The organism is Methylocaldum sp. 14B (assembly GCF_002005105.1).
Lineage (GTDB): Bacteria > Pseudomonadota > Gammaproteobacteria > Methylococcales > Methylococcaceae > Methylocaldum.
Map to the genome: position 1 here is coordinate 1 of NZ_MSCV01000034.1, position 57,671 is coordinate 57,671.

General features: G+C 57.9%; 51 protein-coding genes (1 of these 51 running past the window's edge). 15 read left to right on the forward strand and 36 right to left on the reverse strand.

Annotated elements, in window-relative coordinates; translation table 11 throughout:
* Window positions 1–28: 28 nt before the first annotated feature.
* The 7 genes from B2A78_RS25825 to B2A78_RS20430 form a co-directional block, all read right to left on the reverse strand.
* Entirely contained in the window at window positions 29–232 is a 204-nt protein-coding gene (locus B2A78_RS25825; RefSeq protein WP_143735250.1) for a hypothetical protein, read from the reverse strand.
* A 170-nt stretch (window positions 233–402) separates the two neighbouring features.
* Entirely contained in the window at window positions 403–1,962 is a 1,560-nt protein-coding gene (locus B2A78_RS20400) for a YfjI family protein (protein WP_077731896.1), read from the reverse strand.
* The gene (locus B2A78_RS20405; RefSeq protein ID WP_077731897.1) at window positions 1,955–2,884 is read right to left on the reverse strand and encodes a toprim domain-containing protein; all 930 of its coding nucleotides are present in this window, start codon (window positions 2,882–2,884) and stop codon (window positions 1,955–1,957) included. Before B2A78_RS20405 ends, B2A78_RS20400 begins: the two co-directional genes overlap by 8 nt.
* 534 nt (window positions 2,885–3,418) lie before the next feature.
* A complete protein-coding gene (locus tag B2A78_RS20415) occupies window positions 3,419–4,078 on the reverse strand; it encodes a hypothetical protein (RefSeq protein WP_077731899.1) in 660 nt (219 codons plus the stop codon).
* Between the two features lie 360 nt (window positions 4,079–4,438).
* Window positions 4,439–4,729: a hypothetical protein gene (locus B2A78_RS20420; RefSeq protein ID WP_077731900.1), complete on the reverse strand. Its 291-nt coding sequence runs from the start codon at window positions 4,727–4,729 to the stop codon at window positions 4,439–4,441.
* 557 nt (window positions 4,730–5,286) lie between these two features.
* Window positions 5,287–6,546 (reverse strand): site-specific integrase, encoded by a 1,260-nt coding sequence (locus tag B2A78_RS20425; RefSeq protein ID WP_077731901.1) that lies wholly within the window; start codon window positions 6,544–6,546, stop codon window positions 5,287–5,289.
* Between the two features lie 174 nt (window positions 6,547–6,720).
* The gene (locus B2A78_RS20430) at window positions 6,721–7,590 is read right to left on the reverse strand and encodes a YicC/YloC family endoribonuclease (protein WP_077731902.1); all 870 of its coding nucleotides are present in this window, start codon (window positions 7,588–7,590) and stop codon (window positions 6,721–6,723) included.
* 217 nt (window positions 7,591–7,807) lie between these two features.
* Here B2A78_RS20430 and B2A78_RS20435 point away from each other — a divergent pair, with 217 nt between their 5' ends.
* The 3 genes from B2A78_RS20435 to B2A78_RS20445 all read left to right on the forward strand — a co-directional run bounded on the left by B2A78_RS20435 (window position 7,808) and on the right by B2A78_RS20445 (window position 9,917).
* Window positions 7,808–8,680: a serine/threonine-protein kinase gene (locus B2A78_RS20435; protein WP_346425853.1), complete on the forward strand. Its 873-nt coding sequence runs from the start codon at window positions 7,808–7,810 to the stop codon at window positions 8,678–8,680.
* A gap of 163 nt (window positions 8,681–8,843) precedes the next feature.
* Window positions 8,844–9,284 carry a sigma D regulator gene (locus tag B2A78_RS20440; RefSeq protein WP_077731904.1) on the forward strand — a complete coding sequence of 147 codons (441 nt, stop codon included), beginning with the start codon at window positions 8,844–8,846 and terminating at the stop codon, window positions 9,282–9,284.
* 78 nt (window positions 9,285–9,362) lie between these two features.
* Window positions 9,363–9,917 carry an NUDIX hydrolase gene (locus B2A78_RS20445; RefSeq protein WP_077731905.1) on the forward strand — a complete coding sequence of 185 codons (555 nt, stop codon included), beginning with the start codon at window positions 9,363–9,365 and terminating at the stop codon, window positions 9,915–9,917.
* Window positions 9,918–10,291: 374 nt separating this feature from the next.
* Here the strand turns inward: B2A78_RS20445 and sucD are convergent, their stop codons facing one another.
* A complete protein-coding gene (sucD, locus tag B2A78_RS20450) occupies window positions 10,292–11,167 on the reverse strand; it encodes a succinate--CoA ligase subunit alpha (protein WP_077731906.1) in 876 nt (291 codons plus the stop codon).
* The gene (gene sucC, locus B2A78_RS20455) at window positions 11,164–12,324 is read right to left on the reverse strand and encodes an ADP-forming succinate--CoA ligase subunit beta (protein WP_077731907.1); all 1,161 of its coding nucleotides are present in this window, start codon (window positions 12,322–12,324) and stop codon (window positions 11,164–11,166) included. Before sucC ends, sucD begins: the two co-directional genes overlap by 4 nt.
* A 248-nt stretch (window positions 12,325–12,572) precedes the next feature.
* Here sucC and B2A78_RS20460 point away from each other — a divergent pair, with 248 nt between their 5' ends.
* Together B2A78_RS20460 and B2A78_RS20465 are read left to right on the forward strand one after the other, a co-directional pair.
* Window positions 12,573–14,192 (forward strand): ATP-binding protein, encoded by a 1,620-nt coding sequence (locus tag B2A78_RS20460; RefSeq protein WP_077731908.1) that lies wholly within the window; start codon window positions 12,573–12,575, stop codon window positions 14,190–14,192.
* On the forward strand, window positions 14,189–15,619 hold the full coding sequence (locus B2A78_RS20465; protein WP_077731909.1) for a sigma-54 dependent transcriptional regulator: 1,431 nt from the start codon (window positions 14,189–14,191) through the stop codon (window positions 15,617–15,619). The genes B2A78_RS20460 and B2A78_RS20465 overlap by 4 nt, the downstream gene beginning before the upstream one ends.
* Before the next feature lie 111 nt (window positions 15,620–15,730).
* On the opposite strand, the gene B2A78_RS20470 is transcribed toward B2A78_RS20465, so the two are convergent.
* The gene (locus B2A78_RS20470; RefSeq protein ID WP_077731910.1) at window positions 15,731–16,135 is read right to left on the reverse strand and encodes a hypothetical protein; all 405 of its coding nucleotides are present in this window, start codon (window positions 16,133–16,135) and stop codon (window positions 15,731–15,733) included.
* Window positions 16,136–16,390: 255 nt separating this feature from the next.
* Window positions 16,391–18,193 carry a lipid A export permease/ATP-binding protein MsbA gene (msbA, locus tag B2A78_RS20475; protein WP_077731952.1) on the reverse strand — a complete coding sequence of 601 codons (1,803 nt, stop codon included), beginning with the start codon at window positions 18,191–18,193 and terminating at the stop codon, window positions 16,391–16,393.
* 99 nt (window positions 18,194–18,292) lie between these two features.
* Here msbA and B2A78_RS20480 point away from each other — a divergent pair, with 99 nt between their 5' ends.
* Window positions 18,293–19,609: an O-antigen ligase family protein gene (locus B2A78_RS20480; protein WP_077731911.1), complete on the forward strand. Its 1,317-nt coding sequence runs from the start codon at window positions 18,293–18,295 to the stop codon at window positions 19,607–19,609.
* On the forward strand, window positions 19,602–20,681 hold the full coding sequence (locus B2A78_RS20485; RefSeq protein WP_077731953.1) for a glycosyltransferase family 4 protein: 1,080 nt from the start codon (window positions 19,602–19,604) through the stop codon (window positions 20,679–20,681). Before B2A78_RS20480 ends, B2A78_RS20485 begins: the two co-directional genes overlap by 8 nt.
* Before the next feature lie 78 nt (window positions 20,682–20,759).
* Here B2A78_RS20485 and B2A78_RS20490 read toward each other — a convergent pair whose 3' ends face one another.
* The 8 genes from B2A78_RS20490 to B2A78_RS20525 form a co-directional block, all read right to left on the reverse strand.
* A complete protein-coding gene (locus tag B2A78_RS20490) occupies window positions 20,760–21,857 on the reverse strand; it encodes a glycosyltransferase (protein WP_077731912.1) in 1,098 nt (365 codons plus the stop codon).
* Entirely contained in the window at window positions 21,854–22,912 is a 1,059-nt protein-coding gene (locus B2A78_RS20495; RefSeq protein WP_077731913.1) for a glycosyltransferase family 9 protein, read from the reverse strand. The genes B2A78_RS20490 and B2A78_RS20495 overlap by 4 nt, the downstream gene beginning before the upstream one ends.
* Before the next feature lie 5 nt (window positions 22,913–22,917).
* Window positions 22,918–24,000: a glycosyltransferase gene (locus B2A78_RS20500; protein WP_077731914.1), complete on the reverse strand. Its 1,083-nt coding sequence runs from the start codon at window positions 23,998–24,000 to the stop codon at window positions 22,918–22,920.
* A 1-nt stretch (window position 24,001) separates the two neighbouring features.
* A complete protein-coding gene (locus tag B2A78_RS20505) occupies window positions 24,002–24,685 on the reverse strand; it encodes a sulfotransferase family 2 domain-containing protein (protein WP_077731915.1) in 684 nt (227 codons plus the stop codon).
* 18 nt (window positions 24,686–24,703) lie between these two features.
* Entirely contained in the window at window positions 24,704–25,849 is a 1,146-nt protein-coding gene (locus tag B2A78_RS20510; RefSeq protein WP_077731916.1) for a glycosyltransferase, read from the reverse strand.
* On the reverse strand, window positions 25,849–26,970 hold the full coding sequence (locus B2A78_RS20515; RefSeq protein ID WP_077731917.1) for a glycosyltransferase: 1,122 nt from the start codon (window positions 26,968–26,970) through the stop codon (window positions 25,849–25,851). Before B2A78_RS20515 ends, B2A78_RS20510 begins: the two co-directional genes overlap by 1 nt.
* A complete protein-coding gene (locus B2A78_RS20520) occupies window positions 26,967–28,085 on the reverse strand; it encodes a glycosyltransferase (protein ID WP_205780851.1) in 1,119 nt (372 codons plus the stop codon). Before B2A78_RS20520 ends, B2A78_RS20515 begins: the two co-directional genes overlap by 4 nt.
* 106 nt (window positions 28,086–28,191) lie before the next feature.
* Window positions 28,192–28,908 (reverse strand): VTT domain-containing protein, encoded by a 717-nt coding sequence (locus B2A78_RS20525; RefSeq protein WP_166642674.1) that lies wholly within the window; start codon window positions 28,906–28,908, stop codon window positions 28,192–28,194.
* Window positions 28,909–29,016: 108 nt separating this feature from the next.
* Between B2A78_RS20525 and corA the strand changes: the two genes are divergently transcribed.
* Complete coding sequence (gene corA, locus B2A78_RS20530; RefSeq protein WP_077731920.1) at window positions 29,017–29,982, forward strand: magnesium/cobalt transporter CorA; 966 nt, start codon at window positions 29,017–29,019, stop codon at window positions 29,980–29,982.
* Between the two features lie 140 nt (window positions 29,983–30,122).
* On the opposite strand, the gene B2A78_RS20535 is transcribed toward corA, so the two are convergent.
* Genes B2A78_RS20535 through B2A78_RS20545 form a run of 3 tightly spaced genes read right to left on the reverse strand, consistent with a single transcriptional unit; the run spans window position 30,123 to window position 33,237 of the window.
* The gene (locus tag B2A78_RS20535) at window positions 30,123–31,061 is read right to left on the reverse strand and encodes a glycosyltransferase family A protein (RefSeq protein ID WP_168175491.1); all 939 of its coding nucleotides are present in this window, start codon (window positions 31,059–31,061) and stop codon (window positions 30,123–30,125) included.
* Window positions 31,062–31,112: 51 nt separating this feature from the next.
* Window positions 31,113–32,084 carry a glycosyltransferase family 2 protein gene (locus B2A78_RS20540; protein ID WP_077731922.1) on the reverse strand — a complete coding sequence of 324 codons (972 nt, stop codon included), beginning with the start codon at window positions 32,082–32,084 and terminating at the stop codon, window positions 31,113–31,115.
* Window positions 32,071–33,237 carry an O-antigen ligase family protein gene (locus tag B2A78_RS20545; protein WP_168175492.1) on the reverse strand — a complete coding sequence of 389 codons (1,167 nt, stop codon included), beginning with the start codon at window positions 33,235–33,237 and terminating at the stop codon, window positions 32,071–32,073. The genes B2A78_RS20540 and B2A78_RS20545 overlap by 14 nt, the downstream gene beginning before the upstream one ends.
* Window positions 33,238–33,619: 382 nt before the next feature.
* On the opposite strand from B2A78_RS20545, the gene clpB reads away from it, so the two are divergent.
* Together clpB and B2A78_RS20555 are read left to right on the forward strand one after the other, a co-directional pair.
* Window positions 33,620–36,199: an ATP-dependent chaperone ClpB gene (gene clpB, locus B2A78_RS20550; RefSeq protein ID WP_077731924.1), complete on the forward strand. Its 2,580-nt coding sequence runs from the start codon at window positions 33,620–33,622 to the stop codon at window positions 36,197–36,199.
* A gap of 284 nt (window positions 36,200–36,483) precedes the next feature.
* Entirely contained in the window at window positions 36,484–37,872 is a 1,389-nt protein-coding gene (locus B2A78_RS20555; RefSeq protein ID WP_168175493.1) for a sigma-54 dependent transcriptional regulator, read from the forward strand.
* 263 nt (window positions 37,873–38,135) lie between these two features.
* Here B2A78_RS20555 and B2A78_RS20565 read toward each other — a convergent pair whose 3' ends face one another.
* On the reverse strand, window positions 38,136–38,828 hold the full coding sequence (locus tag B2A78_RS20565) for an MgtC/SapB family protein (RefSeq protein WP_077731927.1): 693 nt from the start codon (window positions 38,826–38,828) through the stop codon (window positions 38,136–38,138).
* A 161-nt stretch (window positions 38,829–38,989) separates the two neighbouring features.
* Window positions 38,990–41,356 carry a penicillin acylase family protein gene (locus B2A78_RS20570; RefSeq protein WP_077731928.1) on the reverse strand — a complete coding sequence of 789 codons (2,367 nt, stop codon included), beginning with the start codon at window positions 41,354–41,356 and terminating at the stop codon, window positions 38,990–38,992.
* Between the two features lie 97 nt (window positions 41,357–41,453).
* On the opposite strand from B2A78_RS20570, the gene rph reads away from it, so the two are divergent.
* On the forward strand, window positions 41,454–42,182 hold the full coding sequence (gene rph / locus B2A78_RS20575) for a ribonuclease PH (RefSeq protein ID WP_077731929.1): 729 nt from the start codon (window positions 41,454–41,456) through the stop codon (window positions 42,180–42,182).
* A gap of 33 nt (window positions 42,183–42,215) precedes the next feature.
* Here the strand turns inward: rph and B2A78_RS20580 are convergent, their stop codons facing one another.
* Window positions 42,216–42,794, reverse strand: coding sequence for a carbonic anhydrase (locus B2A78_RS20580; RefSeq protein ID WP_077731930.1), 579 nt, complete (start codon window positions 42,792–42,794; stop codon window positions 42,216–42,218).
* 125 nt (window positions 42,795–42,919) lie between these two features.
* On the opposite strand from B2A78_RS20580, the gene B2A78_RS20585 reads away from it, so the two are divergent.
* Entirely contained in the window at window positions 42,920–43,519 is a 600-nt protein-coding gene (locus B2A78_RS20585) for an XTP/dITP diphosphatase (protein ID WP_077731931.1), read from the forward strand.
* A 17-nt stretch (window positions 43,520–43,536) separates the two neighbouring features.
* On the opposite strand, the gene B2A78_RS20590 is transcribed toward B2A78_RS20585, so the two are convergent.
* From B2A78_RS20590 to rluD, 3 genes are all read right to left on the reverse strand, one after another.
* Window positions 43,537–44,370, reverse strand: coding sequence for a ZIP family metal transporter (locus B2A78_RS20590; RefSeq protein ID WP_077731932.1), 834 nt, complete (start codon window positions 44,368–44,370; stop codon window positions 43,537–43,539).
* Between the two features lie 251 nt (window positions 44,371–44,621).
* The gene (gene pgeF / locus B2A78_RS20595; RefSeq protein ID WP_077731933.1) at window positions 44,622–45,347 is read right to left on the reverse strand and encodes a peptidoglycan editing factor PgeF; all 726 of its coding nucleotides are present in this window, start codon (window positions 45,345–45,347) and stop codon (window positions 44,622–44,624) included.
* Window positions 45,344–46,291 carry a 23S rRNA pseudouridine(1911/1915/1917) synthase RluD gene (rluD, locus tag B2A78_RS20600; protein WP_205780852.1) on the reverse strand — a complete coding sequence of 316 codons (948 nt, stop codon included), beginning with the start codon at window positions 46,289–46,291 and terminating at the stop codon, window positions 45,344–45,346. Before rluD ends, pgeF begins: the two co-directional genes overlap by 4 nt.
* A 57-nt stretch (window positions 46,292–46,348) precedes the next feature.
* Between rluD and B2A78_RS20605 the strand changes: the two genes are divergently transcribed.
* The 3 genes from B2A78_RS20605 to B2A78_RS20615 all read left to right on the forward strand — a co-directional run bounded on the left by B2A78_RS20605 (window position 46,349) and on the right by B2A78_RS20615 (window position 48,660).
* A complete protein-coding gene (locus tag B2A78_RS20605) occupies window positions 46,349–47,194 on the forward strand; it encodes an outer membrane protein assembly factor BamD (protein WP_077731955.1) in 846 nt (281 codons plus the stop codon).
* A 40-nt stretch (window positions 47,195–47,234) separates the two neighbouring features.
* On the forward strand, window positions 47,235–48,170 hold the full coding sequence (locus tag B2A78_RS20610; RefSeq protein ID WP_143735252.1) for a PfkB family carbohydrate kinase: 936 nt from the start codon (window positions 47,235–47,237) through the stop codon (window positions 48,168–48,170).
* Between the two features lie 202 nt (window positions 48,171–48,372).
* Window positions 48,373–48,660 (forward strand): RNA-binding protein, encoded by a 288-nt coding sequence (locus tag B2A78_RS20615; RefSeq protein ID WP_077731935.1) that lies wholly within the window; start codon window positions 48,373–48,375, stop codon window positions 48,658–48,660.
* Between the two features lie 151 nt (window positions 48,661–48,811).
* Here the strand turns inward: B2A78_RS20615 and B2A78_RS20620 are convergent, their stop codons facing one another.
* The 8 genes from B2A78_RS20620 to B2A78_RS20655 all read right to left on the reverse strand — a co-directional run.
* Window positions 48,812–50,659 (reverse strand): hypothetical protein, encoded by a 1,848-nt coding sequence (locus tag B2A78_RS20620; RefSeq protein ID WP_240502615.1) that lies wholly within the window; start codon window positions 50,657–50,659, stop codon window positions 48,812–48,814.
* A gap of 198 nt (window positions 50,660–50,857) precedes the next feature.
* Window positions 50,858–51,550 carry a phosphate signaling complex protein PhoU gene (gene phoU / locus B2A78_RS20625; RefSeq protein WP_166642721.1) on the reverse strand — a complete coding sequence of 231 codons (693 nt, stop codon included), beginning with the start codon at window positions 51,548–51,550 and terminating at the stop codon, window positions 50,858–50,860.
* 39 nt (window positions 51,551–51,589) lie between these two features.
* Window positions 51,590–52,423: a phosphate ABC transporter ATP-binding protein PstB gene (pstB, locus tag B2A78_RS20630; RefSeq protein ID WP_077731937.1), complete on the reverse strand. Its 834-nt coding sequence runs from the start codon at window positions 52,421–52,423 to the stop codon at window positions 51,590–51,592.
* Window positions 52,424–52,528: 105 nt separating this feature from the next.
* Window positions 52,529–53,842, reverse strand: coding sequence for a phosphate ABC transporter permease PstA (gene pstA / locus B2A78_RS20635; protein WP_077731938.1), 1,314 nt, complete (start codon window positions 53,840–53,842; stop codon window positions 52,529–52,531).
* Window positions 53,835–55,214 carry a phosphate ABC transporter permease subunit PstC gene (gene pstC / locus B2A78_RS20640; protein ID WP_077731939.1) on the reverse strand — a complete coding sequence of 460 codons (1,380 nt, stop codon included), beginning with the start codon at window positions 55,212–55,214 and terminating at the stop codon, window positions 53,835–53,837. The genes pstA and pstC overlap by 8 nt, the downstream gene beginning before the upstream one ends.
* A 78-nt stretch (window positions 55,215–55,292) precedes the next feature.
* Window positions 55,293–56,381 carry a PstS family phosphate ABC transporter substrate-binding protein gene (locus tag B2A78_RS20645; protein ID WP_240502616.1) on the reverse strand — a complete coding sequence of 363 codons (1,089 nt, stop codon included), beginning with the start codon at window positions 56,379–56,381 and terminating at the stop codon, window positions 55,293–55,295.
* A gap of 146 nt (window positions 56,382–56,527) precedes the next feature.
* Entirely contained in the window at window positions 56,528–57,490 is a 963-nt protein-coding gene (locus tag B2A78_RS20650; RefSeq protein WP_077731941.1) for an alpha-L-glutamate ligase-like protein, read from the reverse strand.
* A gap of 4 nt (window positions 57,491–57,494) precedes the next feature.
* Window positions 57,495–57,671 carry the end of an inactive transglutaminase family protein gene (locus tag B2A78_RS20655; protein ID WP_077731942.1) on the reverse strand. 1,353 nt of this gene lie beyond the right edge of the window, so 177 of the gene's 1,530 nt are visible here — the last part of the coding sequence; its start codon lies beyond the right edge, outside the window; the stop codon is at window positions 57,495–57,497.

The following is a 57,671-nucleotide window of genomic DNA, read 5'->3' on the forward strand; positions in this document are numbered from 1 at the left end:
AAGTAAGAACACTTTTATCCAACCCCATTCAGAAGGGAAGATCCACTTCGACCAGCACTAAACTCCGAGGGTAGGTCGTCGATTTTCGTGAATTCGCGCGTCGAGGGGTGAATACCCCCTTGATCAGGGCAATGCGGCGGTTCGCGCGAATCCCGCTGTCGTTTTCAACCCCTACCCCCTCGACAAAAAGGCAAAAAGACAAAAATGCCCGTCGAGTATTTTTGAATTTCATCTTTTTTGTCTTTTTGTCGGGACTATACCCGAAGCACCCCCGTTTGCAGCCTAAATATCGAATATATAAAGGAAAAAAGAGTTAAATTCGCTTAAAACGACGATCAGGGCAAATCGGCGAAAATCCCCTTCTCAGATACCTTTTGGAGATTTTTGTCCAAAATTGTCCGATTAATGTCGATCCAAGCCCGTCGACAAAATTCGCGGATTGACCACGCAGCAAGGCGAAGGCCGTCCGCGCGTTTCGGTCCGCCGCTCGACCTGGCGGAGCACGTGCCAGTCCTGTAGCTGGCGCAGCGCGATCTTCAGCCTGTCCACAGACTTAAAACGACTTTCCATTGCCTTCTGCGCCTCACGGCGCGTAAATTCGGAAAGCCCACGGGCTTGAATCCAGCGCAGCACGCAGGCGGCGTCTTCCTCTGCCTGCACTGCCCCCATGAGGGCAAACGCCGCCAAGGCGTGTTCGATGAGTGCTTCACCCAGCAGCACGGCACGCGCCACGGCATCGGTGCCCACGGCATCGGCAGTAAGACCGTTCAAGGCGATCTCCAAAAGCCCTGCAATCCGCGCCACCGCGCCCGGCAATTTGGAGGACCAATCCGCGATATGCTCCAGCCGCCCGCCGGGCCTTTGCTCCGGCTCAACCTGTTCGGCAAATTCGAGCCAAATCTCGCGCGCATCCTCAGTAAAGGGAATTACCCGCGGCACGCCGGCCGGCCGCTCCTGGCTGTTCAAGAAGTCGAGCAGATTCGCCTCCCATGCCGTTTTGACCGAGTCCGGCACCGGGCGCCGCTCGCGCACATCCCGCGTGCCGACATTGCTTTCCGGGAGGGCATAAAGGAACCGCGCCAAGAGTCCGGAATCCCGGAAACGCTTCTGATTACCCGAGTCGGCCAGAATCCCCGGCTGGATCATCAAGCCGAAGCTTAAGGCCGGGCGATCAAGATGTGCCACGCGTCCTGCGCGATCGACCCTGATAGGGCTTCCTGCATGCCCCTGGAGAAACACATCGAGATTCGCGATGCCGCCGGAGTAGGTGCCGGACATCACCTGAAAGATGCCGGCTTCGTCGGATAAGACCGACATGCGCTCGCTCTGTTCTACCAGGAGCGCTTGCAGGCGCTCCGGTGTGACGTCCCCCGAGAAGATCCGGGGCGCGATCAGCTCCGCGGGTATGGCCTCACGCTCCTGCTGGATCTCGATCTCAAGCCGTTCACGATCCTCGGCGGTTTTCGCCTTGCCCGCATCGGCCTTCAGCTTCTCAACGCGTTTTGCCGCTACTTCGCGTTGCGCGAAGTTCCGCGCGATCTCGGCGCGCAATCGATCCCGCTCGCGCCTTTCCCAGCGCACCATTGGCTCGGTCAAGGCCGTCAAAATAGCGCTTTTACGGGAACCAGAAGGCAGCGCAATCAAGCTCCAGAGAGAGAGTGGTTCGCGATAATCGTCATTCCACGGGGCCACTTCGAATTGACGCTGTAATACCGTTGCCAACGCCGATAGGCACAGCATCACCGAGGCAGCCTCGGGGGTTTGCGTCGAGGCGGCCACCGCGCCGGCCATGGCTCCCACCCAGCCCGGCAGCAGAGACGCCGGAATGTCGGGAGTCTTGGCGGTGCCCGGGAGGATCGGTTCTGGCCACGCATCGGCCGCCGCTGGGTTCGAAGGGGCCGAGTGCGGGGGAACAACCGGCTTGGCGTTATCAACAGCCAATTTGATGCGCGGCTCATCCATGGCGGGCCTCCATTAGCCAGTCGTTCCAATCGGTGCCCTTCGCACCTTCGGGGAACTGTGGGCAGGCCACGCAGCCGCCGATTGCCAGCGCCGCTTCGCGCGCCTTGGTCAGTCCAGGGTTCCTGATGGGCTTGTCCGTGAACCGGTCGTTATCCGCGCACAACACGATCCTGGCGCATGGATGGACCTTTCGCACCGTCACCGCCACGGTTTTGAGATTGCCGGCATCAAATGCGATAAACGTTCGATAGCCGGTGGTTTCGTGAACGGTCGCCCCGGTCGCGTAGCCTTCAGCAATCAGTAAGGTGTCGGTCGGTTTGCCGACGATGTGAAACAGGCCCCCTTTCCGGCCGCCGAGAAAGTCTTTGTCACGGCCCAAGTCCGCGTGAACCGAGGGAAAGATGGCTTGCAGGTTCCACAACTCGCCGTGCTCGTCTCGCATCGGGACCAGCAGCGCCCCGGAGACAAGAATCCGCCGCCAGCTGTCTGGCCCTTCGATCCACTTCGGCCAGTTGCCGGCACGTACGCCATGGGCTTGAACGCCTTTGCGATTCAGGTAAGGGTGATCCATGCAAGGTGAAGCCTTACCCCATAAGACGCGGGCTTCCGCCGCCTTCTTTCGGTGCCGGGTCTCGATCTCGGCTTGCCGCCTCCGGCGTTCTTCTTCAATGTGCTTCCGGGTGGCCTCATCCATCCGCCACGTCCCGCCGCCGGCTTTCCAGGTGCCGGATACTCCCGTCTTGAAATCCTGGAACCAGCCGGCCGGATGCCTATCCAGATGCAGCACGTACGCGCCGTTGAGCGTCCCGTGCCGCTGCCCTTCGATATGGAAGCGATGCAAGCGCCCATCGCCGATGATTTCGGTCGGCGGGACAATGCCCGCGGCTTGCATGGCCGATTTGAAATTGGAAATCACATCCATTGCTACGCTCCTTCTAGGCCCAGCGCCTGAATCAAGCGCTCAGCGGTTTGGTGCGTGATTTCGCCGTGCGTAGCTGCGGATACAACGCAGCGCTTTAGCGCTTCTGCTAGCGGTACGTGCCCAAGGCGACTAAAATGGACACGTGAAGTATTTCCTAAGCCCGGTTTGCGCTGTTGGAGCAACGCACCGGGTTTTTTGTTGTCGAGCATGGCCCCTCCCTATGCCGCTTTATTGCGGTTGAGGGATTGCCGGAGCAATCCGACATTCCAGGCGGTGGACCTCGGCCCTAGCTTTTCTGGTTTGGGTATTGAGCCGTCCCTTACGCGCCGCCAAACGGTGGATGGCGAGCAGGCATATAGCGCCTCGACGATCGGCTGCCGTACATAAGCCGAGTCGGGTAAGCGGTCGAAATTTTCGAGGATATTTAGAGCGTTGCTACTGAATGACATGGCGTGACCCGTTTTAAAAATTACGGGCACGATAATCGCGCAGCTCAAACTTGTGTGATTCAAGAATCCACGCCCGGAGCGGGTTTCAATTTTTGTGTAAGCGTTGAATGAGGCGGGCGATATCGATGGAATCGTTGAGACCAGCCATCTTCAAAATGTCGCTGACGAAAGCAGCCGCGTCGCTTGCGCGTTCATTAGCCGAGTCTTCATAGCCGTCTTCGGTTCCGGCGTGAAAAATGTCCAGCAATTCAAGAACCAGTGCATCACGTTCCGGCTTGCCAGGATTAGTACGCGCCAGTTCTTCCAGGTCAAAGGTATTCAGGAATTCATCTAGGAAGCCTGCAAGATGGGCCAAGTGCGCACGAGTTTCGATGATTTCTTCCTCCAATTTCGGTCGCCCAAGGCGGTGACGCTGGCCGAACGGAACAAATTTCTGTTGTGCAAAGCGAATGGCAAAGAGAGGAATATTAGCAAGCCGTTTCTCGCTTTCTCGGAGAGATTCAATCAGTAACCGAAGGTCTTCCGATTGCTTATTTGGGGGTGGAGGTCTTAACTTCATCACGACGCGGTACCCATTCACCGCATCGGCGATGCGGTTTATCAATCCCTTATGTAGGTCTTCCTCAAAATATTTGTCTACTATTTCGGCAAATCCGCGCCGCTCGTCACCTTCATCACCTTCGGAAAGGACAATCAATCGTCGAGTGTGAATATCCACCTTGCGCGGCTTTTTCGGAGTCGTCATACCACCCCCTTCGAGCGTTACCCTTCAAAGGAAGCCGCGCTACACAGGTGAAGGGTATCCCGTGGTTCGCCCGGCCAAGGCTAGGCGCGGCCATTCGGTAATGTGGTTTTAATCGACCGACTTAACCTGCCGATAAAGCTCTTGCTGCAACACAAAGACCGGCCCCAATGTGATACCGGATCGATGTTAGCCACGCCCGTTATGCCGAGACTGATTTTTCGGTCCCGCTCAAAGACTACAATGGTCAGCCCAAGAACCTTGCCACTCCTAGCCTCTTCCAAAAGAGTTTCGAGCATACTGATGGTTTCCTGGCAAACGCCGGGCGTGACAGAGCGCGAAGGGATAACCGCGGAACGGTGATTATCCATCGTGCACCTCGTTCGCGACTCCCGCCGCTTTGTTCCAACTGGCCCCATAGGGACCAAGCATCTTCAGTGCCCGCTTGATCTCGCCGTGGGCGCACAGCAAGGCGTTAGGGATGGTGATATCGTCGAGATCGTAGTTCGCTGCCACCTTGACTACGGAATAATTGGACAGAATGCGGCACGTCTCGACAACGGCCAGCGCATTGCACAGCGCCAGGCCTAGTTCCTCGAAATCGAGTGCTTCATGATCGAGTTCGCTCACTTGGCGCCCATTGTTATTAGCCATAACAGCACCCCCCTTTAGTTTGAAATGCTATCGCTAACGGCTCTTGCCGGCCGTTTAGCCTGGTCAAAACGGCTCGGAGCCCGCTGACGCGCGCTCGTGGAACTCATAGCCGACATTCAATTCGACGACCCGTATTGCCCCCGCGAGATTAGCCATCTCGTTGACTAGCCACGATACATCACGAATGGCGTTCAGGTTCGCCCCGTTTTCGAGTGTGGCGTTCTCATAGATCAGCTTGCCGATGCCCTATATGCCGTTCTCCAAAGTATCCAGGGAGTAGAGGTATGCTGCTTGATTGCCTCCAAGGTCGTATCGTCACACTTCCGGAACACTTCGCCAGTTGCATCGAGTAGGCTAAAGAGTTCTGTAAAAGGGCGATCGGCATTCCGAAAGACCAGTTTCTGAGTCTCAGCAGGTGTAAGATCAACGATAGCCATGATTTCACCTCTTCGTCAGATGGGTTGTGGTTGGGGTCGGTTTGGTGAGGCTGCACCACTCCGACTCGCTTTTAACCCTCCTGGCTTACCGGCGGTCCCCCGCGCCGAATCAGGAGTCGATCACGCCGGCCGACGCAACGGGATCACGTTCCAGTCGCTACCCTTTTCACAGGCATCTAGGAACTTTGCCCATAATTCCAAGGCCCTGCGTCGTTCGTCGAAATAATCGTGTCGGTTGTAAATCCCCTCGATACCCTTGATCTTGTGATTCAGGCAGCGTTCGGCAATGTGGGGATCGATTCCAAGCGCAGCCAAATGCGTGCGCGCCGTTCTTCGAAAATCGTGAATGCAGAATGGCGAAACTCCCGGCATGAGCGGTTTCAGCTTTGCCATGGCGACATTCAACGTGTTTTCGTGAATATGGGGAATCATGCGGTGCTGCGCCTTTCGCGCCGGCAACAGCCATTCCGAGCCACACGCGAGCTGCTGGAGTTCGCGTAAGGCCTCAACAGCAGCAGGCGGCAAGGGGATATCGATAGCCGTCTCTGTCTTGACTCGCTCCGCCGGCAAGTGCCACACAGCGTTATCCAAGTCGAACTCGGTTTGCCGCGCTCCGGTCAGTTCCTGCTTACGCACGGCCAGCAGTAGCAAGAGCTTCACCGTCAGCATGTTTTCGTGGCTAAAGCCCTTGGCGTCTCTCATCGCCTCGAACAGCATGACCAGCTCTTCCCGCGATAACGCCCGGTCCCGTGCTTCCTCTCTCCCGCCCGCGTCGGAAAGGTCGAAAGCGGACGCCGGGTTGTACTGCACCATGTAGCGCTTTACCGCGAAATCGAACATGCGCCGGGTCCAGCGCAAAACGTCGTTGGCGATCGTCGGCGCCCCGCGTTTGACGATCTTCTGTAGCATGGCGTCAATGTGGACAGGCTTCACGTCCTCCACCTTCATCTTCCCGATACTCGGTTTGATGTCCCTCTCGATCCGGCTACGCACGATGTTGGGGTGTTTCCAGCGCCCGAGAATCATTCTCTCGAAATACTCGTCGGCCAGTTTCCCCACGGTCACGGAATTCTTTTCGGCTTCGATCTTGGCCGCAGCTTCCGCTTTGCGCTCCTGTTTCTCGGCTGCCACATCGTGACCCAAGGAGACCTTTGCCCGCAACTCCTTCGCCAGCTTCCGCGCATCTGCTAAGGATAGATCGCTGTAGCTGCCCATGTTCATAACACGCTGCTTCCCCGCAAAGCGATATCGGAACCGCCATACCGGGATCGAATAGTCCTTACGAAAACTCAGATACAGCCCATCGCCATCGCTACGCATATCGAACCGTTCGCCAGCCTTGATCCACTGCTTAATCTGCACGTCTGAAAGCTTGCCCATAGCCCCTCCAGGGTGTGTACCCGTAAACGTGTACCTATTACCGTTATGGGTACACGTCCGGGTACACGGCATTTTCGAAATGTTGTGATACGACGTGAAACAGTATGGCATAAAGAAAGCCGCGTTAATAGCGGCTTCCAGGGATCATGAGATTTCGTGAATTGGCGTGAAACGCTACTCAATATTCTGCGTCTGTTCTCTCATTTGTTCGATCAGCACTTTCATCTCGACCGAGGCCTTGGTCGTTTCAGCATCGGCGGATTTCGAGCCTAGCGTGTTGGCTTCGCGGTTCATTTCCTGAAGCAGGAAATCGAGACGGCGGCCCACCGGCTCTTTCTGGCGCAAGGCCCGCAGCACTTCATCGACATGGGCATCGAGCCTATCCAGTTCCTCGTCGACATCCAATTTCTGTGCGAGGTAGACCATTTCCTGCTCCAGCCGCTCGGAATCCGGATTGGCGCAGACTTCGGCCAGCCGTGCCATGATCTTCTGCCGAATGGATTGGAGTACTTCCGGCATACGCGCCCGCACCGACGATACGTGTTCCCGCAGTTTGACGCAGCGTTCTTTCAACAAAGCCGCCAATTGGCGCCCCTCGTTTTCCCGTACGACTATGGCTTGCTTCAGCACGTCGGTCAAAAGGTCGAGAATTTCGGCGGCAAGTTGCTCTCGGTCGGCCTCGGGCTCGTGCAAGGCGCCCGGCCATTTCAAGACGTCCAGGGCACTGAAGCCGGCCAAGGGCCTATCGCTCAGATCGTCCACCTCCCGGGCGGTCGCCAACAGCTTGGTGACCAACTCACGGTTCATGCGGATGTCGGCGCCGCCTTCGACGCTTTTCTTATAGGACAAAATGCAATCCAAGCGCCCTCGGTTGATGAGCGCACCGACGCGGCTGCGGGCGGCAGGCTCCAAAAAGCGGAATGCATCCGGCAAACGCAGGGAAAGATCGAGGTAGCGGTGATTGACCGAGCGTACCTCCCAGGTGAAAAGCCAGTCCCGAATTTCTCGTTCGCCGCTGGCGAAAGCGGTCATGCTGCGGATCATGGAAAATCTTGCTTTATACTGAGTAAATTGAATCACGCATTTAAGTCTTCTGGCCTGTCCCGAATTTTGTCGGTTCGCCCTTTTTTCCGGAGGGGAGAGAACTGAAGTCGGTCCTGCGTAAAACCCTAATGCGAAAGAACGGAATATTAAGCTGAATCCTCCCATGCGGAAACTCTGGCCAGACTCTTCGGACAAGCCTCCGAAAGAGTTTTACTTTTTGAAGTCCGGAACGATCGTCGATCAATACATGATCGAGCGCCCTTTGGCCGGGGGCGGATTCAGTTCCGTCTACCTGGCGCGCCAGCTGGCCGACCAGCACCAGGTAGCCATCAAAGAGTACCTGCCGCGCCGCCTGGCGCATCGCACGCCGGAAAATCACGTGGTGCCGAACAGCGAAGAAACTCGCTCGATGTTCCTGCGCGGCCGGCGACTGTTTCTTGAAGAAGCCAAAGTTCTCACCAGGTTCAAACATCGCAACATCGTCGAGGTCTTGAACTTCTTTCAGGCCAACTCGACGGTCTACCTGGTAATGACCTTCGAATATGGAAAAATCCTGGGCGATTATCTGCTGAAAGAAAAGAAAAACGGTGTGAGCGATCAGTTCCTGCGCATGGTGTTTCCGGCGCTCCTCGATGGCCTCAGGACGATCCACCAAAACGGGCTGCTGCACCTCGACATCAAACCGCAGAACATTCTGATCCGTTCGGGCGGCGATCCTTTGCTGCTGGACTTCGGAGCCTCGCAGCCTTATCCGTACGAGGAAAACACGCGAATCGGCAAAGTCCTGACCAACGGCTTCTCTCCCATCGAACAATATCAGGACGACGGCGCCTTAGGCCCGTGGAGCGACATCTACGCCATAGGCGCAACCATGCGGATGTGCTTGGACGGCCTCCCGCCTCCCGCGGCTCCGATTCGCGCCGAACGCGATAGCCTCATCCCGGCGGTCAAAGCGTTCAAACGCCGCTATCCGCAAAATCTGCTGCAAGCCATCGATTTGGCCATGATCGTAGATCCCGCGCAACGTCCGCAGTCGATAGAAGAATTCTCGCGGCTCCTCTCCGCGGACAGCCGACCGGCCGAAAGTTGAACGGCCGGAGATCGACTCCGGGTCTCCATCGCTCCACCGTAAGATTCCCCCCCCTTCTTGGCCGCGCCTAAAGGTATTTAACTTTGCGGCAAAGGATTGTTCCTCTGCGGAAGATGGCATAATGTATGCCCGCCTTTCTGGAAAAGAAAAATCAGGAACAGTCATGATGAGTGCGAGCATCAACGAACGCAGGCAAAACACGAATCACATGATCGAGGAGCTTCTGGAGGAGAGGCGGCAAGTTTGGTCGCTGTACTGCACAATTGCGGGAATGAAGCCCTTTACGGTCGAGCAGCCCCTTCGGACGAAAGTCCAGGAGTTCTGCCAATTGCTCATCGATTACATATCGCTGGGGCATTTCGGGATTTACCAACGCATCATCGACGGAACCGAACGAAGGCGGAAAGTACTTGAACTGGCGGAAAACATTTACCCTCGCATCGCCGAAACCACCGATGCGGCGGTGGAGTTCAACGACAAGTACGAAACGCTGATCGGAGACGGGCTCAAAACCCATCTCGAGGATGATTTGTCCAAGCTCGGCGAGGAATTGGCGATGCGCATCGAACTTGAGGATCAACTGATTTCGAGCATGATCGCCTGATCAATGCACCGCAACGGGCGGAAGCACTCGTGAACTGGTCGCGACAGTGCCGCCCAAGCCTGAGGCACCATACGGCCGATGAACTATTGCACACACTGCGGAACATCGCTTCGAACGGGCATTCCCGAAGGCGATGACCGTCCGCGCCACATCTGCGACTCCTGCGGGACCATCCATTATCAGAACCCCAAGCTGATCGCCGGATGCATTCCTGTGTGGCAGGACCGGATACTGCTGTGCAAGCGCGCCATCGAACCGCGTCTCGGCTATTGGACACTGCCCGCGGGCTTCATGGAACTCGGCGAAACCTTGCCGGACGCCGCCCGCCGCGAAGCTCGCGAGGAAGCGAATATCGAGGTGGAGCTCGACTCGGTGTACACCATTTTCAGCCTTCCCCATATTTCGCAGGTGTACGTGTTCTTTCGTGCCCACATGCTGGAAGAACGCTACTCGGCCGGCTCGGAAACCTTGGAAGCGCGCCTGTTCAGGGAGGACGAGATCCCCTGGACCGAAATCTCCTTCGAAACGGTTTATCGCTCGCTGCGTCTATTTTTCGCCGATCGCAAGCAAGGCAGCTATGCATTCAGGCTGGAGACCATCACGCCGGATCAGCGCAGAATGCGGGGAGGTTAGAGCGTTTTCCGGTTTGACGCCGCGCCCCAAGGTACGGTAGGTCGACATTCCTTTCCCAATCGCAAACGGTCGCTTTAGAGCGTTTTTCATGCCGGTGTACGGCTTCGTATCGGGCGGGAAGAACGTAGGTCGGCAATCCTTTGCCGACGAAGTCCTTTGCCGAGCCGATAAGTCGGCGAGGGATTGCCGACCTACGCATTTCCCGATCCTCACCGCTAAACGGCGGAGAAAAACGCTCTAACCTCCCCGTTCGTCAACTCAGCGGCGAACGTAGGCCGGGATGACGAAGGAATCCCGGCAACCCCGCGACAATGCCGGGTTTCGTTCCTCACCCCAGCCTACATGCTGGGCGCCCTGAAACCGGAGAAGCCTTTTCAGGGCTTCCCTAACAGTGCACTCATCCGTTGCCCCATATCCGTAGGCGTATCGACGACGTCCACGCCCGCAGCCCGCAGGGCCGCCACTTTGCTCGTTCCCGTCCCTTTGCCGCCGGTGATGATCGCACCGGCATGACCCATGCGTTTTCCGGGCGGCGCAGTGAGACCGGCGATGTAACCGACTACCGGCTTCGTGACATGCGCCTTGATGTATTCGGCCGCTTCTTCCTCGGCGCTGCCGCCGATTTCGCCGACCAGAATGATGCCCTTGGTCTGATCGTCATTCTGAAACAAAGCCAAAAGATCGATGAAATCCAAGCCCTTGATGGGATCTCCGCCGATCCCGACGCAGGTGCTCTGACCGAGTCCCGCTTTGGTGGTTTGATGCACGGCTTCGTAAGTCAGGGTCCCGGATCGGGACACGATGCCCACCGAACCCTTTCGATGAATGAAACCGGGCATGATGCCGATCTTGCACTCGCCCGGCGTAATCACGCCGGGGCAGTTGGGGCCGATCAATGCGGTGTCGTAATGGGCCAGGGCCGCTTTGACCCGGAGCATGTGCAGCACGGGAATGCCCTCGGTGATGCAGACGATCACTTTTATACCCCCGTCGGCCGCTTCCAGGATGGCATCCGCCGCGAACGGCGGGGGCACGTAAATCATGCTGGCCGTGGCGCCCGTTTCGCGTACCGCCTGCTTGACCGTGTCGAACACCGGCAAATTCAAATGGGTTTGCCCGCCACGCCCCGGCGTCACGCCGCCGACCAGCCGGGTGCCGTATTCCAGACACTGCTGAGAGTGGAAAGTGGCCTGCTTGCCGGTAAATCCCTGGCAAATGACCTTGGTGTTCTTGTCGACGAGTATGCTCATTGCGCAGCCTCCACAGCCTTTTTCGCCGCCTCGTCCAAATCCGACGCGGTTATCAGCGCCAAACCGGACTGCTCGAGCAAGCGCCGGCCCTCCTCGGCATTGGTTCCTTCGAGCCGAATGATCACCGGCACCTGAACGTGCACCTCTTTGACGGCCGAGATAATGCCTTCGGCGATCAGATTGCAGCGTACGATGCCGCCGAAAATATTCACCAAAACAGCTTTCACCTTCGCGTCGGACAAAATCAGTTTAAACGCCTCGGCGACTTTCTCCGCCGTGGTTCCGCCGCCCACATCCAGGAAATTGGCCGGCTCTCCCCCGTAAAGCTTGATGACGTCCAGCGTCGCCATCGCGAGTCCCGCCCCGTTCACCATACAACCGATATTCCCGTCCAACGTGACATAGCTAAGTCCATGCTGGCGGGCCGCAGACTCCTTGGGATCCTCTTGGGCCGGATCGCGGAGCTCAGCCAGATCGGTATGGGCGAACAAGGCGTTGTCGTCGATGTTGATCTTGGCGTCCAGCACCAGTAACGCACCGTCTTCCGTCACCACCAAGGGATTAATCTCGATTTGGCTCAAATCCTTGTCCAAAAACAGCCGATACATTCCGTTCATGATCTTGGTCAACGCGTTGACCTGGTCGCCCCGAAGCCCCAGGGCAAAGCCGATTTCCCGGCACTGGTAGGCCTGAAGTCCGGCGGCAGGATCGACCGTCAGACTCAGAATTTTCTCGGGGTGCTGCGCAGCCACCTCTTCGATATCCATTCCGCCGGCGCTGGACGCCAAAAACAGCACCCTGGCGCTGGATCTGTCCACCACCGCGCTCAGGTAAAGCTCCCGCGCAATCGGGCGGACTTCCTCGACCAGCACGGCATTCACGGGCAACCCGGCGCTGCCCGTCTGAGCGGTAACCAGACGCGACCCCAGCAATTGACCCGCCGAGGCCCCGACCGCATCGACGCTGCCGACCAGCTTGACGCCGCCCGCCTTGCCTCGCCCGCCGGCATGCACCTGGGCCTTCACCACCCACTGCCCGCCGCCCAAGGCGGTCGCAGCTTCGACCGCCTCTCGCTCCGAAAATGCCGGGGTGCCGCGGGGGACCGGCAAGCCGTAGGACGAAAACAAATGCTTCGCCTGATATTCATGTAGGTTCATTGGATACTCCGTTTAGCTCTCGCGCCGGGCATCAATCCTCAAATCGATGCTACTCTTAATGTCTACGGCTATTCTAATAGACCCGCTCCGAAACCGCACCGCAGCCATGTCGCAATGCCACGCACCGACCCCGAACTCGGGCGAGTCTCCGCTCCCCGTGAAACGAGGGAGCGCAAGGTACCTGCAAACGGTTTTGCGGTGAACGACCCGGCACGAGGCTCTACGGCGCTCAACAGCTGCTACGGACAATGGACTTCGACAACAAGCAAATATCGCCCTGTCCGTTCTCCAAACATTACCGCATTCCTGAAAACCAAGCCTGGCAGTCGCTAACGGTTTATCTTCTATACCGTCTGACGCTGGGTAGCGTTTTGGTGTTCCTGTTTTTTTTGGGTGCGCTGCCGTCGTCGCTGGGTAAACACGACCCCGTGCTTTATGCAGCAGCCAGCAGCATCTATCTAGGATCTATTTTTTTCTCGGCTATTCCTCTGCTCCTGCGCCGCCCCGCCTTCCCGCTTCAAGCACAGCTGCACGTGCTCGCCGATCTAGTCTTGATCCCCAGTATCATGCACGCTTCGGGAGGCGTGGAGACCGGCGTCGGCGTATTGCTGGCTTTGTCGGTGGCGGCTGGCGGCATCCTGACCGGCGGTCGCTGCGCTTTGCTGCTGGCGGCGCTGGCCAGCGTGGCAGTCCTGGGAGAAGAAGTTTACGCCGATCTCTCCGGAGCGTTCGAAGCGGCCTACACTTACGCCGGCATGCTCGGGGCCTCGTTCTTCGGCATCGCGATTCTCGCCCTGGTGCTGGCGAGACGCGCGGAGCAGAGCGAAGCGATCGCGGCGCAACGCGGCGTCGACCTGGCCAATCTTCAGCAGCTCAACGAATTCATCATCCGCCACCTGCAGTCGGGTATTCTCGTCATCGATGAGCAGCATCATATTTGGATGATGAACGATTCGGCCGCTCGGCTTCTCGGCATCTCTTCGACCGCCCGGTCCTTGGAAACCGCCTGTCCGGAGTTGGCCGAGCTGTTTTGGGATTGGCTGGACGATCCGATCCCCGGCACGGTGGGTCTCGGTTCTCGGGCAGGACAACCCTTGCAAGTTCGCTTCACCCGCTTAGGGCCTACATGGCCTCCGATTTACATGGCATTCCTGGAAGACAATGCCCTGTACAATCAGCGGGTACAGCAAAGCAAGCTGGCTTCGCTCGGCCGCCTCACCGCCAGCATCGCTCACGAGATTCGCAACCCCTTGACCGCCATCAGCCATGCCGCTCAGCTTCTGGCCGAGTGCTCGTCGCTGCAATCTCAAGACCGGCGCCTGATACAGATCGTTCTCGACCATACCGCACGGGTTAACATCGTCATCGAGAATGTGCTTCAAATCTCGCGACGAGGCCAATCGAAGCGAGAAATACTTCCCTTGGCGTCTAGTTTGAAAAAGTTTCTGCGCGACTACCGAATGGCGCAGGGAATACATGAAAAAGCCTTTCAACTCGATATCAAGATCGGCGATGCGCTGGTCACGGTCGACCCCAGCCATCTCAAACAGATTCTTGAAAATCTTTTTTCGAACGCGCTGAAATACGGCGAGCCGCAACGCGGGGCCATCCGGGTGCGCGTAAGGCGCCAACGGGGCGAACCATGCGTCGAAATCATCGATCATGCAGCGCCCATCGATAGTCAGACCGTTCAGCAAATGTTCGAGCCATTCTTCACCACCTCCGCCAGCGGCACCGGACTCGGGCTTTATATCGCGCGCGAGCTGGCGGAACTCAACCAGGCTAAACTGGAATATGAACCTGTCGCCGGCGGCGGTTGCTTCCGGCTCCGTTTGGCCGACGCAGAAAAAACCACAATCGAATTATGAACAGACCGTCCGCCCTGGTCGTCGATGACGAGCCCGCCATCCGCGAATTGCTGGAGATCACGCTCGAGCGCATGGATATCGACGTGCAATCGGCCGGCGCATTGCGGCAGGCCCGAGAACTCCTGCAGAACCGGCATTTCGATCTTTGCCTGACCGACATGCGTCTGCCCGACGGCGACGGCTTGGACCTGGTGGAATACATCCAGCTCAACCTTCCGGCACTGCCGGTGGCGGTCATCACCGCGCATGGCAATATGGAGTCGGCCATTCGCGCCTTGAAGAACGGCGCCTTCGACTTCGTCTCCAAGCCGCTGGATCTGCACATTCTTAGGAACCTCGTGAACACGGCGCTCAAGCTCGGTCAGCAAGAAGGCAGGGACCGCCGCTCCCGCCATATATTGCTCGGCGATTCGCAAGCGATGCGCGAAATCCGCTCCAAAATCACCAAGCTGGCACGCAATCAGGCGCCTATATTCATCAGCGGCGAATCGGGGACGGGTAAGGAATTGGTTGCGAGACTGATCCATGCCATGAGTCCGCGGTCCGAAAAGCCGTTCGTCGCGGTGAACTGCGGTGCGATACCGCACGACCTGATGGAAAGCGAATTTTTCGGCCACAGAAAAGGCAGCTTTACAGGAGCGGTCGGGGACAAGCAGGGCTTATTTCAAGCGGCTCACGGCGGCACGCTGTTTCTGGACGAAGTCGCCGACCTGCCGCTGTCGTTGCAGGTCAAATTGCTGCGCGCGATTCAGGAAAAATCGATTCGACCGCTGGGCGAACCTCGGGAAATTCCGGTAGACGTACGTATCGTCAGCGCAACTCACAAGAATCTCGCGGAGATGGTCCGAAACGGCGATTTCCGGCAGGATCTTTTTTACCGCATCAACGTGATCGAGATGCATGTTCCGCCCTTGCGCGAGCGCCGCAGCGATATTCCGGCCTTGATCGACCACATACTCGCAAAACTCACCTCCCCCGGAGATACCAAGGCCGAACTGAGCGCCGAAGCCTTGACCGCACTTATGAGCTATCCGTTTCCGGGCAACGTACGGGAGCTCGAAAATATTCTGGAACGGGCCGTCGCACTCTGCGACGGGCATCGCATTCTGGTCGAGGACTTGAACCTTCCGGAAGGGTCATCCGGGCGCTCCCCGGATGATCGTTTGCGATTGGAAGGGTCATCCTGGCGCTCCCTGGATGACCGTTTGCGATTGGAGATGATCGAAACGGCTTTTCCGACTGCGTCGGAGGAGAACCCCGTGAGGGAACACGGTCTGTCGCTGGAAAGCTATATGGACGAGATCGAAAAGCAGGCGATCATCAAGGCTCTCGAAAAAAACCGTTGGAACCGGACCGCGGCGGCGAAGCAGTTGGGCATCACGTTCCGCGCACTGCGCTATAAGTTGAAAAAGCTGGGACTGGACTGAGCAAATGCGGAAAACCGGTGAGGATGGACGGCCGAGATACACAACGGAGGCGAGTCAGCCGTCGCCCTGAACTAAAAAAATCTAAAGGGCTTACTCCATCGCCCAACGCCGTCAAGCCCGATATTTATCCAGAGTCTTGAGCTTATCCAGAGCGTCCTTGATCTTCCCGGCAACCGCGTCGTTCAGCTCCGTAGGCTTATAGACTCGATCCAGCAATCCTTCCGCGACCAGGGCTTCTTTGACCCATTTCTTGGCGAAACGATAATTTGTCGGCACTGGAGAGACTTCGCCCGTAGCCGGATTGCGCAACTGTCCGCCGCGCTCGGTTTGCGCGGCCTCTTCCTCGGCGGGCGCGGCCGTTTCGGCGACAGCAGGCGCGCCGGCGGCTTCCTCGGCTTTCGTTTCGGGCGCCGCTACCGGGGTTGGCGTGCTATCCGCGCGAGACACGGTCTTGAATACCTCGTAGATCACAAATACGACGAAGATCACCGTCAGACCGACCAGCAATTGCATCATGATCTTTCTCCTCCTCTTCTTGTAGTTTCTATCGACTCGCCAGCCGCCGCCTGAAGTTCCGAGCGTCACCGCGGTTGCGTGCGAGCCGACACACCATAGGCCGAAACGAATAAAACCGCAATATCTCTCTTGACTTTAGTCAACAATTTGCGCAAGAAATCCCCGAAACTCGCATTTTTTGTAAACGCCGATTTTGCCGCTAGCCGGTTCGTCCCGAACTTCTCGAAGGGCCTCGAGGGCTTGCCGGGACAGCTTCTAAGGCATCGCGTGAACGTGGGGGACAGGCCTGAGCGCCTTGTGCTCGAACTGCAAGCGATGAAGCTCCGCGTAATAGGATTGTCCGCGCAGCAATTGCTCGTGAGTGCCGCTTTCGATGATACGACCGTCCCGCATGACATAGATCCGGTCCGCATTCTGGATGGTGGACAGACGATGAGCGATGACCAAGGTGGTCCGGCCTTTCATCAATACCTCCAGCGCCTCCTGGACGTGCCGCTCGGACTCCGCATCCAGCGCGGAAGTCGCTTCATCGAGTATCAGGATGGGAGCATTCTTGAGGACGGCGCGCGCGATGGCGATACGCTGCCGTTGTCCGCCCGAGAGCACGATACCTTGCTGGCCGACGACGGTGTCGAAGCCTTGCGGCAGGTTTTCTATGAATTTCAGCGCATGGGCGGTCCTCGCCGCCTGCCGAATCTCCTCGAAACTCACCGACTCCCGGCAACCGTAAGCGATATTGCTGGCAACGCTGTCGTTGAACAAGGTAACTTCCTGCCCCACGTAAGCAATATGCCGGCGCAGACTCTCCAGGGTGAACTCCCGTATGTCCCGCCCGTCGAGGCGGATTTCGCCTTGAGTGGGCTCGTAAAGGCGAGGCAGCAAGCGTATCAGCGAGGTTTTGCCGCTGCCCGACTGTCCGACCAACGCAATGGTTTCGCCCGGCTTTACCGTCAACTCGATATTCTTCAGCGCGTAATCTCCGTCATCGTGATACGCAAGACCGACTTTCCGGAATTCGATATGTCCCTTTACCGCGTCGAGTTCTCGCGTACCGGTATCGTGTTCGCGCTCCTTGTCCAATAGCTCGAAGATGCTGTCCCCGGCGGCGATCCCCTTCTGCATGATGTTGAGGACCTGGGTGGCACGCTTGATCGGGCTCAGCATCATGGCCATCGCCGCAATGAAGGCAATCAGACTGCCGGGCGTGATGGTGTGGCGCACCGAGTCCAGGGAGACCACGTACAAAATCGCCGCGAACCCGCTGACATAGATGAGCTGTATGAGCGAGCCGCTAACCGCGTCGGTGACGATCAGCTTCATTTGCCGCCGCTGGTTGCGTTCGTTTTCCTTGGCGAACTTTTCGGTTTCGTAGCCTTTCCCGTTGAACACCTTGACGATGCGCTGCGCATCGATCACTTCCTGCGCCACGTGGCCGACATTGCCCATGGACTCCTGAATACGCATGCTGATCTTGCGAAAACGCTTGCTGACCAGGCGAATGCTGATGCCGAGCACCGGGCCGACCACCATGAAGACCAGGGACAACAAGGCATTTTCGTAAACCATCAACAAAGTGAGACCGACGATGGTCAATCCGTCCTTGAACACCGCGACCACGCCCTTGGTCAAGGAATTCGCCACCTGCTCGGTGTTGTACAGCAGTTTGGCGAGCAACTGCCCCGACGAGGCGTGATCGTAATAGGCACAGGGAAGATTCAATAGCTGATCGAACAAATCCCGGCGGAGATCGGCGATCACCCGCCGTCCGACCCATCCGGAACAGTAATCCCCGGCGAACCCGGCGATACCACGGGCGATCGACAAACCCAGCAATATGAAAGGCGCTTGACGCAGAATCTCGGGGTCATTCTCGATGAAACTGCCGTCGATGAGCGGCTGAATCAGCTTGGCGAAAGCGGGTCCCAGCGAGGCATAGGCAATCATGGCCACTATTGAAGCCAGGAACATCTTCCAGTAGGGCAAAGCGTATTTGAGCAGCCGCCGATAGATGATCATTCCATCGGTGAGTGGCTTTCGGTCGGAGTGTTTTTCGCTCATGAGGTCGTGCAGGCTTAATAAAAGGCCGTCCTGATTTCTCAAGCGGCCTGTTCGACTTTGCTAAAATCGTGGTTTTTTCACACGGATAGAAATCATCCAATGGTCGCTGGAGTCATCGCTCCCCCGGTCCAGTATGCCAATTATACCGGCGTCACGGCTGCCTTGGCTTTCGCCTTTTTTGCCTGGCTGAGTCCGGCCGGCACCAATATCGCGTTAGCCGCGTTTTCGCTGGCATTTCTGTTGAATCCGTCGGCATGGCCGGTGTTTCGCCGCGATCCGATGTTCGGACTGTTTGCCGCTTTCGCGATTTATGTGGCCATCGGGGCTTATTTCGCGATCGACGAATTTCCCGAAACGCGCAAACTTCAGATCCGAGACGCCTCGAATTGGCTCAAATTGTTCGCCTTTCTGCCGTTTGCCTGGTGGCTGCGCGGCGACCTGCGGCGCATCCACTGGACGCTGATCCTGGCCACCGGGGGGCTCCTGATCGGCATGCTTTGGAAAGCCGATTGGTCGAACTTGTATCACATGACCGTCGCCGAAAGAACCGGATTCAAACTCCGAATCATCTTCAGCGGCCTGGTATCGGCATCGGCAATTCTGGGACTCTTGATCTATACCCCGCGAATCTGGAGCACCCGCACGAGTCCCCTGAATGACCTATTTCGCCTCGCCTGTTGGCTGGCCGCCCTATATCTATCCAGTTTCATGCTGATTTCTTCCAAATCCCGCGGCGCCTGGCTTGCCGCACTCATAGCCGTTCCCAGCGCATTGGGTATCCATTATTTTTGGAAGACAAAAAGAACCGACCTTCAGCTCGGAAAGTCGGTTCCTTTCATGCTCCTCGCGCTGGGCGTGGTTGTGGGTCTGTTTGCCCTGAACCACGGCGAGATCCGGACCCGGATCGATCAGGAAAACGCGGTCGTTTCGTCGATTTTGCAGGGAGAAAACCAGCACTTGCCGCGCACGTCGATCGGCTATCGCCACGATATTCAGAAATTCGGATTGCAAAAATATTTGGAGCGGCCCTGGTTCGGCTGGGGCCCCGGCTCTACCGAGCATCTCGTCGAAATCAGCGGTCAACCCGAGCTGATCCATCCACAGGCGAAAGGAGCGGACTGGATGGACCACTTTCATAACACTTATCTGGAAATCCTGGTCCGCTTCGGCCTTTTGGGCGCACTGGTCTTGGCCGCAACGGTTCTTCTGGTGATGGCCAACGTATGGCGCAGCTATAAGACCGGGATTCTGCCGAAAGACCATTTCGCGTTTCTGGCCGGCTGCTTCATTCTCTTGGCCGTGTGGAGCCTGTTCGACTTCCGCATTCTGCACGGCGACTGCCGGGCCTATTGGATTTTACTGGCCGGGATCGCCTATAGCTTTGCCTGGCATCCCGATGCGGCCCGCCATGACTAGGCTACCCGTCGTTTATCTGGGCCGAAGCCGCCTGCAACGAAATCGCGCCAATCTGATCCAGACCCTGCAGATGATGGAGGCATTCCGCCAAGCGGGCGTCGACGCTACGCTGTATTTGCCGCCGTGGCCGGGTTCGCTGGACCTGGAAAGCCGGCTGCGCGATTTCGGCATCGAATCGTCCTTGGACATCCGTTCCAGCTGGCTGCTGAATCGGCGCTGGAACGCCCGCCCGTTCGTTCGGCTTTATGGCAGGCGACTTCGGAAGGCTCTTGGCGTTTACACCCGCTCCGTGCAAATCAGCGCCACATTGGCCGCTGCCGGAATACCGCATCAACTGGAAATCCACGAGGCGGAGCGCGAACTGATCGGCAAAGGGTATTTGGCCGGCATCGTGAAGCATCATCGGCAGGGACTCATCGGATGGCTCGTCCCCATCAGCCATGCCGCGGCAGACGTATTGATCCGGGCCGGGGCCGTCGCGGAGCGCGTGCTCGTCAGTCCGAGCGGGACCAAACTTTCCGCATTCGACCAGATTCCGGCCTTCGATCCCGACCGTCTCTCCGCCCCTCGCATCGTGTACCTCGGGCGCCTCAGCCGCGACCGAGGCCTCGACGTCTTCCAGGAAATCGCTGCAACGGAAATCGCCGACGTCACCTTGGTGGGCGAACAGGAAGATACGGTCCAAGCCTCGGGCAAGCTGCACGTCGTGCCTTTCGTGCCGCACCGGGACGTGCCGACCTGGTGGGAGCGCTCCGATTTGGTCCTGCTGCCCTACCAGCGAAGCCTTCCCCATGCCGATTCGATCAGCCCCATCAAGCTGTTCGAGGCGATGGCGGCGGGACGTCCGATCATCGTGAGCGATCTGCCCGCGATTCGGGAAATCGTCGATCACGAGAAAACCGCTCTGTTGGTCGAGCCGGCGGACACCGGAGGATGGATCGCGGCGATCAGGCGGCTGCAAAACGATCCGCAACTCGCCTGCCGTCTCGCGCAAGCGGCGAAGCAAAAGGCCCGAGAGTACAGCTGGGAGAAGCGCGCCGAGCGGATTGCCAAAGCGTGTGGCTGGATCTGACGACTTGACTGGCGCGTTTTCACTGCGGACGAAGGCGTCGGCAAAGGATTGCCGACCTACGCCAAATCGGAAAATCCTCTAGCCGCGTTCAGCAACCGTTTCCGTAACCTGCCGGTAAACCCGGTAATTGCCCTCCACCATGGCTTCGACCGAGAACCGTTCGAGAACCAAACGCCGCCCGGCCTGGCCCAGTTCACGGCGCCGCGCCGGATCGTCCAGCAGTTCGACGATAGCGGAAGCCAATGCGGCGCTGTCGCCGGGCTCGATCAGGCGGCCGTTGATGCCGTCCTTCACGATTTCGGGAATGCCGCCAGCCCGTGTTGCCACGATCGGAACCCCAGAGGCCGCAGCCTCCAGCAGCGAGACGCCGAGCCCCTCCATCCAGGCGGGATGGACCACCAGATCGAGACAAGGTATGACCCGCGCCATATCGGTTCGATAGCCGGCGAAAATTACGGTGTCATCGAGTCCGCGGGCACGAGCCGATGTCCGAAGTTCGGCCTCCACGGGGCCCTGCCCGAACAGCAAAACCCGCGTTTGGGGGTGACGAGCCAGGACCACGGGCAAGGCGTCGAATAACACCTCATGCCCCTTGCGGCCGATCAGCTGGGCGATCATGCCGATCGCCGTCTCGCCCTCCGCGAGGCCGAATTCCGAGCGAAACCAAGCCTTATCGCATTCCGGACGGTAGCGCTCGGTGTCGACCGCGCTCGGAACGCAGACCACCCGCTCGGCCGGCACGCCAGCTTCGATGAGCACCTCGCGTATGCCTTCCGATATGGTGACGATGGTCTCGAACAGCGGAAACTTGATGCGGGTGTCGACCCAGCGCGGCGGATTGTCCACTCGCCGGCTATGGATCATCGGAATGTTTTCCAGCCGTCCGGCCAAAGCGGCGAGAAGATCGCCGCGGCGGCTGTGGATGTGCAGCACGTCCGGTTTTTCGTTTCGAATCAGCCGCCGCAGCCGGCCGATAAAGCCGAGATCCGAGTCGCCCCGGAACGGAAGCGGTCGAATCTCGACGGCGGGATTTTGGATAGCCCCGACGATCTCGGCGCCCTCGCTGCATACCAGCACATGCTCTCCTGGAAACCGGCTCAGGCCATTGAGAAGGTAGGCCACCTGCCTGGCGCCGCCGTAAAGGTGACGCCCCATTTCCACGTGCAGCACTTTCATGATCTTTTTTCCAGAAGCTCGATGGCGGCGCCGAACACCTTGTCCACGGTATGGAGACGCATGCAATCGAACGTCCCTCCGCAGGTCGGACGACGGCGGCAGGGCGAACATTCGAGAGGGTCGTAAAGCACTCTCGCCGCGGCACGGCCGGTTTCCAAATAAGGCCGGGTGGAGCCGAAAATCGCCAAGGTCGGAGCGCCCAGAGCGATGCCGAGATGAGTCATTCCGGTATCGACGCCGATCGACAGCCTCGCTTTCTCGATGATCGCCGCGCACTGTCCCAGGCTTGTCCGGCCGGCCAAATTAATGAGGCCCGGCGTCTGCCTGGCGATGATTTCGGCACGCGCCTTGTCTGCCGGACCGCCCAGCATAACGACGGCGAGCCGGCGTTCGCCGGCCAGGCGGACCGACAGCTCCGCCCAGCGTTCGTCGAACCAATGCTTTTGAGGGCGGGTAGTGAACGGGCAGATGACGGCATATGCTCCGGTCACGCCTGCCGATTCCAGCAGTTCTCTTGCCCCTTTTCGATCGTCTTCCGAAACGGCGATATCGAGTTCAAAAGTATCGGTCTGGCCGGTCAAGGTCTCGGCGAGCATCCTGTATTCCTTGCCGATGCGGAGATCATCCACGCGCCGGTCGATAACCTCCGTCATCAGAAACTGGCTGCCCTCGCGCGAACCGAGGCCGATGCGCCGCCGTCCGCCCGAAAGCCAAGCCCAGACGCCGCTCTTGAGCAAACCCTGGAGATCGATCACCCAGTCGAAGCGTTCGACTCGAAGCGATCGGATCAAATCGAAAGCTTCCCTGGCGAACGCACGGTAGCGGCGCTCCCGGCGCAACTGCCGCCAACGGCTCCTCGGCCACAAATAAACCTGGTCCAGATGCGGGTTATGGCGCAGGAGATCGGCGTTGGCGGATTCCGTCAGCCAGGCGATGCGGGCGTTCGGATACGCCTTGCGCAGCGCAGGAATCAGTCCCGAAGCCATGATGACATCGCCGATGGCGCTGAGCCGGATGATCAGGATGCGTTGCGGCGGAGAATCGATTTCCGGCATCAGTGTCAGTCGCCTCTGTCCGCCATGAGTCGCTGATAAAGCTCGAGGTACGCGCCGACCACCGCCTCGCGGCTGTACCGGGTTTGCAGCAACGCATGACCGGCTTCGCCGAGCGCGCTTCTTTCGGTATCGGAAAGCGCGAGCGCCCTCCGGATTTGCGCCGCGAGTCCCGAGGGGTCGCCGCACGGCGCCAGGAGCCCGGTTTCCCCGTCTTCGATCAGCTCCAGAGCGCCGTCGGTCGCCGTGCTGACCACCGGCAGGCGGTAATTCCAGGCTTCCAGGATGACGTTGCCCAAGGGCTCGTGGCGCGAGGGGCAGACGAACAGATCGGCGAAGGCGTAGAACGGGTCGGGTTGTTGCCAGCCCAACCAGCGGACGCGAGGGGTTAATCCGAGGCTATCGCTCAGCGTCTTCAGCCGATCGACCGCGGGGCCGTTGCCGGCAACGAGCAGGATCAGCGGGCGTCCGTTCGATTCGGCCGGAAGTTCGGCAAAGGCATGCAGCAAATCGTCGAAGCCCTTCTTGTCGATCAGGCGCCCCAAGGCGAATAACACGAGCGCGTCGCTTGGGATATTGTGTTTGTCGCGGAGCTCTTCGAGGTGTTGGCTCGAAAAAACGAAGGGCTCCGGTACGAAATTGCCGATGTGGAACACCCGTTCCGCGGGAAGACCGGACTTGACCAAATAGTCGGAGATGCCTCGCGTATTACCCACCCAGGCATGGGCGTGGCGATAATAGCCGTCGATCTTGTAGAAACCGCCCAGGCGGGCGATATGCACGGCCTTCGCCTTGGCAGGCAAACGGGTCAGGCGCGTCGCGCGCCCCATGTAGGTCTGGACGATGCACGGCTGTCGCCAGGCCACCAACTCGCGAATCCGCCAGACCGACCAGAGATCCCATTGATTGGCGAGCGGCAGGTGTACCTGCTCGATGGCGCTAGTCTTCAGGGCTTCTGCCACCGGACTGCCGGACCGGTTGACGGCGATCACCCGCTGCCCGGCTTCGTGCAGCGCGCCCAGCAAGCGCACGTAGAACTGGTCCGCACCGCCGAACTGTCGGCTGCCGAGAATATGCAGCGACGGATACATCTCAGCCGGTCAGATTGGAGGCCAGCGGCTCGTCGAACCGATAGCCGAACCGCTCGATGTCGGGCCGGTAATGATCCGCCACGAGTTGGGCCGTCACGTCGTTATAGTAATCCCGATAGTCCTTCCGGCGGTCGGTCGCCTTGCGGCTGTGGGGCAGTTTCGGGGTCTTGATGCCGATCCGCTTGCAGGCCGTTTCGAAGTCCTCGGCCAGGAATTCGTAGCGTCCGAGAAAATCGACGACGGTGTTGCCGTGCAAATCGATCACATAGTCGCTTTGCAGCTCCGTCGACATGTCGGCGTGATACTGCGGCGGGCGGGCCGGATCGAGCTTCCAGCGGAGAAACGCCTCGAAGCTGTCGATGTGGGTAATCAGCTGCGGCCGCTCGCGGCGGATGTGATGATAGGAACTCACCTGCAAATCCCAAGGGTTACGCACGAAGGCGAACTTGAACAAGCTCTCGAAGACCTCTCGCGGGAGCATTTCCTTGGCGGCGATGATCTTGGCGTGGCGCGGGAACTTGGCTCCGATCTTATGGCCGGTCATCCCGCTCAGCTTGCTGCAGAGAAACTGCGGAATCCGGTACGGATCGGTCCACTTTTGCCGCCAAAGCGAGTCGCGAATGCTGGTGCCGCCGGTTTTGGCGATGTGGACGAACAGGAAGTTGTATTTGAGGGAGAGCAACATGGATTCAAAAGAGTTGTGTCAAACCGGATGCAAAACCTTAGCGGAGCCGGAAGGCGTAAATCCCAGCACCTCCAGATAGCGAGCCGCGCTACGCTCCACCGTATACTCCGACGCTGCCTCGCGAAGCAACCGGTTCTCAAGCGGAAACTGCAAGGTGTTCAACATCGCATCGGCCAAGCGCTCCACGTCGCCTACCGGCACCAGCGGACCATAAAGGCCGTCCCGCAGAATCTCCCGCGGACCGCTGGGGCAGTCGGTGGACACCACCGGCGTTCCCAGGGCCAAGGCCTCGGTCAGCACATTGGGCGAACCTTCCCAGGCGGACGACAGCACGAACAGCGAACTCCGCGCCATGTAGGCATACGGATTCGCGACATGGCCGAGCAGCGCGACGGCATCGGCGATCCCCAGATCGGCAGCCAGCTTTTCCAGACTGGGGCGCAGCCGGCCTTCGCCGAGGATCACCAGCCGCGAATCCATCGCGGCTCTCACGCGGGCAAAAGCGCGGACCAAGGTCGAAAAGTCCTTTTGCCGCGTCAAGCGTCCGGCTCCCAGAATGACGGGAACGTCCGACGACTCGAACCAGGGGTGATCCACCGGCATGCGGCTCTTTTCCATCATCTCCGGGGTAATGACCGGGTTTCTGATCACCACGATCTTTTCCGGCGGCAATTTCGCGATCCGCCGCGTGTCCTCCGCGACGCCTTCGGACACGGCGACAATACGGTCCACCGCCGAGTACATTTCGCGCATCGGCCATTGGCGTGCCCAGCGGATCAGTGCCGGCTTGTTCGCCATGGCGGCCGAAAGATGAGTCCCGAGGCGGCCCACCAGACGGGTATCCGCTCGGCTCACGCGCTTGGCGAGCACCGCGGCGCGAATGGCTCTGTCTTTGGCGGCCAACAGGGCAAACGGCCTTTCGGTCTTGAGATAGCGGACCAGCCCCGGCACCGCCAAGGCGGTGTGTCCAACGCCCAAGTCCAGAACCCGCAACCCCGAACCGTTCAGCCTTATGAGTTCGGGCGCGGGCTTGCGCAAGATGGCCAGGAGATCCACCGCCAACCCCTCCTGCGAGAACGCGGGCAACAGATTCATCACCATGCGCTCCACGCCGCCGGTGCCGGAAAACGAAATCAGTACCGCCAGACGCTGTGCACGACCCATTACCCCTCTCCTCTCAGCAGACCCAGAGCATTCAGATATTGCCGCGCGCTGTTGGTAACGGTGTAGGGCATCGTCGCCTCGTGCAACGCTTCGGGCGAGGTCGGACTATCCAGCATGTCGGCGATTTTCGCCGCGAGGGCCGATGAATCGCCGACCGGAACCAGCGGACCATAACGACCGTCTCCGAGCACTTCTTTGGGACCGCTCGGGCAGTCGGTCGATACCACCGATGTGCCGCAGGCCATGGCTTCGATCAATACGACCGGCATGCCTTCGCAAATCGACGTGAGAGCGAAAACCTTGGCCCGGCGCATGTAGGCATAAGGATTGGCCAGGAATCCCGGCAGGTCGACATCGTCCGACACGCCCAGATGACGGGCGAGTTGCTGGAGCTTGTCGCGCTGCCGCCCCTCGCCGCCGATGATCAGACGGCAAGGACGGTCACGCCGCAGCTCCGCGAAAGCTTTCAGCAGGGTGGCGAAATCCTTGCGCGCGCACAATTCGCCGATGCCGAGTATCACCGGCGGCTCGCCCGGCGCGAACCAGGGATGATCCACCGTCGCTTCGGCCATCGCATCGAAACGGTCCGTGAGCACCGGGCTGGGCACCACGGTCACCGCCTTGAGCGGCAGCCCCGCTATCCTGGCCAGATCTTCCGCCGCGCCTTCGGAAGGCGTCAGGATGCAGTCGGCGTGGCGGTAGAACAGTCGGATCGAAGCCAACTGGCCATTTCGCGCCCACCAGCCGCGGCGCTCGAGATTCTTGGAGACCGTCGTGCCTATCCGCACCGCCACGCGGGTATCGACGCGAGCCAGCGCCCGTGCCGTCAAGGCGGTGCGGTTCACCTTGTCCTTGTCGCTCAATAGCACTTCGGGCCGGCTGCGGCGCAAATAACGGACTAACGCCGACAAAGCGGTGTTGACATGGGAAACGCCCAAGTCGATCGTCCGGACATTGTGCGGCAGATCGTCCCAATGAGGACCATGGCCTTTCACTCTAAGGAGATCGATCCGCAGACCCCATCGGGCAAACTCCGGGACCAGATTGCGCATGATCCGATCGACCCCGCTATGACCGGAAGTCGCCAGAAATAAAGCCAGATCTGTACGGCTCGAACTCATGGGTGGCCCAGCCCGAAAGATTCCAAATAGGCGCGACTGCTGTTTTCCAGAGTGTACGGCCGTACCGCCTCGCGCAAGAGCTCGGAAGGCGGTGGATTTTCCAGGGTCGCGGCCATCGCCTCCGCGAGAGCTTCGGCATCGCCCGGCGCGACGATCCGCCCGTAACGACCTTCAGCCAGAATCTCCCTAGGCCCGCTAGGACAATCCGTGGCCACAGCAGGTGTACCGACCGCCAGAGCCTCGATGAGCACGTTCGGACAACCCTCCCACAGCGACGACAGAACGAACAGCGATGCCCTGGCGAGAAAAGCGTAAGGATTGTCCACGAAGCCCGGCAGGTCGAAATCATCCTGAACGCCGAGCTCGGCCGCCAGGCTTTTCAGCTTTTCCGCTTGCCGGCCCTGCCCCAGGATCATCAAGCGGCAAACCCGATCTCGACGCAGCCGGGCGAACGCCTTCAGCAAGGTCGGGAAATCCTTGGCGCGCCCTAGCCGCCCCGCTCCCATGACGACCGGTGGACTGCCCGGCTTCAGCCAGGGATGATCCACCGGTTTATGGACAAAGTTCAGCAGATCCGGCGCTACAGTGGGATTGGGAAGCACGCTGATGCGTTCGAGCGGAATGTTCAGGAAAGCCGACAAATCGGCCGCCGCGTCGCGGGAATTGGCGATGATGCCGTCGCTTTGCGAGAACAGGCGTTGCTGTCTGCGCCGGAACAGCCACCGCGACCACCAAAACCGATGCTTGAGTTCGGTCCGGGCACCCAGCGAAGTACCGACGCGCAAGAAAAACCGTATGCCGGAATCCCGCAACTTTTTCTTGACCTTCAATGCGATGCGGTCGTCCCGCCCTTGGCCGGTCATGACGACAGCCGGCCTATTGGTCCGCAGGAACGCGAGCAGATCTTTTTCGAGCGCCAGGTCGCTCTGGCCATGGAGGGCCACCTGCTCGACTTCGGGGTTCAACCGGTCGGCGAAGACGGTATCGGCTTGGTTGACGATCAAAGCCGTTGGTACGCCGTGGGCGGAAAAACCATTGGCAAGGTGAACGAAGGTGCGCCCAACGCCGCCATTGCCGAAGCTGGGGATGAAAAGACAAACTCGAGGAGGCGTCACGAATCTAAGGACGTCAATTGAACCGTTCGAAATTTTTCATGAAGTCCCTAGTCTAGTGTAGAGCGAGCGGCATGCGGCCATCGGGCGAAACATTCCGCGCAGCCGATCACGCATCCTTATCGGCCAAAAAAGACAACTCGGTGTTCTTGGCGCATACGAGTCGGTGGAGCCGTTTCAACGCATAGCCCAAAATCACCGACGAAGCCAATGCCAAGGCGATGTATTCGGCGGCCTTGGCAAAATCGGTCTGGAGTAAGCCGGCGCCTATCAGACAGGCGGTAATCCCCATAGGCAAAAACCCGATGAAGCTTCCTATGAGAAAATCCAGATGACCGACATCCGTCATCCCCAAAAGTACATTATTGTAGAAGCCGTTCAGTGGAAGCTGTCGAATCAGCACCACGGCCAATACGCCGTTTTGCTTGATCTGCCGTGCCAATCGCTCAAACTGACGAACCTTCTTCAGTCCGTAGCCTACGCCGAATCGGCGGATGAGCAGAAGCGTCACGTATGAACCCAACACCGTCGCCAGTTGGCTCCACACCAGTCCCCAAGCAAAGCCGAACGCCAATCCGCCAAGAGAGCACAAAATCAGGCGAGGCGCCCCGATTGCTGTGAGCGCTACGCCGGCCGAGGTAAAAACCAAGGGCGCCGCCAAACCGTAACTCGCCAACTCGGCTTTGAGCATCAAGCCTTGATCCAGCCAGCTTTTCAGCGGGGTAAAATAAAACGTAACGCCCAAAGCCAGTACGGCCGCAACAGATGCGCCGCGGAGAACACCGCCCGTTCGCGTGGCACCCATCAAGCGCTTTGCATCGACCATCAAAAACCTATCAAGGGAAATCATCCATTCGACTGATCGTATTATATGTAACTAATACGTACAAAAACCATGACCAATTGTCCCGCTCGGGGCTGAAAAGGATTAATCGTGTATATCAGATGCGCCGCCTATCGCAACGGCCAGCGAATCGGAGACGTCAGCGTCGAAAACATCAGTGAACTGCTTGCGGAACCGGATACCTTCTTATGGGTTGGCTTGACCGAACCCGATCCGAACGAGTTGCTGCAACTCCAGGAAGAATTCGGCCTGCACGAACTCGCGGTGGAAGATGCCCGCTCCGCACATCAACGGCCGAAATTGGAAGAATACAAAGGATCATTGTTCGTGGTCTTGCACACTGTAGAGCTTCAGGACGGCAAGGTTCATTTCGGCGAAACGCATCTGTTCGTCGGCAAGCAATTTTTGATATCGATCCGTCACCAATCGTCGCTAGGCTACGGCCGTGCCCGAGTCCGTTGCGAGAGCATGCCGCAACTCCTGGCCAAAGGCTCCGGATTCGCGCTTTATGCAGTCCTCGACCTCATCGTCGATAACTTCATGCCGGTCGTCGAACATTACCAATCGCTGCTCGAAAAACTAGAAGAAGACATCTTTGAAAACCGCTTGCATCGCGATGCGATGGAACGCCTGTACGATCTCAAACGCTGCCTGCTGCGGCTGCGCAATGCCGCGATGCCTTTGCTGGACGTCTGCAATGCACTGATGCGGCTTCACCCCGATGTTGTCTCCAAGGAATTGCGCGTTTATTTCCGCGACGTACACGACCACGTGCACCGCATCATCCGCGCCACCGACACCATGCGTGAAACCCTGTCGGATGCCATGCAAGCAAACCTGGCGCTGATCACGGTCCGGCAGAATGAAGTCGTCAAACGCTTGGCCGGATGGGGCGCCATTTTGGCGTTGCCGACCATGGTGTTCAGCATGTACGGCATGAACTTCAAGTTCATGCCCGAGCTCGATTTCCGATTCGGCTATCCCGCCGCTTTGGCGGGAACCTTGATCGGCTGCGTTTGGCTGTATAGACGCCTGAAACGCGCGGAGTGGCTGTAAGAGGGTGTGTGAGAAGCTACTGCGCGGCTCGATGGCCGCGTTGCGAAGGTGTAGCTGTAGGTCGGAAATCCTTTTCCGACGCCTTGGTCGGCAAGGGATTGCCGACCTACGACTTCTCACACCTCTTAAGAGCGCCCGCATCAGTTGCGCGTTTCTTTCCGATTCGGCTTGTATCCCTTTTTGAAGCGCAGCCGGTAGAGATCCACCAGCCAGCGGCCGAATCCGGCAGGCACCAGCGCCAGCCATAAGGGATCATAGCGGGTCAGCCTTCCCTGCTTGAGAAGACCGGCACCGGCATGAAAGGAAAAACGGATGAAATCGACCATGCTGCGCCGCCGTTGGCGGCGGCTGAGCCATGCCCGGTGCTCGGTTACGTCTTCCAGATAGTAAAGCTGGAATCCGCGCGGGTTGCGCATGCGCAGACGAAAACGGTCGGAAGACAGACCATCGGCCAGGTACTCCACCTGCTGGAAGGGTTCGTTGACACAACGAAAGACATAATGGTGCGAAATCCGTTTCCAGGTCAGCGAGGGCCGGATATGCCTTTCGCCGGCAAAGACCGGATACGGAAACCGGCGCGCGACATCGGTCCGAATCGCATGTTTTTTGTCGCCGCCCACGCCCAGGCGATAGCGCACGTCCAGAAAGCTTGCATCCAGCGGATTATGGGGATAAGGAATGGTCAGCGACCGCTTCCCGTCCATACTCTCCACCAGACCTTCGACACCGGCGAAACGTTCGCGCTCACTTTCGGGGATGGACTCCCAATGACGCCGGATACGCTCCAAGGTATCGGGTAAGAGACGGTCGTCCGAGTCGAGATTGAAAAAAAGCCGCCCCCTGGCCAATTCCACGCCTTTGTTGTGAGCGGCGTGCTTGCCCTGATTGCTCTGTTTGACATAAATGACTGGGAATTCGACGCCCGCTTTCCAACGAGCCACGACGGCAGCAGTGTCATCGGTCGATCCGTCGTCGACGATGACGACCTCGAAGTTCCGATAGGTCTGGGCCTCGATGCTGGACAAAGCCCTAGTCAACAAGCCCGCGCGATTATAGGTGGGAATAAAGACGGTAAACATCGGCCTGTCCCTAACCATAGGGTCTCCGTAATTTCACGAACACGTTAATAATCAAGCCTTCAGGCCAAAACTCCGCTCGACGGCGTCGACGATACGCCAAAAATCCAGGACTTGGTGCTTCCGGATTTCGGCTCGTACTCGAAGCGCTTCCGGAAGGCGGCGCAGTGCGGCAAAAAAGCCTCTGACGTATACCAGATCGAGTCTTAGCAAGCGTCCGATCAACTGGAACAGATAGCCCGGCAAGAGATAGAGCATCAAGTCCTTCCCCGGCATATGTGTCCATTCGAGCAAGAATCGATTGCACACCCGCGTCTTTCTGACTCGATCGGCGGCCACGTTTTCCGAAATCGAACCTTTTTTTTCATGCACCACCCGACTCGCCGGCTCCAAGAGCGTTCGCCACCCGCGTTTCCAGGCGCGCAAACCCAAGTCGAAGTCTTCGGAATAGAACGGCTTGTAAAGCGGCAAATAGCCGCCCAGCGCCACAAACATCGATTTTCGCAGAGCGACGGAGCCTCCGGAGGCAAATAAGCTCTCCGTCGGCGCAGCGGACTTCAGCTCGTCGAAGCGCCAGCGCACCGACCTAAGCCGGCCCCGTTTTATTCGGAAACACCGCCACGAAACCGGGCTCACCCGTCCGTCCTCGTCCAGAACCAGGGGCGATACGGAGAAGACCTCGGCCTTTTCCAGATGCCGGATCAACGGCGCCATGAAGTCCTCCTGCGGCCGCACATCGGAATTCAGAAAAATCAGGAATTCCGCGTCGGCGGCATCGACCCCCGAATGGATTGCTTCGGCGAAACCGCGATTGGCTTCATGGACGACGACACGAACCGAAGGGAACTCGGTCCGGAGCATCTCGGCACTTCCGTCCGCCGATCCGTCATCCACCACGATGATCGAGCAGGTGCCGGGATAAGCTGCGGCGGCCCGTATCACGGACGGCAGATTGCGGCGCAATAAATGCACTCCGTTGAAATTGGGAATAATCACGCCCACCGGCGGAAAATCAGGCTGAGCCATGAGAAGCTTTAAAAAAACGAAAACCGCCCCCCACAATCAAGCTCAACGGATAGAGCGTCGATCGGGAGAAAAAAGGCAGCGTAAGAAAGGCATGCGCAAAATGGACCGTCGTCACGACAATCAAAAGGAGGCCTATCTGCCTGCGTGTATCATTATCGGCAGTCGCCGTATGGACCCAGAGCTTCGCGAAAAATAGCCCATAGCCGACGATTACAACAATAAGCCCAATCAACCCGTGACTATACAGCAGTTCCAGCAAGAAATTGTGCGGAAAGGAGAAATCGACCACCGAATGAAAGCTGGAAACCCCCTGATAATCGCGGTAGAACTGCCCGAATCCATGCCCGAAAATCCATTCTCGAACCGAACTCGCCGACTGCATTTCGGCAGTCTCCGTCCAAATGGCCACCCGTTCTTCCTTGCGCAAATCACCGAAGAAATCGTCCATCCTGTCGTCGAATCCATAAATTCCCGATGCGTACAGCAAGCCGGGAATAATCAGCACCGCCGCGAGCGTCATCCACCGGTACCTGACCGCCACGAACGGGACGATCGCCAGCGAGCCGGCCAGCAAAGCCAGAAAACCCGGCCTGGACTGGGTCTTCAACAGCAACAGCGCATCGCCGAGCAACGCCAAGATGAACAGCCACCGTTGTCCTCCGCCGTTCGCGATCGAAAAATAGAACAGGATCGGCAGCGTCAGCAAGCAGTACAGCGCCAAGAAATGAGGATTGGCGAACAGCCCGAACTTATCGGGAAAAATCGCAAAGCCGATCCACTGGGCGACAACGTAGAACGCAGCCAGCACGGCGATAATCGGCTTATGGGTCAATTGCCAGCGACTGCCGAATCGCTCGGGCAGCATCACCACACCGGCAACCGCCGCCACCGGCCAGGATAGATGCTCCAAAAAGCGAAAGTCGGTCTCGTTGGCGGACGCCATGAGATAGCCTTGTCCGGTCAGCAAAACAACGAGGGACAGCAAAGCGGCCATCGGCCGATCGATTGGGAAGCCGCTGCGGGACAACAGCGCCAGACAGATGACGACAGCGGCGCACAAGTACAGAAAAATCTTATGGATACCGAACCCGAGTAGGAGGGAGATTCCGAAGCCGTAAATCGAGGCGCTCAGAAGGCCGGCGAGAAAACTCATGCCGACGCCTGGAAAACTTCTATTGCTTAAAGCCGTCGTCTCCATCACGACGGCCTACTTTTCCGTTAAGAGACGAGAGAGGGTTCCGTTGGGCAATTGTCCGGAGAGGACCTCGGGTTCGGAAAACCGGAAGCGGCTGATTGCCGCGAAGGGCACTGCATCCTGCATGGGAGTTCCGCGCATAAAAGTGGAAATGGAAGGCGATCGTATTACAAAGCTCCGACGCACGTCAAAGCGGCTTTTAAGGCTGGAACTTCACTACAATGCCTTCCTATAGAGGATCGATAACGAGCGACTGCATCGCCGGCTTCGCTTGAAAAGCGGGTACGGCACCCCAATCTATTGAGTCATCTCGATTAAGCAACATAAAGGCATTTTTCCAATGCGAATGGACAAACTGACCAGTAAATTCCAAGCAGCCCTGGCCGAAGCGCAGAGCCTGGCTTTGGGGCACGACCATCAGTTCATCGAGCCGATTCACGTCATGGCGGCGCTGCTCGATCAGGAAGGCGGCACCGTGCGGCCCCTGGTCTCGCAATGCGGCGTCAACGTCAATCAGCTCCGTACCTCTCTGGAAGAAGCGCTCCACCGCATCCCCCGCGTAGAAGGTATCGGCGGAGACGTACAGATCTCGAACGAACTGGGCCGGTTGTTGAACCTCACCGATAAGCTGGCGCAAAAACGCGGCGACACGTTCATCACCAGCGAAATCTTCGTGCTGGCGGCCATCGAAGACCGTGGCCAGCTCAGCGATTTGCTCAGGAAAGCGGGACTGGACCGGAACAAACTGGAGCAAGCCATCGAACAGATCCGGGGCGGCCAGAAGGCGGACGACGCCAACGTGGAAGAGCAACGCCAGGCGCTTCAGAAATTCACCATCGATCTGACCGCGCGCGCCGAACAGGGCAAGCTCGATCCGGTGATCGGGCGCGATGATGAAATCCGCCGCACCATCCAGGTTCTGCAGCGCCGCACCAAGAATAATCCGGTCTTGATCGGCGAGCCCGGCGTCGGCAAAACCGCCATTGTCGAAGGCCTGGCGCAGCGCATCGTCAACGGCGAAGTGCCGGAAGGCGTCAAAGGCAAGCGCCTGCTGGCTTTGGACATGGCCGCCCTGATCGCCGGCACCAAGTTCCGTGGCGAATTCGAGGAGCGGATGAAGGCGCTGCTGAACGATATCGCGAAACAGGAAGGCAGGATCATCCTCTTCATCGACGAGCTGCACACCCTGGTCGGCGCGGGGCGGGCTGAAGGTGCCATCGACGCCGGCAATATGCTGAAGCCCGCTTTGGCTCGGGGCGAGCTGCATTGCATAGGCGCCACGACCTTGGACGAATACCGTCAGTACATCGAAAAGGACGCGGCCTTGGAACGGAGGTTCCAGAAAGTGCTGGTGGACGAGCCCAGCGTCGAGGACACTATCGCGATTCTGCGCGGGCTCAAGGAAAAATACGAGGTACATCATGGCGTCACCATCACCGACCCCGCGATCGTGGCGGCGGCGACCCTGTCGCATCGCTATATCACCGACCGCAATCTGCCGGACAAGGCCATCGACCTGGTGGACGAGGCCGCCAGCCGCATCCGCATGGAAATCGATTCCAAACCGGAAGAAATGGACCGTCTGGATCGCCGCCTGATCCAGCTCAAGATCGAGCGCGAGGCCTTGAAGAAGGAAACCGACGAAGCCTCGCGAAAACGGCTGGAAACACTCCAAGACCACATCTCCGAACTGGAACGGGAATACGCTGAACTGGAAGAGATCTGGAAATCCGAAAAGGCCGCGCTGCAAGGCACGGCCGCCATCAAGGAAAAGCTGGAACGGGCTCGGCTGGACCTGGACGCGGCACGGCGCAACGGCGATCTCGCCCGCATGTCGGAACTGCAATACGGCGAGATTCCCAAGCTGCAAAAGGAACTGGATCTCGCCACACAGGCCGAGATGCAGGAAACCAAGCTGATGCGCAACAAGGTCACCGACGAGGAAATCGCCGAAGTGGTCTCCAAGTGGACCGGCATTCCGGTATCGAAAATGCTCGAGGGTGAGCGGGAAAAGCTGCTCCACATGGAGGAAAACCTGGCCCGGCGAGTCGTGGGCCAACAGGAGGCCATCAAAGCGGTGTCGGATGCCATCCGCCGCTCACGCGCCGGTCTCGCCGATCCGCGCCGCCCCAACGGCTCCTTCCTGTTCCTGGGCCCGACCGGCGTGGGCAAAACCGAGTTGTGCAAAGCCTTGGCCGAGTTTCTGTTCGACACCGAGGAAGCCATGGTCCGGATCGACATGTCGGAATTCATGGAGAAGCACTCGGTGGCCCGCCTGATCGGGGCGCCGCCGGGTTATGTCGGTTACGAGGAAGGCGGCTATCTGACCGAGGCGGTGCGCCGCAGACCCTACTCGGTGATCCTGCTGGACGAGGTGGAAAAGGCCCACCCCGAGGTGTTCAACATACTGTTGCAAGTGCTCGACGACGGACGGCTCACCGACGGCCACGGCCGCACCGTGGACTTCCGCAACACCGTTATCGTGATGACCTCGAATCTGGGCTCCGACCGTATTCAGGAGCTGGCCGGCGAGGAGAATTATCAGCGGATGAAGGCGGCGGTCATGGAAGTGGTTACCCACTACTTCAGGCCGGAATTCATCAACCGTATCGATGAAGTGGTGGTCTTCCACCCGCTGATCAAAGAGCAGATCCGCGCCATCAGCCGCATCCAGATCGGCTACCTGCAAAACCGCCTGGCCGACCGCGATATCGCGCTTGAAGTCAGCGAAGCCGCGCTGGACAAACTCGGAGAGGCCGGGTTCGATCCGGTCTACGGCGCACGCCCGCTGAAGCGCGCCATTCAGCACCAACTCGAGAACCCCTTGGCGCAGGATATCCTGGCCGGCAAGATCGCCGCCGGCGATACCGTCAGCGCGGACGTGGAGGACGGAGAGATCGTCTTCCGCAAAGCGGCCTGAGCTGACTGCCCTCTAACTTCGGCACAGGGAAGTGCCGTCGCTTGCTCCGCTCGCATGATCGAGAACGGCGCTATCCGTCGTCGGGTTCTTGCGCCGGCTCATGTAGCCTGAGATTATATGATGCCGACCGGTGGGTTTTTAGGCCGCGGCCTCGATCCGCTCCTTGAAGCCATCGTAATCACCGCAACCCTATACAACAACCGGTGACAGGCATCCGACTTATGGATTCCAAGAATCCAACATCCTCGGCAGTTCCTAGACTTGTGAACCAGGAAGGACAACATATGGATATGCGCAAGGTACTGTGCTTCAATTTTCCGGCCGCTCGGAACGAATCGCTCGATCCCCTGCGGTCTCTCGAATGGACTATCTTTTCCACTGGCGATCTGAACGAGGCCAAGAATCTCATCGATCATCATCGTTTCAAGGTTGGAATGGTTTTCTTCGGTTCCGACCTGCCAAACGACTTATCCTCGATCAAGAATCTTTTCACCGCACGCCGCTCCATGGAATGGATCGGCTTGCTGGCGGCTGAGACCTTGAACAGACCGGACCTATGCGAGCTGATTTCTCGCTACTTTTACGATTATCACACCCTGCCTTTGGATACCGGGCGCCTGCAATTGACGCTCGGCCATGCTCTGGGCATGGCGGATATCTTGGAACGCACCGCAGCCTCCTCGATCCATAGAAATCGCGAGGAGCTGATCGGATGCAGCCCGGCAAGCCTCAGGCTATTCCGAACCATCAAGAAAGTCGCCGCCATCGAGGCGCCGGTATTGATCATCGGCGAGAGCGGCACCGGAAAAGAATCGACCGCTCTCGCCATACATCGAGCCTCTACTCGATGCGACAACCCCTTTGTCAAGGTGAGCTGCGATGGATTGCCGCCGGAAGTCATTCGATCGGAGCTGTTCGGGCACGACAAAGAACGGCATGACCGCATCCACGAACCGGGCAAGAGCCGTCTGGAAGCTGCGGCGGGAGGCACGCTGCTCTTGGATGAAGTCGGCAATCTGACCGAAGACCTTCAAACCGAATTGCTCAACTTTCTCCGGGAAGGGACCACCCCGTCAGGTAGCGACACCGCGAAAACGCCGATCGACGTCCGGATCATCGCCACCGCTCAAACCGACCTGGAACAAACGGTAATGGACGGTCGCTTCCGGGACGATCTCTACCGGCGGCTCAAGGCTTTGACCTTAAACGTTCCGCCGCTGCGCGAGCGTCAGGACGATATCGAACTTCTCGCCAAGCACTATCTTCGCGTGTTCGCCAACGGCGACGGCGATTCCGCCCAAGGCTTTGAGCCCGAAGCATTGAAAGCGATGCGTCGTTACGAGTGGCCCGGCAATATTCGCGAGTTGATCAACCGGATCAAACGGGCCAAGGTCATGTGCGAAGGTCCTTTGATCAACTCGGCGGACCTGGGCTTGAACGACTTCCATCCGAGCTTTGGCAGAGTATTCGACCATCCTATGACCCTGGAAGAAGCCAAAGACCAAACCGAAAAGGAAATTATCCAGCTTACGCTGCAAGCCACGGAAAACAATATTTCTCGTGCGGCGCGGCAATTGGCGGTGTCGCGCATGACACTCTATCGTTTGATGTACAAACATCAGATCAGAAGCCATTGGGTCGGGGAAAATTTGGGAATCGCGGTCCAGGAATGAGCGTCCCACGATCCGCTTCATAGTGCAGCCCATATCGATTGGCCGATCGGATCCGGCCGATTTTATATCTCATCCAATTTGAGCCGGATCAGAGCGACGCCTCCACCAAGGGGCGTCGCGAAATCGATCGTAGCGTGCCCGAAACGCGCACTTGCGAACCGCCCATGAGAGTTGACGCGATGTTCAAGGTTGAGATCACTTGCATGACGCGGCAAGTTCAACATATCTCGACCACTCGCCAGATTTGACGGGATAAATGGGGGCTAATCCCCCACCGGTGAAATGCTGAACTCAAGAAGGTCGGTTTCTTGCCGTAGCCTATCGGCAAGCCGGCTGAAATGGACTAGATCGTAAGTGCGGATGACCATGCAGTACTCGAAGGCTTTGCCGCTGTCGACAAGACGGTAGCTCATGCCCGCGATGCGCGCCTTGTATTGAACGATCAACGCACAGACGGACGATTCATCGGGCGCCGAATCCCTCGAATACCGCAGCCTCAGCTGGGCGTATTGTTGGCTCGGTATCCAGTACTCGATCAATCGGAACAGAGCCAGAGTACCCAAGACCGCACCCGTAACCAGAATCGCGGGGTAATAGAAGCCTATGCCGTAAAGAATGCCGAGGGCGGCAGTCATCCAGATGGATGCGGCCGTGGTCAGGCCGCGGATGGTGAGCCTTTCCTTGAAGATCACCCCGGCCCCCAGAAAGCCGATGCCCGTCATGATGCCTTGGGCCATGCGCGTCGGATCGGTCTGAATCGTGTCCAGCGGAACACCCTTCAACCACAGCCTCTGGTAGCCGGTCAGCAACATCAGTAGCGCTGAAGCCAGACAGACCAGAGCATGCGTGCGAAATCCGGCCGGACGACCGTGAAAGGTACGTTCGAGTCCGATAAGGGCGCCGGCCGTCCATGCGCTCCCTAAACGGATCGCGATTTCGAGGTATTCGTCGCTCATAACGTCCTCCCTAGCGCAGCAATGCCGTTAAGTTAAGCCGTCATGCCGGCATCCAGGACACAAGGATGTGATTCAGGCCAATGCCCTCCGTGGCTTCTAGATTCCGACGAAGAATGACGAAGCAGGACCTGACTTAACGGCATTGCCCGGTGCAGGCCGGATTATTCGGGAATCAGCGTCAAATGATGTTTGGCCGCACCCGGCAGGAAAGGCAAAGCAACGCCTTTGAGCCAGGCTTGCTGCTGGTCGCGGTAATGCACCGAGAACGGGTGCCCGGATTGGCCGCCCGGCATATGGAGAATGCCGTCCTCGGGATGATTCGGCGACACCGCCATGCGCTCGCTGGCGCCGTGGCCGTCAAACAGCACTCGCACGCAGAAGCTGCCGCAGCCGCTCGCGGGCTCCTCGGGCATATCCAGAACCCAGCCGGCGAGTGTGAACGTCTGACTGAACGGATGGCTCAAATGGACCCGGTTGATCTCACCCCATGCCAAATTCTCCAATCGGTCGACGCCGTTCCGCTGCTTGGCCTCTTCGGCACTGCGGCGGAGCGTCTCGATCAAAAAACTGCGCCAATCGGCATATTGCCGATCCGGCAGCGTTTCCGGAACCTGTTCCGTGAGCAGCGTACGAAGCGGCGTTTCCTGCTCGCGCCAGGCATAGGCGAAATTCGGATCGGCCGCCGCGCACCGACTCACCAGAGGAGCGAACACGGCTTTTGCGAGATTTCGCCGCCACTCGACCAATAGCCCTATACCGATGCTATCGGCATCGAGCCGGCCGTTCCAGCGTTCGATCGAGCGCTTCGCCTCCGCCAGAATTGCGTCTTCTGGCTCACCGTTCAGCACGGACAAGGCCAGGCGGCGATAGAACTCGTAAAACTCGCTGACCGTATCGAGCTGCAAGGCCAGCATATCCTGTTCCGAAACCCGAGGCATCCCCTTAAGCGTCTCGGCGATTCGGTAGGCGCGGTAGCTGTAGGAGAAGTTGTGGCCGATCACGTAAGGATATTCCTTGCCCAAAGTACGATTGTTGGCGGTTGCAAGAAACCCTTCGGCGGGATCGACGACCCGCGGCAGTTCTTCGGGCGGAATGAATCCGTCCCAGCGGGCGCTACCGTTTGCCCAGGAAACGCTGACGCTCCCGTCGAAGCCCACCCGCCTCGGGAAAAAGCCCATGTAAGTCCAGGCGATGTGCCCCGCATCGTCCGCCAGAACGACATTCTGGGGCGGCGCGCCGGCGCGGTTCACGACTGCCATGGCCTCATTCAGGGTTTTGACGCGGTCCATCCCCAGTAATCCCAGATTCACGGCTCGCGGGTCCAGCGCAGTCCAACGGACCGCCACAGGCTGGCCGAGCAGCGGCTCCGGTGCGAGCGGCCCCCAAACCGTGCTCTTCAGCTCGAGGGGCTCGGCACTGCCATCCTTAACGACTATGGTCTCGGTCCGGGTCTCGAACCGACGCCAGCCTTCCGGCGTCCGGTATCGGCCGGGATCGGCGGGATCCAGTTCGACCCGCACCAAATCCAGCAAATCGGCGTCTACATTGGTAAATCCCCAAACCACATGACGGTTGCTGCCGACTACGACCAGCGGCACTCCCGGCAGAGTGACACCCGACAAATCCACATCTCCGTAGAACAGCCGGGCACGATACCAAATATTCGGCACCGAAAGTCCCAAGTGCATGTCGTTGGCCACAATGGCGCGCCCATCCTTGGTTTTAGTTCCGCCCACCGCCCAGTTGTTCGAACCGATGCTGGGCGCTTCCGGCTCGATGACGCTGCCGAGCTTCTGGTCTCCGACCTCCTCGATCAAGCTCGCGATCGATTTCACCGGAACCGGGCGCGCCGGCCGGTGCGAATCGCCACCGCCCAAGAGAACGGTAACGTAGGGATCGGTGTCGGGAGTCAGGAAAGCGGTCACCTCGGCAGGAAGGAGACGATCCATCAGCGTAAGGGTTCGCTCGTCCTTGTCATGTCCGTTCAACGTTTGAAACATGCCCAGCGCGACCAGCATGCTGTCCTCCAGCCGCCAGGCATCGGGATGATAAGCCAGGACGCGGAACTCGAACGGCAAGGCCTTAGCCCGGGAGATGAACGCATTCACGCCATCCGTGTAGGCTTGCAAAACCTTGCGTTGATCCGCCGGCATCCGGTTCACAGCATCCTCGGCCGCGCGCTGAAACTGGTAAGCTCTTTGCCGTTTATCGAGGAGCAACGCTTTCGCGCCGAAAACTTCCGCCAATCGTCCGGCCGTCTTGCGCCTCATCAGATCCATTTGGAAAAGCCGGTCGCGCGCATGGAGATACCCCAGCACGCGGAATGCATCCTCCCGCGTTTCCACCCGCACCGACGGAATTCCGAACTCATCCGCTTCCACCTCGGCCTTTTCGGAGAGTCCTGGCAACCCCGCCTCGCCGTCCATGACCGGCAGCGACTGGGCAATCCTGTCAATCTGATAAGCGGCGGGCGCAATGACGAACAGCAACGCGAAACCGAACAAATATAAGAACCGTTTAGCATTCATGAGCGATTATCGTGACTTCTGTTATGGATCACCGGTAAAAAGCGAGGGCAATTGAATTCGGGTATACTGCCCCGATTTTCGAAGAGCGAGCAATACCATGAGACCGAGCGGACGCCAGCCGGATGAACTGCGAGAGATCGCATTGACCTGCAATTATACGAAACACGCGGAAGGCTCGGTGCTCGTCGAATTCGGCGATACCCGCGTGATCTGCACGGCCAGCATCGAAGAAAAAGTACCGCCTTTCCTCAAAGGTAAGGGCAGCGGGTGGATTACAGCGGAATACGGCATGTTGCCGCGCTCCACGCATGAGCGGATGGGAAGGGAGGCAGCCAGAGGCAAACAGGGCGGCCGCACCATGGAAATCCAGCGGCTCATCGGACGTTCCCTGCGGGCGGCGCTGAACCTGGAAGCCCTTGGCGAGCGGACCATCACCATCGACTGTGACGTGATCCAAGCGGACGGCGGTACCCGAACGGCCTCGATTACCGGGGGCTATGTGGCCTTGTCCCTGGCCGTAGGCAATCTGATGAAGCAAAGAAAGCTCCGGATCAATCCTATCCACGGCCAAATCGCTTCGGTGTCGGTCGGCATCTACAAGGGCGTGCCGGTGCTGGACTTGGACTACCGCGAGGACTGCGAGGCAGAGACCGACATGAACGTGGTCATGAACGAGGCCGGCGCCTATGTGGAGGTTCAAGGCACGGCGGAAGGTCATGCCTTCAGACGAGATGAACTCAACACCATGCTCGATTTGGCCGGCAAAGGAATCGCAGAATTATTGGCTCATCAGCGAGCCGCGCTCGAAAATTGCAAAGCCGGCTGAAGCCGGCTTTGCCTCAGACCATCCCGGAACGCCTTATAGCGGACGTCCGGCAGCCATGGCCGCCGGCACCTCCACCAGCTTGCCCGATCTTACGTCGTAGATGAAACCGTAGATGGGAATGTTCTTCGGCACCAGGACATGATTGCGGATACGCATCACGTCCTCGGCAACGCTCTGTTCCTGATTCTTGATGGTCAGCCAGTTGATGTACTTGCCGTCGGTACACCCCGGCCCCTTACCCACATCGTGCCAACCGCTGGCGTCGATGGTCGCGGTTTCGAGGCTATTGCTCAGAAGATCGCCCATGATCTCATTGGTGAACAGTTCCATACCGCAATCGGTATGGTGAATCACGAGCCATTCGCGGGTGCCGAGCAGCTTGTAGGAGATCACCAGGGAACGGATGGCGTCGTCGCTGGCCCGTCCGCCGGCATTGCGGATCACGTGGGCGTCGCCCTCGGTAAGACCGGCGTACTTGGCCGGATCGAGGCGCGCGTCCATACAGGTCAGGATCGCGAAATGCCGCCCCGGCGGCAAGGGCAAATGGCCTTTATTGAAACTCGCCGCGTACGCTTGATTAGCGCTGAGCACTTCGTTCAAGATTTGGCTCATATCTTTTTCTCCTCTGAGATTGTTATTGTTTATGACGCCGCCTGCTCAAGCAGCAGCCGACGCACCGGCTGATACGCCCCCTTCCCGGAAAGCGATTCGGCCCGCCATCGTGAGACAAGCCGACGATGAAAAAAATCCTGCTCGCCAGCAATAACCCCGGAAAGGTCCGCGAAATCCAGGCCATATTAGCAAACGATGACATAGAGATCGTACCGCAATCCGCTTTCGGAGTCCCGGATATCGAGGAGGTCGGATTGACCTTTGTCGAGAATGCGATTCTGAAAGCTCGGCACGCCAGCCAGCTTTCCGGCCTGCCCGCCATAGCCGATGATTCGGGACTGGAAGTCAACGCCTTGGGCGGCGCGCCCGGCGTTTTCTCGGCCCGATATGCCGGCCCCGGCGCGAACGATGCCGAAAATAACGCCAAGCTGCTCCGCGAACTGGAGAATATTCCGGACGCCGAGCGGACCGCCCGATTTCGCTGCGTCATGGTTTTTCTGCGCCACGCGCAGGACCCGAGCCCATTGATCGGACAAGGCGTATGGGAAGGCATCATTCTGCGCGAACCGCGCGGCAAAGGAGGCTTCGGTTACGATCCGCTGTTTTTCGTGCTGGAAAAAAACTGCACCTCGGCCGAATTGTCCCCGGACGAAAAAAATCGCCTAAGCCACCGCGGCAAAGCTCTGCGGGAACTCGTGGCGCAAATGCGCGATTCGGCTAAATGAGCGTTCGGCCGATATTCCTACGGGACGATGGCGGGGCATTTCGATGAAACGGCCTCGGGGGAATGATCTTTATGAAATTCCTCGGTATAGGCATGCGCCGAAAAGATCAGCAGCACGCCGGCACTGATCATGGCGATTTGTTGAAATGCGGCACTGGCATTGGTGCGGTGGTGCAAACTGGGAATCAGGTCCGCAACCGCTACATAAATGAAACTCGATGCCGCCAAGGCGAGGAAATAAGGCAGCGCCTCGCGCAGATTTTCCAAGCTGTAATACGCCAGGACACCGCCCAGCAGAGTTGCCAAACTGGACAGCAGATTGTAGAGCAAGGCCTTGGGACGGCTATAACCGCTTTTCAAAAGAATCGCAAAATCGCCTACTTCCTGGGGAATCTCATGGGCGAACACCGCCAGGCTCGTGACTATCCCCAGATGTACATCGGTAAGAAAAGCCGCGGCGATCAGCACGCCATCCACGAAATTGTGGATACCGTCGCCCAATACGATGAGAGTGCCGGCCGGCTGGTGAAAGTGGTCGTCCGTATGCGTCTCGCAGTCGCCGGCGTGGCAATGCCGCCAAAGCAGCAGTTTTTCCAACAAAAATAGCGCCAAGATTCCGAGAAGAACGGCGGCGAAGACGCTCTCCGACTGCTCCGTGCCGACCGTTTCGACAGCATGGGGCAAAAGATCCAGAAACGCCACGCTCAATAACGCGCCCAAGGCGAAGCTGATGCCGTGAGGGAGCACGCGGGGATGATGATGGTCGGGAATCATCAGGAACAGCGATGCCGCAAGGACGCTCAAAACGCCGCCGATCAAGGTAAAAATAATTATCCAGAGGAGAAGGTTCATGTCTTATTTAAACCTAGAAGCGGCGGTTGGACGTGCCCGAGTGTGCGGCAGGCGGACCGGATAGCAAGGCGCGACGACGCGGCGGGGTATTCTCCCGCGAGGAGGAGCAACGCCGCCAGCCGGTCCGCCTGCCGTGCAATCGGGTACGTAGCGGCGTCACCCAAACGGTGACGTAGGTAGAAGGTAGGGCAATAAGGATTCATGGAACTTTTCTAGTTATTTAAGCGGTCAACCGCTGTTTCTAGGTTTATTTATTCGCGCCAGATCAACGTAGCCATGCGGCCCGTCACGCGGTCGCGGCGATAGGAAAAAAAATCGTCGGCATTACCGAAAGTGCAAAAGCCCCCGCCGTAGATTGCCGAAATTCCGACATCGTTCAGTACGATACGTGCGAGGTGATAAAGATCCGCCAGCCATTTTGCGTTCTCCGTTTGGCAAAACGCGGCGGCGAATGCCGCTCTCTTGCGGACGAAGGTCTCCCGGACCTCATGACCTACCTCGAACGCGTCCGGACCGATTGCAGGCCCGAGCCACGCCAACAAATCATCGCCTTCAAGCGCTTCGACGGCGGCTTCGATGACGCCCGCCGCAAGCCCTTTCCAGCCGGCGTGCACCGCCGCGACCCGATCGCCTTCCTTCGAACACAGCAAAACGGGCAGGCAATCCGCCGTCATGACCGTGCAAACGATGCCGGTTTGGCATGTGAATGCGGCATCCGCGCTTCGATAGGTCGATACGTCGGCCCGAATGACGTGTTTTCCGTGCACTTGATTCAGCCACACGGGTTCCGCGGGCAGGCTCAAGGCCTCCCGCAGCCGATGCCGGTTTTCCGAGACCCGACTCGGCTCGTCCCCGACGTGAGCGCCGAGGTTGAGGCTCCGATATGGGCCTATGCTCACCCCGCCCCGGCGCAACGTGCTCGCCGCCCGGACGCCGGGCGGCACGGGCCACTCGGGTTCGATCCAGAATCGGCTCATGCCTGTTCTCTCAATGCCGCAAGCAGACCGGAGAAATCCGCAGGGAGTGGCGACTGCCACTCCGTGTACTCACCGGTTGCGGGGTGAATGATCCCGAGCTTTTCGGCATGCAAGGCCTGTCTTTTGAAATTTCGGATGACTGTGATCAGCTCTTCGCTCGCGCCGGCCGGTATCTTGAGCCGACCGCCGTACACCGGATCGCCGACCAGCGGATGATGGATATGGGCCATATGGACGCGAATCTGATGGGTACGCCCGGTTTCGAGCTTTACCCGAAGCAGGGTGTGGTGGGGGAAGCGCTCGGCGATGCGGTAATGAGTGACGGCAGGCTTGCCTTCCTCGCGGACGGCGAAGCGCTTCCGATCGGTGCGATGCCGGCCGATCGGCTCGTCCACTGTTCCGCCGGCGGTGATGGCACCCTGCACCAAGGCCAGGTATTCCCGATGCACGGTCCGAGTCTGGAGCTGCTCCACCAGCGATTTGTGCGCGGACAAGGTCTTGGCGGCCATCAACAATCCGCTGGTATCCTTGTCCAGCCTGTGAACGATACCGCAACGCGGAATACCGGCCAGCCCAGGGGCATGATGCAGCAAAGCATTTTGCAGAGTTCCGTCACGATGGCCGGCCGCCGGGTGCACGACCAGACCCGCGGGCTTGTCGATGATCAGGACCGCGTCGTCCTCGTAAAGGATCGCAAGTGGGATATCCTGGCTCTCGACGGCCGTGGTCTCCTCGACTTCAGCATGCAGGACCACCCGTTCGCCGCCCAGAATCCGGTGCTTCGGAGACAAAACGGCCCCATCGACTCGGGCAGCCCCGTTTTTGATCCAGCTTTGCAGACGATTTCTGGAAAAATCCGGAAACAGTTCGCTTAGAGCTTGATCCAGGCGACGGCCGGCTAGCGATGGAGGAATTTCGGCGGTAAGAACGCGGGTGGAATTCACTTCTATGGGATAGATAATTCAATGTATACTGCGAGCGTTAAGACTGCCGCTCCTATCATGTCGTCTTTTTTCACTTTTTTTCGGCCTGTGCGCTTCGTTCTTTGGCCGCTCGCCTTTGCCATACTGCTATTCGGCTGTTCTACCACTCGCGAAGAAAGGGATGAATACGCCGACTGGACCGCGGAGCAGTTTTACACCGAGGCCAAAAAGGCGCTGACGGAAAAACGTTACGAAAAAGCGGTGAAATTATACGAGAAACTGGAAGCTCGTTATCCGTTCGGCAAATATGCGACTCAGGCGCAACTCGACATCGCCTACGCTTACTACAAAAACGACGAGCCCGATTCCGCTCTTGCCGCCACCGACCGCTTCATCAAGCTCAATCCGACTCACCCGAACGTCGATTACGCCTATTACCTCAGGGGCTTGGTCAATTATAACCGAGGCATAAGCTTTGTTGATCGTTTTCTGCCGACGGACTCGTCGCAGCGTGACCCTGGATCGGCTCGCGATGCCTACAGAGAATTCGAAGAACTGATTGCCAAGTTCCCCAAGAGCCGCTATGTGGACGACGCCAAGCAACGTATGGTGTCGTTAAGAAACAATCTGGCCATGTACGAGGTTCACGTTGCCGACTTTTACATGCGACGTGGGGCCTATCTTGCGGCGGCCAGGCGCTGCGCCGAAATCATTCGCAACTATCAGCGTACTCCGGCCGTGCCCGTGGCTTTGCAGATCATGGAACAGGCCTACCGCAAGCTGGATATGAAGGAATTGGCCGACGATGCGGCTCGCGTCTACGCATTCAATTATGCCCAAGGCGTTCCCGGCCAGGCTAAAGATCTGGTTTACGAGCCGTCTGCCATGGAGCGCTTGTGGAACTTTCTCGGTTTGGAAAAATAGGCTTCCGCTTCGTTCGGTGGATAGGATGAGCTTCACAAGGATGAACACACCCTCCCCTAAAATTGAAAGCCAAAATATTCACGTATTGTGCGTTGGACACGCATCGTACGACCTCATCTTTTCCGTACCGCACCATCCTGAAGCGGACGAAAAAATCTTCGCCGAATCCCTGATGTCCTGCGGCGGCGGTCCGGCCGCGAACGCGGCCGTAACCGTAGCGCGTCTCGGCTATAACGCGGCTTTTGCCGGTTATTTGGGAAACGACCCCTATGGACAAATCCATTTCGAGGAATTGCAACGGGAGAACGTGTCTACCGATCTCATCGTCCGCGGCGCGTCGCCCACGCCATTGTCCGCAATCCTGATAAAACCGGACGGCAAGCGGGCTCTGGTCAATTACAAGGGCGCCAGGGCGCCTTTGCCGGCGGACAGCATCGATTTTTCGGACGTTACGCCGAAAGTCATCTTGTTTGACGGGCACGAGCCCGCCCTCTCCGAACCATTGTGCGCCTGGGCGAAGTCCAGAAACATTCCCGCGGTCCTGGACGCCGGCTCTTTGCACAAGGGAACCGACGCGCTGATGTTCTCGGTGGACTTCCTGGTGTGCTCGGAAAAATTCGCGCGGCAATGGCTGGATGATGACGATCCGGCGCAGGCTTTGAATCGTTTGGCCGAACGCTCACCCGCAGTCGTCATAACCTTGGGCGAAAATGGGCTGATCTGGAAGAAGGGCGTCGAGTCGGGAAACCTCCCTGCATTTCCGGTAAAGGCCGTGGATACTACCGGAGCCGGCGATGCGTTTCACGGAGCATTCGCCGCCGCCCTTGCAAGCGGCCAAAATTGGCAGGATATCTTGCACTACGCCAGCGCCGCCGGCGCCCTTTGCTGTACCAAGGAGGGCGCGCGACCAGGCATTCCCGATCGGGAAACGGTCGAACTGTTCTTGAAAAATCAGAAACAATCACCGAGTTATTGACATCGGACAACTTCCCTTTGAAGCTTATGGAATCTCGGGATACGTTCAGCCTTTCTCCATTACCGGGTATGAATGGGTGTATAGGCCGCCAATTTGGCTCCGTAGAGGGAGTCGATCATCAGTTCTTGATCTTAGTGCCATTCGTTAAGCAGCTGATGTATTTAATAAGGAAATGGCACGAAGTGATGAACAGGTGTTTTCGATGAATATCTACGTCGGCAATTTGTCCTATCAAGTCACCAGCGAGGAATTGCGTGAAGCATTCGAACGCTTTGGCGAGGTTACCAGCGCGAACGTCGTGATGGATAAACTTACAGGTCGCTCCAAGGGCTTCGGCTTTGTAGAAATGTCGGATCGGGCTAGCGCTGAAGAGGCTATCAAGCAGCTAGATGGCGCCGATCTCAAGGGGCGTAATATCCGGGTAAACGAGGCACGCCCTCGCTCCGAAAGCCAGTCGAATTTTCCGCCTCGGCGCGCCCGGCACATTTGACGGCTAAAAACGCGCCGTCTCCACATTCCAACTCTTTGGAACACGAGACGGCGTTTTAGCCCCGTTGCGGGCCGATCGTCCTGCGCCGCTAAATGTGCCCAGGAATCAATTTATTATCAAACGCGCATGAGCTGCGCGGCTTCACGGATATTCAGTTAAGCCGCTCTACGAATCCGGCGTCGACTCTGCAACCACCCAGGTCCGGATAGTCGCGCAAATTCTGCAAATGATCGCGATAGACCGGATGCTGGAAAGCAATGCGTTTGACCTTTCCGCCGTCAAACTCGAACTCCAGGGCTCCGCCTTTAGCCAAAGGACTCCCGATTCTTGTCGCAAAAAGCATAATCGCCAAGTTTTTGAGCGGTCGCCCCTGCTCGAATGCAGGTCGGGCGCAGCTCAAGGCATCAATCTGAAGTGCCGAAAAAACCTGAGCCAATTGCGCCGAGGTTGCTACAATCCCGGCCCCCGGCACGGCCGGAACATTCAATATCTGTTCGAGACCGAAATCCGCGAGATGGTTTTGTAGCAATACGGTGCCCGTCCCCTTTTCGTCGGACGCAATTAAAGGAAACAATTGACGCTCGGCCACCGCAGGGTCGGAGTTCGTCATCGCCGCGGTGAGTTGGCGCTCCAGGGAGCGAATGGCAGCGAAATAACTTTCTTTCTCTTGGGTCTGTTGCAAGATTCCTCGCCAATCCTCCTCGGAATTGACCGACAACCCCATTTTTTTCATCGTCTCATAGTCTTCCGAGGCCAAGCATCCGCCGAAGCCCTTAGCCCGGTACTGCTGTAACTGGCTATTGGGAACAGTTCCGCTGAGAACTTGTTGCCCCGGCACGTTGTAGTTCCTCCAATCGGCGCTCTTATCCAAGAAGTAGTAAAGCACGGCATTGCGGTCGAATTTATTGAAGCCGAGATCTTTCATCACGACCTTGAGCTTCCGACAACTGCTCTCGACGTCCTTATAACTGTCCCAGTTCGGCTGAAGATTCGGGCGATCGGGATGATCCGCCTCGGCGATGTATTTCAACAAGGTCCCATTCGCTGATCCCCCCTGCATTTTCGAGCGCCAAAGCTCTTCGAGAGAGAGATCTCTCGCATCCGGCAATCCGTCCGGATTGATCTTCATCAGGAGGGACGAGCGCAAGGCGCCATGGACCCTGACCTCGCCCAAAGCCTTTGCATCGGTGCCCAGGATTGCGACGGGACTGTCCGAAATCTCACGGATGACAAATCGGGTTTTATTGACGATGCCTCCCTGGTTGTTCAGCGTAATGGCCGCTGGGAGCGAATGTGTCTCACGCCTGCTTTGACTCCCTGAAGCATCTGCCTGCGTCATTTCCGCAGACCGATTCTCGTTATTCAGCATCCACCCCGAGGCAAGCTGCCCCACGAGGGCCACACCGGCTCCCGCTCCGGTGAGGGCCAGCACGCCACTCGCCGTGCCGACATCGCTCGCCAGCTTGGCGAAATCGACGTCGCTGTTCAAACTATTGACGAAACTGAAGTCGATTTGGGTGTCTTCGGCGGTATCGAGCCTCATCCAAGGCGTCAGATAAACTTTCTTGGCATTGAAGGTAAAGCTGCACTCTCCGGCCGCCGTCTGATAAACGAGCGCGGGCACTTCCTGGTAAAGCTTGAGCTTATCGTTTCTGATTTGGAATAAAAGTGCGGCCGAGGTACCGCCCTTCTGATAGCTTCTGCCGAAGTCCTGGCATGGCTGTCCGCGGCTTGCATCGCGCTCGAATTCGAATTCGGAAATCAGTTGAACATAGAAATCATCGCCCTGCACCGCAGACATGCCCGGCAAGGCGCGCAGTTCTGCCGATTCCGTCTCCGGATAATCGATGGAAACCTCCCGCGTTCCGGCACACCCCGAGAGGATTAACACTCCCGCGGCGGCGAATCGAGTCAAACTGGAACGGAGGAGCACAAGACGTCGCAAAGCGATCAGCCTTCGTTCGAATACGAAGGTTCGTGGAATTGTCGATTTTGGCATCTGTGTATATTGGCGCACACTACCGGCTTCGGTTAGCGCCACCGGCCGAAAAACCGTAGTAATACGGGCGCGATCGCTAAAAGAAGATGAGGGTTAAGGCATGCGCTGCTTTAGAAAGAGTTGCGCTTCAGCATAGGACTATACCGTGTCATTGCCGGCATATCCAGCCGACGGCGGTCTATCGCAATGGGCGAGCCATCATGGACTTTGGTGCCTGACGTCTTTTCCCTTAATCTGAAAAACGACATACTCGGCAAGATTCTGCGCATGGGCGCCGACACGCTCCAAGGCCTTGACGGCCAACACCGTGTTGATCGCGAAACCGATGTTTCGGGAATCCTCCATGATATAAGTCATCAACCGCCTTAAGCTCGCCTCGAACTCATCCTCGAACGCGCGGTGATGGGCGATGATGTCTCGGGCCGCGTCTTCATCGGACCGGTCGAACGCATCCAAAGCTTTTTCCAGCGCATCGACCGCCATTTGCCCCATGACGTGCACATCGCGCAGCAGATGCTCGTTCGGGTCGCTGGTATCGTTTCCATAGATTTGCAGGGCGATGTTCGCAACCCTCATCGCTTCGTCGCCGATACGTTCCAAATCGGTAACGCCCTTCGACACCGCCATGATCATCCGAAGATCCCCGCCAACGGGGCAGCGGCGCGCAAGAACCTCCACAATAGTCCCATCGGTCTCCACTTCGAGAAGATCGAGCTCGTTCTCGCGCTGACCGATCTTGCTGGCCAACGCCATGTCTTTGGTCTTGATCGCCCGCAATGCATCCTTGAGCTGAGACAATGCCAACCCGCCCATTTCGACGATGCGGTAATGAAGCTGGCTCAACTCGCCGTCAAAGCGTTTGACGATGTGCCCTTCACCCTGAGTTGTCATCGCGTCTCCCATCTCGGTTCATGGCCGGATTCCGTTTCATCAACCGAAACGTCCGGTGATGTAATCCTCGGTCAACTGATGGCGGGGATTCGTAAAAATCTGCGCCGTTTCGCCCACTTCGATCAGCCGGCCGAGATGAAAATAGGCCGTCCGCTGCGAAACGCGCGCCGCCTGCTGCATGGAGTGCGTTACGATCGCGATCGTGTAATGCGAGCGAAGCTCGTCAATCAGTTGCTCGATCTTGGCCGTCGCGATCGGATCTAGCGCCGAGCACGGCTCATCCATCAGAATCACCTCGGGGTTGACCGCGATCGCCCTCGCGATGCAGAGCCTTTGCTGCTGTCCGCCCGACAGGCTGGTCCCCGGCTGATGCAAATAATCCTTGACCTCGTCCCAAAGGCCCGCGCGCCTCAAGGACGTCTCCACCACTTCTTCGAGCTCCGCCTTCGAGGAAACCAAACCATGAATCCGCGGTCCGTAGGCCACGTTCTCGAAAATAGACTTCGGAAACGGATTGGGTTTTTGGAACACCATGCCGACTTGAGCGCGTAACGGCACCACATCGAGCGAGCCGTCGTAGATATCCTGACCGTCGAGTACGATTTGCCCCGTGACTCGGCACCCCGGGATGGTGTCGTTCATTCGGTTGAGACATCGGATAAAGGTCGACTTGCCGCATCCGGACGGCCCGATAAGCGCAATCACTTCATTGCGGCCGATATCGAGACCAACATCTTGAATGGCGTGCTTTTCACCGTAATAGACGTTTACGTTACGGCATACGATGCGTGAATTCGGTGAAGTAATTTCACCGACCGTGTGTGAATATTCCCGGTTGAAGGAAGCTTCCGAAATTCTTTCGCGGACTTTCATTCGTGGCGGCTCTCTGTGCGATACCGACGTCTTAAATTCCATAAATGAATTCATACCTCGACCTATTATCTTTCCGACCGTTTGGTGAAAGCGCGTTCTTAGTGATTACCAGCGTCGCTCAAAGCGCTTGCGGATATAAACCGCCAAGCCGTTCATAAAAATCAAAAACACCAGCAAAACCATGATGGCCGCCGATGTACGCTCGACAAAGGCACGCTCCGGACTATCGGCCCAAAGATAGATTTGCACCGGAAGAACCGTCGAAGGCTCCATGATGCTTTGGGGGACGTCGACAATGAACGCCACCATACCGATCATGAGGAGCGGAGCGCTTTCACCCAGCGCACGCGCCATGCCGATAATAGCCCCCGTCATCATCCCGGGAACAGCCAATGGAAGAACGTGATGGAACACCATCTGCATCGGGGAAGCACCCACGCCCAGCGCAGCTTCCCGCACCGACGGCGGAACGGCCTTCAAAGCGGACCGTCCGGCAATGATGATAACGGGCAGGGTCATCAAGGTCAGCACCAAGCCGCCGACCAACGGCGACGATCGCGGCAGCCCGAAGAAGTTGATGAATACCGCAAGCCCGAGCAAACCGAATACGATCGATGGAACCGCCGCCAGATTATTGATATTGACCTCGATGAGATCGGTCCAACGATTCCGCGGCGCGAACTCTTCCAAATAAATCGCCGCGGCCATGCCGATCGGTAGCGAGAGACTGAGGGTTACCAAGAGCGTAAACAAAGACCCCATCACGGCGCCCCATATCCCCGCCAACTCCGGCTCCCGCGAGTCGCCCGACGTAAAGAAGGCCGTGTTGAACGATTTCTTGATACGGCCATCAGCCTCGAGCTTATCAATCCAGGCGATTTGATTATCTTTGATGCGTCGCTCGCCCTCCGCTCCGGTCCGTCCCAACTGCCCTTTCACAAGCATGTCGGTATCGTCGTCGGCGGAAATCCACACCTTCTGAGTCTTGCCGATGAGCTCCGGGTTGGCCAAAACAAGGTCGCGGAGATCGTAGGAAGCGCCTGCACTCAAGAGGCTATAAAGCGCTCTCTTTGCCTGGCGCTCCTTCACGTCGAGGAACATCGAGCTCAGAGCGTTTTTCAAAAGCCGGTCATAATCCGCTTCCATGAGAGCGGACGGGTCGCGTCTACCGTCTGGATCGATGAGTTGGGGATCGAAATAGACGTCCAGCGCTATCGACGTTTGCTGAAAGGCCGTATACCCCCTGGCGATGATGCTTCCGAATAGAAGGACCAAGAAACACAAACCGGCAACAATGGACAAGAGCCCATAAAGTCGGAAACGTTTCTCCGCCTGTCGCCGTTTTACCAGGCTAGCATGGACGACATCGATAGTCCGGTCGGAAGAAGAGCCCCCCGAAATCTCACAGATCTCATTCATACTGTTCCCGATACTTGCGCACGATATGCAGAGCGATGATGTTCAGCGCCAAGGTTGCCAAAAAGAGCACCAGTCCGAGAGCGAAAGCCGCCAAGGTTTTTGGACTGTCGAATTCCTGATCGCCAACCAGCAGGGTTACGATTTGGGTCGTGACGGTGGTGACAGCCGCCAGAGGATTAGCCGTGAGATTGGCCGTGAGCCCTGCCGCCATAACCACGATCATGGTTTCGCCAATGGCGCGTGACACCGCCAACAGAACACCACCCACTATGCCTGGAAGCGCCGCCGGTATGATCACCTGCCTAATCGTCTCGGATTGGGTCGCACCTAATGCATAAGCGCCGTCGCGAAGCGATTGAGGCACGGCGTTGATGAAGTCATCGGAAAGCGACGACACGAACGGAATAATCATGATGCCCATGACCAACCCCGCAGCCAGCGCGCTTTCAGACGATACGTCCAGACCGATCCGCGCACCCAAATCGCGAACGAACGGGGCAACCACCAGCGCCGCGAAGAAGCCATAAACAACGGTAGGTATACCGGCAAGAATTTCCAGAAGCGGCTTGGCCGTGGCACGGAACCTGGAACTAGCGTATTCCGATAGATAAATGGCCGACAGCAAACCGATCGGAACCGCCACCAGCATTGCAATCAAGGAGATCAACAGAGTGCCTACGAACAGAGGCACGGCGCCGAAAGCCCCGGAAGAACCGACTTGATCCTCCCGGATAGCCATCTGCGGGCTCCAATCCAAGCCGAACAAAAATTCGGTAATGGGTACTTCTTTAAAAAAGCGGATCGATTCGAAAAGAACCGATAAAACGATGCCGATCGTCGTAAAAACGGCAAGGGTCGAGCAAACGATCAGAAAAACCGTTATCGATTTTTCCACGTGGTTCCGGGCTCGATGTTCTTTGCTGATTCGTTGGCGAGCGTAGGCGGCTCCGGTGATAGCCACGAAAGTGGCCAATACGCTCAGTAAACGATTACTCGTATCCTTGAGCCTAAGATAGTGATTTGCCGCAGCCTCGACGGCTGGCTCGATCTCCCCTGCAACGGCGCCGCTTGCAACATTCCGAATATCGTTGACCAATAAGCCGATCCGATCCGGTGGGGCCGAGCTCAATTCTTCCGGGAGTGCCGAAACAACCAGTTGGATTACGATCGAATTTTCAAAGGCGGTCCATAAAAACAAGACCAATAACGCCGGAATTCCACACCAAAGCGCAGCATAATAGCCGTAATAACTCGGTAACGAGTGAAGACTCCTGACCGTTCCACCGGCCACTTGTAGAGACCGCCGGCGACCGATGTGGTAGGCGGCCGCACTTAGCAATACAAGCAGGAACAGAAGTGTGGATTTCTGCATTCTAAGGCAAGCCCTCGAAAAACAAGCGACCGGGATTGCAACCCGGTCGCTGAAATATCGCTTCTCGAATGACTTTCGTCACATCGAGTAGTTCTTCAAACTCTTTGCATTCTGTGCAACCTCCTTGCGCTCGCTATTAGGCAAAGGAATCAGACCTTTATCCGTCAGATAGCCTTCCTCCCCCATGGCTTTCTCGCTCGTAAACTCCGCGACATAAGCTTCGATTCCCGGAATCACGCCGACGTGGGCCTTTTTAACATAAAAGAACATCGGCCGGGAAACAGGATATTGTTGGGCCGAGATAGTGTCGTAATCCGGTGCGATTCCATCCATGGGAATGGCTGAAATTTTGTCGCCATTTTGGTCCAAGAAACTGAAACCGAATATACCTAAAGCTTTGGGGTTGGCATTCAGCTTTTGAACGATCAAATTGTCGTTTTCGCCCGCCTCGATGTACGCGCCGTCCTCCCTGACCGTTTGGCAAATTCCTTTATACTGTGCTTCGTCCTTTTCTTTCCAAGCCTTAATCCATTTGAAGGTCTGACAGCCGCCTTCCAGCGCCAACTCGGCAAAGGCGTCTCGTGTACCGGAAGTCGGCGGCGGCCCCAGCACTTCGATCTTGACATTCGGCAAAGCCGGATTGATTTGGTTCCAAGTCTTGTACGGATTATCTACCAGTTTGTCGCATTCTTGGCAGGATGGATCGGGCACTTTCTTGGCGAGCGCCAGAAACACTTCGCGGCGCGTCAACTCCATCGCCTCCGCTGACTTGGCGTGGGCCAACACAATCCCGTCATAACCGATTTTCACCTCGGTAATTTCTTTTACGCCGGCTTTCTGACAGGCGGCCAACTCGGCCTTTTTCATCGGACGTGACGCATTGGCGATATCGGGGTATTGAACGCCAACACCGCTGCAGAAAAGCTTAATGCCGCCGCCGGTTCCGGTCGACTCGATTTTTGGAGTCTTGAATTTGCCGCCTCTCCCGAATTGTTCCGCGACTACCGTCGCAAACGGATAAACAGTCGAAGAACCCACAATACTGATGTAATCGCGGGCTGCTTCGGCGTGTGCCTTAGCGCCGAACAGCGCCATCGAGATGACCGCTGCGAACCCCAAGAATTTATTTTTCACTAGATCCCCCATCGTAAACTGAATATCAACCACGGCTAGATTCCGGAAATCGCCTCACAGCAGGACATTTTTAACAAAGAATTGTTACCGTAATATTTCAATCCGCCATGGGTCCGAACGCCGTATTTAGATCTCATCAACCTACAAAAGTGTGCCCCAATCAACTCGAGGCCGAAAAACTATGGATTTGAAGTGGCCAGGTTTTGTGCCAGCTCGACTCGGTCCTCTACAGAAAGCGGTATTTCAACCATACGTTCGACTTGGCGCAAACGAGGCAGAATGCCAATTTTATTGGCGAGCTGAATGCTCAAGCCCGGTCTAGCGTTAATTTCGAGCATCAATGGACCAAAATTCTTATCCAAAACAATATCGACACCGATAAACCCCAACTTGACCAAATCGTGACAGCGCGCCGTCAGCGCAAGAATTTCACTCCAATACGGAATTTCCAATCCGGCTAGCTTGCCTCCCGTATCCGGATGCTGATCAATGGGCGTTTCGCGCCAGACACCGGAAAACGTTCGCCCACTCGCCAAATCTATCCCGACCCCAATGGCACCCTGATGGAGATTCGCCTTGCCGTCGGATAATCGCGTCGGCAGCCGCATCATGGCCAACACCGGCACCCCTCGGAACACAATTGTTCGGATGTCCGGCACGCCCTGATAGCTGATCTGATCGAATATCGGGTCGAATTTGACCCGATATTCGATCAACGCCGAATCGGGCAACCCGCCCAGACTGTACATACCGCTCAAGATATTGGAAATGTGATGCCCCACTTCATCATCATTGGCCAAAGCGCCACTGGCTTTTCGATGGCGTCCGTTTTGGCGGCCGACGATGATCAGGATTCCCTCGCCGCCGCTGCCGTGCGCCGGCTTGATGACGAAATCCTCATACGGCTCGACCATCTCCCTTAACTTCTCGATTTGATGTTCGATCTCGACGATTCCGTACAGTTTCGGCACGGCAATGCCAGCGCTCAAAGCAAGCGCTTTGGTTTTGGACTTGTCATCGACCAAGGGAAAATAGCGGCGGGGATTATACGGGAGAATGAAATCAGCATTGCGTTCGTTCATTCCCATAATTCCCTGGCCGCGCAGGCGCTCCCAAGGAAATCGAATGCTCCAAAATCCCATATGCCTATCGTCTCAGCGCCGCTCTGAAACGCCATAGCTCGGTCAGGCGATAACCGGTATAGCGTCCGAGCAACAAGGTCATAGCGAGTACCACCAAGAGGATTTCCGGGAACACAAACACGAGATGTCCGAGGGTTTTACTGCTCATAATGAGATAGGCAAGCGAAGCAACCAGCAGACT

Coding starts and splice junctions, on each gene's coding strand:
- B2A78_RS25825 (WP_143735250.1), bottom strand. CDS start 232: ATGAAATTCAAAAATACTCGACGGGCATTTTTGTCTTTTTGCCTTTTT.
- B2A78_RS20400 (WP_077731896.1), bottom strand. CDS start 1,962: ATGGATGAGCCGCGCATCAAATTGGCTGTTGATAACGCCAAGCCGGTT.
- B2A78_RS20405 (WP_077731897.1), bottom strand. CDS start 2,884: ATGGATGTGATTTCCAATTTCAAATCGGCCATGCAAGCCGCGGGCATT.
- B2A78_RS20415 (WP_077731899.1), bottom strand. CDS start 4,078: ATGACGACTCCGAAAAAGCCGCGCAAGGTGGATATTCACACTCGACGA.
- B2A78_RS20420 (WP_077731900.1), bottom strand. CDS start 4,729: ATGGCTAATAACAATGGGCGCCAAGTGAGCGAACTCGATCATGAAGCA.
- B2A78_RS20425 (WP_077731901.1), bottom strand. CDS start 6,546: ATGGGCAAGCTTTCAGACGTGCAGATTAAGCAGTGGATCAAGGCTGGC.
- B2A78_RS20430 (WP_077731902.1), bottom strand. CDS start 7,590: ATGATCCGCAGCATGACCGCTTTCGCCAGCGGCGAACGAGAAATTCGG.
- B2A78_RS20440 (WP_077731904.1), top strand. CDS start 8,844: ATGATGAGTGCGAGCATCAACGAACGCAGGCAAAACACGAATCACATG.
- B2A78_RS20445 (WP_077731905.1), top strand. CDS start 9,363: ATGAACTATTGCACACACTGCGGAACATCGCTTCGAACGGGCATTCCC.
- sucD (WP_077731906.1), bottom strand. CDS start 11,167: ATGAGCATACTCGTCGACAAGAACACCAAGGTCATTTGCCAGGGATTT.
- sucC (WP_077731907.1), bottom strand. CDS start 12,324: ATGAACCTACATGAATATCAGGCGAAGCATTTGTTTTCGTCCTACGGC.
- B2A78_RS20460 (WP_077731908.1), top strand. CDS start 12,573: ATGGACTTCGACAACAAGCAAATATCGCCCTGTCCGTTCTCCAAACAT.
- B2A78_RS20465 (WP_077731909.1), top strand. CDS start 14,189: ATGAACAGACCGTCCGCCCTGGTCGTCGATGACGAGCCCGCCATCCGC.
- B2A78_RS20470 (WP_077731910.1), bottom strand. CDS start 16,135: ATGATGCAATTGCTGGTCGGTCTGACGGTGATCTTCGTCGTATTTGTG.
- msbA (WP_077731952.1), bottom strand. CDS start 18,193: ATGAGCGAAAAACACTCCGACCGAAAGCCACTCACCGATGGAATGATC.
- B2A78_RS20480 (WP_077731911.1), top strand. CDS start 18,293: ATGGTCGCTGGAGTCATCGCTCCCCCGGTCCAGTATGCCAATTATACC.
- B2A78_RS20485 (WP_077731953.1), top strand. CDS start 19,602: ATGACTAGGCTACCCGTCGTTTATCTGGGCCGAAGCCGCCTGCAACGA.
- B2A78_RS20490 (WP_077731912.1), bottom strand. CDS start 21,857: ATGAAAGTGCTGCACGTGGAAATGGGGCGTCACCTTTACGGCGGCGCC.
- B2A78_RS20495 (WP_077731913.1), bottom strand. CDS start 22,912: ATGCCGGAAATCGATTCTCCGCCGCAACGCATCCTGATCATCCGGCTC.
- B2A78_RS20500 (WP_077731914.1), bottom strand. CDS start 24,000: ATGTATCCGTCGCTGCATATTCTCGGCAGCCGACAGTTCGGCGGTGCG.
- B2A78_RS20505 (WP_077731915.1), bottom strand. CDS start 24,685: ATGTTGCTCTCCCTCAAATACAACTTCCTGTTCGTCCACATCGCCAAA.
- B2A78_RS20510 (WP_077731916.1), bottom strand. CDS start 25,849: ATGGGTCGTGCACAGCGTCTGGCGGTACTGATTTCGTTTTCCGGCACC.
- B2A78_RS20515 (WP_077731917.1), bottom strand. CDS start 26,970: ATGAGTTCGAGCCGTACAGATCTGGCTTTATTTCTGGCGACTTCCGGT.
- B2A78_RS20525 (WP_166642674.1), bottom strand. CDS start 28,908: ATGGTCGATGCAAAGCGCTTGATGGGTGCCACGCGAACGGGCGGTGTT.
- B2A78_RS20535 (WP_168175491.1), bottom strand. CDS start 31,061: ATGTTTACCGTCTTTATTCCCACCTATAATCGCGCGGGCTTGTTGACT.
- B2A78_RS20540 (WP_077731922.1), bottom strand. CDS start 32,084: ATGGCTCAGCCTGATTTTCCGCCGGTGGGCGTGATTATTCCCAATTTC.
- B2A78_RS20545 (WP_168175492.1), bottom strand. CDS start 33,237: ATGAGTTTTCTCGCCGGCCTTCTGAGCGCCTCGATTTACGGCTTCGGA.
- clpB (WP_077731924.1), top strand. CDS start 33,620: ATGCGAATGGACAAACTGACCAGTAAATTCCAAGCAGCCCTGGCCGAA.
- B2A78_RS20555 (WP_168175493.1), top strand. CDS start 36,484: ATGGATATGCGCAAGGTACTGTGCTTCAATTTTCCGGCCGCTCGGAAC.
- B2A78_RS20565 (WP_077731927.1), bottom strand. CDS start 38,828: ATGAGCGACGAATACCTCGAAATCGCGATCCGTTTAGGGAGCGCATGG.
- B2A78_RS20570 (WP_077731928.1), bottom strand. CDS start 41,356: ATGAATGCTAAACGGTTCTTATATTTGTTCGGTTTCGCGTTGCTGTTC.
- rph (WP_077731929.1), top strand. CDS start 41,454: ATGAGACCGAGCGGACGCCAGCCGGATGAACTGCGAGAGATCGCATTG.
- B2A78_RS20580 (WP_077731930.1), bottom strand. CDS start 42,794: ATGAGCCAAATCTTGAACGAAGTGCTCAGCGCTAATCAAGCGTACGCG.
- B2A78_RS20585 (WP_077731931.1), top strand. CDS start 42,920: ATGAAAAAAATCCTGCTCGCCAGCAATAACCCCGGAAAGGTCCGCGAA.
- B2A78_RS20590 (WP_077731932.1), bottom strand. CDS start 44,370: ATGAACCTTCTCCTCTGGATAATTATTTTTACCTTGATCGGCGGCGTT.
- pgeF (WP_077731933.1), bottom strand. CDS start 45,347: ATGAGCCGATTCTGGATCGAACCCGAGTGGCCCGTGCCGCCCGGCGTC.
- B2A78_RS20605 (WP_077731955.1), top strand. CDS start 46,349: ATGTCGTCTTTTTTCACTTTTTTTCGGCCTGTGCGCTTCGTTCTTTGG.
- B2A78_RS20610 (WP_143735252.1), top strand. CDS start 47,235: ATGAACACACCCTCCCCTAAAATTGAAAGCCAAAATATTCACGTATTG.
- B2A78_RS20615 (WP_077731935.1), top strand. CDS start 48,373: ATGAATATCTACGTCGGCAATTTGTCCTATCAAGTCACCAGCGAGGAA.
- B2A78_RS20620 (WP_240502615.1), bottom strand. CDS start 50,659: ATGCCAAAATCGACAATTCCACGAACCTTCGTATTCGAACGAAGGCTG.
- phoU (WP_166642721.1), bottom strand. CDS start 51,550: ATGACAACTCAGGGTGAAGGGCACATCGTCAAACGCTTTGACGGCGAG.
- pstB (WP_077731937.1), bottom strand. CDS start 52,423: ATGAAAGTCCGCGAAAGAATTTCGGAAGCTTCCTTCAACCGGGAATAT.
- pstA (WP_077731938.1), bottom strand. CDS start 53,842: ATGAATGAGATCTGTGAGATTTCGGGGGGCTCTTCTTCCGACCGGACT.
- pstC (WP_077731939.1), bottom strand. CDS start 55,214: ATGCAGAAATCCACACTTCTGTTCCTGCTTGTATTGCTAAGTGCGGCC.
- B2A78_RS20650 (WP_077731941.1), bottom strand. CDS start 57,490: ATGGGATTTTGGAGCATTCGATTTCCTTGGGAGCGCCTGCGCGGCCAG.